Source organism: Mycobacterium sp. 4858 (genome assembly GCF_900240975.1).
GTDB lineage: Bacteria > Actinomycetota > Actinomycetes > Mycobacteriales > Mycobacteriaceae > Mycobacterium.
Genome location: NZ_LT968776.1, coordinates 3,216,444 through 3,274,114, shown reverse-complemented (window position 1 = coordinate 3,274,114; position 57,671 = coordinate 3,216,444). Strand labels below are relative to the sequence as shown.

Annotated in this window: 51 protein-coding genes and 7 pseudogenes (2 of these 58 cut by a window edge); 27 read left to right on the top strand and 31 right to left on the bottom strand. The window is 64.1% G+C overall.

Going from position 1 to position 57,671, the window contains the following annotated elements; translation table 11 throughout:
• Positions 1-355, top strand: the final stretch of a protein-coding gene (locus C1737_RS24185; protein ID WP_067923810.1) for an SDR family oxidoreductase. The gene continues 518 nt to the left of window position 1, outside the view; the window shows 355 of its 873 coding nt (coding positions 519-873); its start codon lies off the left edge, out of view; the stop codon is at positions 353-355.
• Positions 356-407: 52 nt separating this feature from the next.
• Here the strand turns inward: C1737_RS24185 and C1737_RS24180 are convergent, their stop codons facing one another.
• The 4 genes from C1737_RS24180 to C1737_RS26960 all read right to left on the bottom strand — a co-directional run bounded on the left by C1737_RS24180 (position 408) and on the right by C1737_RS26960 (position 3,158).
• Positions 408-1,160 carry an SDR family oxidoreductase gene (locus tag C1737_RS24180; RefSeq protein WP_067923807.1) on the bottom strand — a complete coding sequence of 251 codons (753 nt, stop codon included), beginning with the start codon at positions 1,158-1,160 and terminating at the stop codon, positions 408-410.
• Positions 1,160-1,987 (bottom strand): SDR family NAD(P)-dependent oxidoreductase, encoded by an 828-nt coding sequence (locus tag C1737_RS24175; RefSeq protein ID WP_067923805.1) that lies wholly within the window; start codon positions 1,985-1,987, stop codon positions 1,160-1,162. The genes C1737_RS24180 and C1737_RS24175 overlap by 1 nt, the downstream gene beginning before the upstream one ends.
• Positions 1,988-2,251: 264 nt before the next feature.
• Positions 2,252-2,854, bottom strand: coding sequence for a TetR/AcrR family transcriptional regulator (locus C1737_RS24170; protein WP_102419657.1), 603 nt, complete (start codon positions 2,852-2,854; stop codon positions 2,252-2,254).
• Positions 2,847-3,158, bottom strand: coding sequence for a CoA transferase (locus C1737_RS26960; RefSeq protein WP_068052724.1), 312 nt, complete (start codon positions 3,156-3,158; stop codon positions 2,847-2,849). The genes C1737_RS24170 and C1737_RS26960 overlap by 8 nt, the downstream gene beginning before the upstream one ends.
• A 202-nt stretch (positions 3,159-3,360) precedes the next feature.
• Between C1737_RS26960 and C1737_RS24160 the strand changes: the two genes are divergently transcribed.
• The 11 genes and pseudogenes from C1737_RS24160 to C1737_RS26955 all read left to right on the top strand — a co-directional run.
• Positions 3,361-4,500 carry an amidohydrolase family protein gene (locus tag C1737_RS24160; RefSeq protein WP_067923797.1) on the top strand — a complete coding sequence of 380 codons (1,140 nt, stop codon included), beginning with the start codon at positions 3,361-3,363 and terminating at the stop codon, positions 4,498-4,500.
• A 4-nt stretch (positions 4,501-4,504) separates the two neighbouring features.
• Positions 4,505-5,704 carry a thiolase gene (locus tag C1737_RS24155; protein WP_067923794.1) on the top strand — a complete coding sequence of 400 codons (1,200 nt, stop codon included), beginning with the start codon at positions 4,505-4,507 and terminating at the stop codon, positions 5,702-5,704.
• Positions 5,701-6,153 carry a Zn-ribbon domain-containing OB-fold protein gene (locus tag C1737_RS24150; RefSeq protein ID WP_067923791.1) on the top strand — a complete coding sequence of 151 codons (453 nt, stop codon included), beginning with the start codon at positions 5,701-5,703 and terminating at the stop codon, positions 6,151-6,153. The genes C1737_RS24155 and C1737_RS24150 overlap by 4 nt, the downstream gene beginning before the upstream one ends.
• Positions 6,146-6,358 carry a hypothetical protein gene (locus C1737_RS24145; protein WP_369807551.1) on the top strand — a complete coding sequence of 71 codons (213 nt, stop codon included), beginning with the start codon at positions 6,146-6,148 and terminating at the stop codon, positions 6,356-6,358. Before C1737_RS24150 ends, C1737_RS24145 begins: the two co-directional genes overlap by 8 nt.
• A gap of 18 nt (positions 6,359-6,376) precedes the next feature.
• The gene (locus C1737_RS24140; RefSeq protein ID WP_067923786.1) at positions 6,377-7,192 is read left to right on the top strand and encodes a mycofactocin-coupled SDR family oxidoreductase; all 816 of its coding nucleotides are present in this window, start codon (positions 6,377-6,379) and stop codon (positions 7,190-7,192) included.
• A gap of 21 nt (positions 7,193-7,213) precedes the next feature.
• On the top strand, positions 7,214-8,674 hold the full coding sequence (locus C1737_RS24135) for an aldehyde dehydrogenase (protein WP_102420100.1): 1,461 nt from the start codon (positions 7,214-7,216) through the stop codon (positions 8,672-8,674).
• Between the two features lie 11 nt (positions 8,675-8,685).
• Positions 8,686-9,708, top strand: coding sequence for a DUF2889 domain-containing protein (locus tag C1737_RS24130; protein ID WP_174813837.1), 1,023 nt, complete (start codon positions 8,686-8,688; stop codon positions 9,706-9,708).
• Between the two features lie 35 nt (positions 9,709-9,743).
• Entirely contained in the window at positions 9,744-9,881 is a 138-nt protein-coding gene (locus tag C1737_RS24125) for a hypothetical protein (protein WP_233214873.1), read from the top strand.
• Positions 9,882-10,276: 395 nt separating this feature from the next.
• Positions 10,277-12,736 carry a CaiB/BaiF CoA-transferase family protein gene (locus C1737_RS24120; protein ID WP_102419656.1) on the top strand — a complete coding sequence of 820 codons (2,460 nt, stop codon included), beginning with the start codon at positions 10,277-10,279 and terminating at the stop codon, positions 12,734-12,736.
• A 475-nt stretch (positions 12,737-13,211) separates the two neighbouring features.
• Positions 13,212-14,345: a spirocyclase AveC family protein gene (locus tag C1737_RS24115; RefSeq protein ID WP_082962371.1), complete on the top strand. Its 1,134-nt coding sequence runs from the start codon at positions 13,212-13,214 to the stop codon at positions 14,343-14,345.
• A gap of 315 nt (positions 14,346-14,660) precedes the next feature.
• A pseudogene (locus C1737_RS26955) lies at positions 14,661-14,866 on the top strand (ATP-binding protein); the annotation flags it as partial.
• 228 nt (positions 14,867-15,094) lie between these two features.
• On the opposite strand, the gene C1737_RS24105 reads toward C1737_RS26955, so the two are convergent.
• A complete protein-coding gene (locus C1737_RS24105) occupies positions 15,095-16,015 on the bottom strand; it encodes a LysR family transcriptional regulator (protein WP_158243993.1) in 921 nt (306 codons plus the stop codon).
• A gap of 106 nt (positions 16,016-16,121) precedes the next feature.
• Here C1737_RS24105 and C1737_RS24100 point away from each other — a divergent pair, with 106 nt between their 5' ends.
• The gene (locus C1737_RS24100) at positions 16,122-17,075 is read left to right on the top strand and encodes an alpha/beta hydrolase (RefSeq protein ID WP_067923768.1); all 954 of its coding nucleotides are present in this window, start codon (positions 16,122-16,124) and stop codon (positions 17,073-17,075) included.
• 363 nt (positions 17,076-17,438) lie between these two features.
• Here C1737_RS24100 and C1737_RS24095 read toward each other — a convergent pair whose 3' ends face one another.
• From C1737_RS24095 to C1737_RS24085, 3 genes are all read right to left on the bottom strand, one after another.
• A complete protein-coding gene (locus tag C1737_RS24095) occupies positions 17,439-18,272 on the bottom strand; it encodes an acyl-CoA thioesterase II (protein ID WP_142393482.1) in 834 nt (277 codons plus the stop codon).
• 513 nt (positions 18,273-18,785) lie between these two features.
• The gene (locus tag C1737_RS24090; RefSeq protein WP_102419653.1) at positions 18,786-20,015 is read right to left on the bottom strand and encodes a CaiB/BaiF CoA-transferase family protein; all 1,230 of its coding nucleotides are present in this window, start codon (positions 20,013-20,015) and stop codon (positions 18,786-18,788) included.
• A gap of 69 nt (positions 20,016-20,084) precedes the next feature.
• Positions 20,085-21,227, bottom strand: coding sequence for an acyl-CoA dehydrogenase family protein (locus C1737_RS24085; RefSeq protein WP_067928013.1), 1,143 nt, complete (start codon positions 21,225-21,227; stop codon positions 20,085-20,087).
• A 639-nt stretch (positions 21,228-21,866) separates the two neighbouring features.
• Between C1737_RS24085 and C1737_RS24075 the strand changes: the two genes are divergently transcribed.
• Positions 21,867-22,193 (top strand): acyl-CoA synthetase, encoded by a 327-nt coding sequence (locus tag C1737_RS24075; protein ID WP_174813838.1) that lies wholly within the window; start codon positions 21,867-21,869, stop codon positions 22,191-22,193.
• 191 nt (positions 22,194-22,384) lie between these two features.
• On the opposite strand, the gene C1737_RS24070 is transcribed toward C1737_RS24075, so the two are convergent.
• Both C1737_RS24070 and C1737_RS24065 read right to left on the bottom strand, forming a co-directional pair.
• Positions 22,385-22,687, bottom strand: coding sequence for a hypothetical protein (locus C1737_RS24070; RefSeq protein WP_102419652.1), 303 nt, complete (start codon positions 22,685-22,687; stop codon positions 22,385-22,387).
• A pseudogene (locus tag C1737_RS24065) lies at positions 22,684-23,031 on the bottom strand (long-chain fatty acid--CoA ligase); the annotation flags it as partial. The gene C1737_RS24070 and the pseudogene C1737_RS24065, both read right to left, overlap by 4 nt.
• 161 nt (positions 23,032-23,192) lie before the next feature.
• Between C1737_RS24065 and C1737_RS24060 the strand changes: the two are divergent.
• Together C1737_RS24060 and C1737_RS24055 are read left to right on the top strand one after the other, a co-directional pair.
• Entirely contained in the window at positions 23,193-23,933 is a 741-nt protein-coding gene (locus C1737_RS24060; protein ID WP_102420098.1) for an FCD domain-containing protein, read from the top strand.
• A gap of 15 nt (positions 23,934-23,948) precedes the next feature.
• On the top strand, positions 23,949-24,185 hold the full coding sequence (locus tag C1737_RS24055; protein WP_102419651.1) for a hypothetical protein: 237 nt from the start codon (positions 23,949-23,951) through the stop codon (positions 24,183-24,185).
• Between the two features lie 65 nt (positions 24,186-24,250).
• On the opposite strand, the gene C1737_RS24050 is transcribed toward C1737_RS24055, so the two are convergent.
• Positions 24,251-24,820 carry a hypothetical protein gene (locus C1737_RS24050; protein ID WP_233214814.1) on the bottom strand — a complete coding sequence of 190 codons (570 nt, stop codon included), beginning with the start codon at positions 24,818-24,820 and terminating at the stop codon, positions 24,251-24,253.
• A 42-nt stretch (positions 24,821-24,862) separates the two neighbouring features.
• Positions 24,863-24,919: pseudogene (locus C1737_RS27570) on the bottom strand (TetR family transcriptional regulator); the annotation flags it as partial.
• A 914-nt stretch (positions 24,920-25,833) separates the two neighbouring features.
• On the opposite strand from C1737_RS27570, the gene C1737_RS24045 reads away from it, so the two are divergent.
• Entirely contained in the window at positions 25,834-26,613 is a 780-nt protein-coding gene (locus tag C1737_RS24045) for an SDR family oxidoreductase (protein ID WP_102419649.1), read from the top strand.
• A gap of 263 nt (positions 26,614-26,876) precedes the next feature.
• A pseudogene (locus C1737_RS24040) lies at positions 26,877-27,007 on the top strand (leucine zipper domain-containing protein); the annotation flags it as partial.
• A 143-nt stretch (positions 27,008-27,150) separates the two neighbouring features.
• Here C1737_RS24040 and C1737_RS24035 read toward each other — a convergent pair.
• The gene (locus C1737_RS24035) at positions 27,151-28,620 is read right to left on the bottom strand and encodes an NAD-dependent succinate-semialdehyde dehydrogenase (protein WP_068098914.1); all 1,470 of its coding nucleotides are present in this window, start codon (positions 28,618-28,620) and stop codon (positions 27,151-27,153) included.
• Positions 28,621-29,759: 1,139 nt separating this feature from the next.
• On the opposite strand from C1737_RS24035, the gene C1737_RS24030 reads away from it, so the two are divergent.
• Complete coding sequence (locus C1737_RS24030) at positions 29,760-31,427, top strand: NAD-dependent malic enzyme (RefSeq protein ID WP_102419648.1); 1,668 nt, start codon at positions 29,760-29,762, stop codon at positions 31,425-31,427.
• A 100-nt stretch (positions 31,428-31,527) separates the two neighbouring features.
• Here C1737_RS24030 and C1737_RS24025 read toward each other — a convergent pair whose 3' ends face one another.
• The 8 genes and pseudogenes from C1737_RS24025 to C1737_RS23995 form a co-directional block, all read right to left on the bottom strand.
• Entirely contained in the window at positions 31,528-32,145 is a 618-nt protein-coding gene (locus C1737_RS24025) for a TetR/AcrR family transcriptional regulator (protein ID WP_102419647.1), read from the bottom strand.
• A gap of 62 nt (positions 32,146-32,207) precedes the next feature.
• Positions 32,208-34,580 (bottom strand): annotated as a pseudogene (locus C1737_RS24020) (RND family transporter); the annotation flags it as partial.
• 43 nt (positions 34,581-34,623) lie between these two features.
• Positions 34,624-35,301: a Crp/Fnr family transcriptional regulator gene (locus tag C1737_RS24015; protein WP_102420097.1), complete on the bottom strand. Its 678-nt coding sequence runs from the start codon at positions 35,299-35,301 to the stop codon at positions 34,624-34,626.
• Positions 35,302-35,427: 126 nt separating this feature from the next.
• Positions 35,428-35,511: pseudogene (locus C1737_RS27400) on the bottom strand (DUF5078 domain-containing protein); the annotation flags it as partial.
• 83 nt (positions 35,512-35,594) lie between these two features.
• Positions 35,595-35,711, bottom strand: a pseudogene (locus C1737_RS27395) (DUF5078 domain-containing protein); the annotation flags it as partial.
• A gap of 155 nt (positions 35,712-35,866) precedes the next feature.
• The gene (locus tag C1737_RS24005) at positions 35,867-36,193 is read right to left on the bottom strand and encodes a DUF732 domain-containing protein (protein ID WP_102419646.1); all 327 of its coding nucleotides are present in this window, start codon (positions 36,191-36,193) and stop codon (positions 35,867-35,869) included.
• Positions 36,190-39,099, bottom strand: coding sequence for an RND family transporter (locus tag C1737_RS24000; protein ID WP_102419645.1), 2,910 nt, complete (start codon positions 39,097-39,099; stop codon positions 36,190-36,192). The genes C1737_RS24005 and C1737_RS24000 overlap by 4 nt, the downstream gene beginning before the upstream one ends.
• Positions 39,096-39,488: an MmpS family transport accessory protein gene (locus C1737_RS23995; protein ID WP_067926027.1), complete on the bottom strand. Its 393-nt coding sequence runs from the start codon at positions 39,486-39,488 to the stop codon at positions 39,096-39,098. Before C1737_RS23995 ends, C1737_RS24000 begins: the two co-directional genes overlap by 4 nt.
• Positions 39,489-39,710: 222 nt before the next feature.
• On the opposite strand from C1737_RS23995, the gene C1737_RS23990 reads away from it, so the two are divergent.
• The 3 genes from C1737_RS23990 (at position 39,711) to C1737_RS23980 (ending at position 42,862) form a co-directional block, all read left to right on the top strand.
• Complete coding sequence (locus C1737_RS23990) at positions 39,711-40,298, top strand: TetR/AcrR family transcriptional regulator (RefSeq protein WP_102419644.1); 588 nt, start codon at positions 39,711-39,713, stop codon at positions 40,296-40,298.
• 338 nt (positions 40,299-40,636) lie between these two features.
• Positions 40,637-42,484 carry a fatty acyl-AMP ligase gene (locus tag C1737_RS23985; protein ID WP_068055130.1) on the top strand — a complete coding sequence of 616 codons (1,848 nt, stop codon included), beginning with the start codon at positions 40,637-40,639 and terminating at the stop codon, positions 42,482-42,484.
• A gap of 78 nt (positions 42,485-42,562) precedes the next feature.
• Positions 42,563-42,862 carry a DUF4193 family protein gene (locus C1737_RS23980; RefSeq protein WP_102419643.1) on the top strand — a complete coding sequence of 100 codons (300 nt, stop codon included), beginning with the start codon at positions 42,563-42,565 and terminating at the stop codon, positions 42,860-42,862.
• Positions 42,863-43,047: 185 nt separating this feature from the next.
• Here C1737_RS23980 and C1737_RS23975 read toward each other — a convergent pair whose 3' ends face one another.
• The 3 genes from C1737_RS23975 to C1737_RS23970 all read right to left on the bottom strand — a co-directional run bounded on the left by C1737_RS23975 (position 43,048) and on the right by C1737_RS23970 (position 45,030).
• The gene (locus C1737_RS23975) at positions 43,048-43,281 is read right to left on the bottom strand and encodes a hypothetical protein (protein ID WP_068055090.1); all 234 of its coding nucleotides are present in this window, start codon (positions 43,279-43,281) and stop codon (positions 43,048-43,050) included.
• 48 nt (positions 43,282-43,329) lie between these two features.
• Positions 43,330-43,470: a hypothetical protein gene (locus tag C1737_RS26785; RefSeq protein ID WP_156751819.1), complete on the bottom strand. Its 141-nt coding sequence runs from the start codon at positions 43,468-43,470 to the stop codon at positions 43,330-43,332.
• Between the two features lie 84 nt (positions 43,471-43,554).
• Positions 43,555-45,030, bottom strand: coding sequence for a DUF4185 domain-containing protein (locus tag C1737_RS23970; RefSeq protein WP_102419642.1), 1,476 nt, complete (start codon positions 45,028-45,030; stop codon positions 43,555-43,557).
• A 348-nt stretch (positions 45,031-45,378) separates the two neighbouring features.
• On the opposite strand from C1737_RS23970, the gene C1737_RS23965 reads away from it, so the two are divergent.
• The 4 genes from C1737_RS23965 to C1737_RS23950 all read left to right on the top strand — a co-directional run bounded on the left by C1737_RS23965 (position 45,379) and on the right by C1737_RS23950 (position 50,233).
• On the top strand, positions 45,379-46,782 hold the full coding sequence (locus tag C1737_RS23965; protein ID WP_102419641.1) for an MFS transporter: 1,404 nt from the start codon (positions 45,379-45,381) through the stop codon (positions 46,780-46,782).
• Positions 46,783-47,008: 226 nt separating this feature from the next.
• Positions 47,009-48,247: an acetyl-CoA acetyltransferase gene (locus C1737_RS23960; protein WP_102419640.1), complete on the top strand. Its 1,239-nt coding sequence runs from the start codon at positions 47,009-47,011 to the stop codon at positions 48,245-48,247.
• Positions 48,237-49,751, top strand: coding sequence for a carotenoid oxygenase family protein (locus C1737_RS23955; RefSeq protein WP_102419639.1), 1,515 nt, complete (start codon positions 48,237-48,239; stop codon positions 49,749-49,751). The genes C1737_RS23960 and C1737_RS23955 overlap by 11 nt, the downstream gene beginning before the upstream one ends.
• A complete protein-coding gene (locus C1737_RS23950) occupies positions 49,751-50,233 on the top strand; it encodes a VOC family protein (protein ID WP_067926053.1) in 483 nt (160 codons plus the stop codon). Before C1737_RS23955 ends, C1737_RS23950 begins: the two co-directional genes overlap by 1 nt.
• 5 nt (positions 50,234-50,238) lie before the next feature.
• Here the strand turns inward: C1737_RS23950 and C1737_RS23945 are convergent, their stop codons facing one another.
• The 7 genes from C1737_RS23945 to C1737_RS23910 all read right to left on the bottom strand — a co-directional run bounded on the left by C1737_RS23945 (position 50,239) and on the right by C1737_RS23910 (position 57,478).
• On the bottom strand, positions 50,239-50,673 hold the full coding sequence (locus C1737_RS23945; protein WP_102419638.1) for a hypothetical protein: 435 nt from the start codon (positions 50,671-50,673) through the stop codon (positions 50,239-50,241).
• A 64-nt stretch (positions 50,674-50,737) separates the two neighbouring features.
• Positions 50,738-51,211: an SRPBCC family protein gene (locus tag C1737_RS23940; RefSeq protein ID WP_067926058.1), complete on the bottom strand. Its 474-nt coding sequence runs from the start codon at positions 51,209-51,211 to the stop codon at positions 50,738-50,740.
• 4 nt (positions 51,212-51,215) lie between these two features.
• Positions 51,216-51,404 (bottom strand): antitoxin, encoded by a 189-nt coding sequence (locus tag C1737_RS23935; RefSeq protein WP_067926061.1) that lies wholly within the window; start codon positions 51,402-51,404, stop codon positions 51,216-51,218.
• A gap of 67 nt (positions 51,405-51,471) precedes the next feature.
• Positions 51,472-53,844 (bottom strand): cation-translocating P-type ATPase, encoded by a 2,373-nt coding sequence (locus C1737_RS23930; protein ID WP_102419637.1) that lies wholly within the window; start codon positions 53,842-53,844, stop codon positions 51,472-51,474.
• Positions 53,841-55,418 (bottom strand): serine hydrolase, encoded by a 1,578-nt coding sequence (locus C1737_RS23925; protein WP_102419636.1) that lies wholly within the window; start codon positions 55,416-55,418, stop codon positions 53,841-53,843. The genes C1737_RS23930 and C1737_RS23925 overlap by 4 nt, the downstream gene beginning before the upstream one ends.
• 210 nt (positions 55,419-55,628) lie before the next feature.
• Positions 55,629-56,741, bottom strand: a complete 1,113-nt coding sequence (locus tag C1737_RS23915) for an MBL fold metallo-hydrolase (RefSeq protein ID WP_102419635.1) — start codon at positions 56,739-56,741, stop codon at positions 55,629-55,631.
• Between the two features lie 5 nt (positions 56,742-56,746).
• On the bottom strand, positions 56,747-57,478 hold the full coding sequence (locus C1737_RS23910) for an enoyl-CoA hydratase (protein ID WP_102419634.1): 732 nt from the start codon (positions 57,476-57,478) through the stop codon (positions 56,747-56,749).
• 27 nt (positions 57,479-57,505) lie between these two features.
• Here C1737_RS23910 and C1737_RS23905 point away from each other — a divergent pair, with 27 nt between their 5' ends.
• Positions 57,506-57,671: the 5' portion of a carboxyl transferase domain-containing protein gene (locus C1737_RS23905; RefSeq protein ID WP_102419633.1), read on the top strand. It continues 1,307 nt past the right edge of the window; the window shows 166 of its 1,473 coding nt (coding positions 1-166); it begins with the start codon at positions 57,506-57,508; the stop codon falls past the right edge of the window.

Below are 57,671 nucleotides of genomic sequence, written 5' to 3'. Positions count from 1 at the left end.
GCTGATCAATACGCTTGCGCAGGAGGGCGCAAAATACGACATCATGGCCAACGCCGTGGCGCCCATCGCCGCGACGCGCATGACGCAGGACATCATGACACCGGAGGTCTTCGAGCGCTTGACACCCGAGTATGTCGCGCCCGTGGTGGGCTACCTGATGACGGAGGAGAACTCCGACAGCGCTTCGGTGTTCATCGTGGGCGGCGGCAAGGTGCAGCGCGCCGTGTTGTTCCAGACCGACGGCGTGACCTTCACCGGGGCGGCGCCGAGCATCGACGATGTTGCGGCGAAGTGGGACGAGATCACTGACGTCTCAGCCGCCAAGCTGGCCACCTTCGACGTCGACGCGCTCTAGATGCACGCCCGAGAGGGCCGCCACGGGTGCGACGCGGCGGCCCTCTCGGGCGTTACGCCTCGTAGCCGTCGGTGCCTGCCCGCGCTATCACGACCCGACCGATGACCGAGCGCGCCGACATCCTCAGCAGGAACTCGACCAAGGTCGCCACGTCTTCGGCCGGGATCATTTCCTCGGGCGCGATGCGGCCACGTACCCACTCCGACATGTCGGTGTCGACGTAGGCAGGCGCGATCGCGGTAGCAGATATGCCGGTGCCCGACTCTTCGGCGTTCAGCGTGTCCACCAGCGAGGCAATCGCGGCCTTCGAGGCGCCGTACGCAGCCAGTTGGGCCTCGGCGTAGATGGCGGTGATCGAGGAAAGCACGATGATCTTGGCCCCCTCAGACGGATGCCGAGCGACCGCCGCGCGGAGCATCGGCAAGGCTTCCTGGATCAGGACGAAGGGGTTCCGGAAGTTGACCGCGATGGTCTTGTCGAGTCGCTTCAGCGGGTAGTCGGCGATCAACCCTGCCGTACCGACGCCGGCATTGAGTATCAATGCCGACATGTCGCCGTATTCGTCACGGTGCCGCCGGATCAGACCGACCGGGGCATCCGGATCAGCGATGTCCGCGGCGACGGAAAGTACTGCAGGCGCGCCTAATTCGCGGAGTTCGTCGCGCACCGCCACCAGGGCTTCTTCGTTGCGAGCGGTGATGGTAAGCGCCATGTTCCGCTCGGCCAGGCGCCGTGCGATAGCCAATCCGATCCCGCGAGAGGCGCCGGTGATGAGGGCAGAACGCGCATGCGTGCCGTCGGCCATCACGCTCGACTCGGGGACGTCTCGAACGCGGCGTCGATCTTTCGGAATCGGCGCGCGATCGGCTCGCGGCACTCCTCGTGAGTGAACAAGTACAGCTCGTTGGAACCGATTGCGTCGACGACGATCTTCGCGGCGTCGTGGGGCGACACGATGCGGCCCGCAAATCCAGGGTCGTCGAAGTCAACATCGGAGGCGGCATTCGGACCGCCGAGGTGAGCCGGGCGATTGCGATGCGAGTGCTCGATGTTCGTCCCGACCTTCATCGGGCAGAGCACGCTGACCTTTACCAGCGATTCGCGCAGTTCACGATGCAGCGTCTCGGCGAGCGCCACAACACCGTACTTGGTGACCGAGTAGGGACCCAGTCCTGCATTGGCGACGAGGCCCGCGAACGATGCCGTGAAGATGATGTGCGCACTCCGGGCGGCCCGCACGATCGATGGGAGAAACACCTCGACACCATGAATGGGACCCCAGAGATTGACGCCGATCATCCACTCCCAGTCCTCGTGCGTTGCGTCGACCAGCGGCCCCGTGGCTCCCACGCCGGCGTTGAGGAACAAGATGTCGACGGGGCCGAAGTGCTGACTTGTGCGCGCTGCAAGGCTCTCGACGTCCGCACGCTTGGAGACGTCAGTACGGACTGGCAACACCTCGGTGCCGGCAGGCAGTTCCGCTGCAGCTGAGTTCAAAGCCGCCTGTTCGATGTCGGCCAGCACGAGCTTGCAACCCCGATCCGCCAGCCTTCGTGCCGTAGCCAAACCGATCCCGCTGGCGCCGCCGGTGATGACGGCGACTTTGCCCCTCAATGATTCACTCGAGCCCATGTGCTGACACCGTCCTTTGCTGGCACCGTGCGTGAACGCTGGGCGATCGGTATCGCGAGACACGCATCGAGAGATCGGTCGTGACCATACTTTCTATATATCAGTAGATTCTAGCTTAGGCTGGTGCGTAGTGACAACGAACTCTCAGGCGAGCGACACTACCGAGACCGTGTTCTTCTGGGCGTCGCTGGGTGGGATGCCGAAAGAGTGGGCGCTGAGACATGTTCAGACGATCGGCACGAAGCTCGCTTCCTTGCTGAAAGACTAAGCGGCGCCCAGACCGCGCAGCACGAAACCCAGCAGATAGTCGACCTCGTCGGTGACGTCTGTCGTCGACTTCTGGTGAAACCGGTCGAGAAGTGCGGCCTCGAAAGCCGCCCGAATCGACCGAGCATCCACCTCCGGACTGCACGCGGTGAAGATTCCTTCTGCTTTGCCTCGGTGAAGTATGGCGGCGATCGATGCCTGATCGGCCGCCATCCCGATTTCGAGTTCGCGCGCATAACCTGGAGTGCGCCGCAGTTCCTCGGAGTAGAAAATCGCCACCCTCTTGCGCTTGCGCGGATTCGACACCAGCTCGAACATGTGCGTCATCCACGACCGCAGGGCCTCCACCGGGGTTTCCGCGCGCGCCACTACCTCGCGCAGTTGCTCCTGCACCGCCTTGCGATCCCTCCGAAACATCTCCAACAGAAGATCGTGTTTGGTGCTGAAGTTCCGGTAGAAGGCCCGCGTGCCGAGACCGGCTTCATCGAGTATCTCGGTGATGGATGTCAGCGACTCGCCACTGCGATCCAAGCACCGGTAGGCAGCGTCGATGATGTGCTGTCGCTCCGATGAGCGACTGATCGTCCGAGTCTCAGCCACAATGGATTACACCGGCGTCCTGCCATTTCGCGATTGTTGCGTCATCGTAGCCGAACACCCGCAGCACCGCGACCGTGTGCCGCCCGGCCAGACGTCCGCCGGGCGCCCTGATCTCCGACCGACTCGGCCCGACCAGCGACGAAAACCGCAGGGGCGCCTCGAGCATCAAACCCTCTGCCCCGCGGTCCGCCAGGAACTGCTTGCAGAACGCGCCGGGCAGCGTGGTGGACAGGTCGACGACGCGGATGCCAGCCAGCGGTGTCGTCGGTTCGGGGGCGGCAAGGGCGTCGGAGGTCGAGGGCATTCGACGCGACTCCTGCGAAAGGTCGGTTTTCGGCACTGCATCGCATTCCGAGCCAATGTACGTGGCTTGTGTCGCACAATAACCTGCCAGCGCTGGGGATTCAATCCGTCGATCGGTGGAATCGCCGTTGACATGTGACACCCAGCCTCCTAGCCTAGTGAAAAATGCTTTTTCAAAAGCCAGTACCCGGTTGGAGGCAGGCATGACCAAGATCTGGACGAATTCTGGTGATTCACACTTTCTGGAACCCGACGATCTCTGGCAATCCCGGCTGCCGAAGCGGTTGGCCGAGTTGTGTCCGCGGTCGGAGAAGGATCCCGACGGTGAGTACGAGACGGTTTACGTCGACGGTCAGATCTTTCGGCGGAAGCTGCCGTCGTCGGCGATGGTGGCCTTCGTTGAGTTGGCCTCGAAGCCGCAGGGCCTGCGAGATGCCCGGGCGCGGCTCGGCGACTTGGATCAGGAGGGCGTGTGGGGTGAGGTGATCTTTCCGTCGCTGGGCATGTGGGCCTCATCGTTCCGGACGCCGGAGCTGCTGAAGGCGTGCATGCGCGCGAGCAATGAGTGGGCGCTTGAGGAGATCTGTGCGGTGTCACCGCGCTATGTGGTCACAGCGCAGGTCTCGACGCTGGTGGTGGACGACGCGGTGGAGGAACTGCAGTGGGCGGCCGGCAAGGGGTTCAAGGCGGTGTTCCTGCCGACGTCGCCGCACCCGAGCGCCCCGGACTGGCACCGCGACGACTGGGAGCCCTTATGGGCGGCGGCCGAGGAGGCCGGCATGGTGCTCGCGTTCCATATCGGCACCGATCCGGTGCCCGTGGAGGCCGGCAACAGTGTGACCGGCGGCGCGGGTCAGGTATATCGCGGCCCGGGTGGGGCCATCATGAACTACGCCGAGACGACATTCTCCGGGCAGCGGGCCACCATGAAGCTGGTGGCTTGCGGTGCACTGGACCGGCATCCGAACTTGAAGGTGTTGATCTCTGAGGGCGGCGCGACGTGGGTTCCGTTTTTGGGTGACCGTCTGCTGGAGGGGTATCGCCAGCACCATATGGCGGTGCGGCCCAAGCTGAGCCGCAGCCCGAAGGAGATCCTCTACAGCCAGGTCTACGCGTCGTTCCAGCACGACGAGACCGCGGTGGCGGCCTTCGACCACATGGGGTATCGCAACGTGATGTTCGGCAGCGACTATCCGCACATGGAGGGCACGTTCGGCCACACCCAGGACACGCTTAAGACGCTGTTCGACGGGGTCAGCGACGATACACGGCTGCGCATCACGCAGGGCGCGTTCTTCGAGCTGTTCCCCGACGTCCCGCCCGTACCAGCCGAAAGCATCTGAACTGGTGGGCAATTCGGATGGTCTGCGTGACGTCGCCATCGTCGGAATTGGCGCGACGCCCTACTACAAGCGGGGCGGGTCGTTGCCGAAGACCGTAACCGAACTCGCCGGTGAGGCGATCCTCGCCGCCTGTGAGGATGCCGGGCTATCGGTGCGCGACATCGACGGTTTTGCCTATTACTCGGGTGCCAGCGCCGGGTACGCCGAGAAGATGGACACCGGCGATTTCGTGGAAACCCTCGGCATACCGGAGGTCCGGTTCACCGCGGCGCTGACCTCGGGCGGCGGTGGTTCGGCCGGGGCGATCGGGCTGGCGCGTGCGGCGATTGTCGCCGGCGATGCTTCTGTGGTCGTCACTGTGATGGCGTTGCAGCAGTCCAAACAGCGTCTGGGAGCGGTGTTCTCGGCGATGGAGCCCGACGCGATCAACTCGTTCCTGCAGCCGTCGGGGCTGTTCGGTCCGGGTCAGCTGATGTCGGTGTTGGCGCGTCGGCATATGCATCTCTACGGCACGCGGCGCGAGGCTTTCGCCGAGATCGCGATCTCGACGCGGGCCAATGCGCTGAACCGGCCCAAGGCGATTCACCGGGAACCACTGACGCTCGAAGACTATTTCAACGCGCGGATGATCGCAGAACCGTTGTGCCTCTACGACTTCTGCCAGGAGACTGACGGTGCCGTCGCGGTGATCACGACGAGCGCCGACCGTGCCCGCGATCTGCGCCAACCACCGGTCCCAGTGGTCGCCGCCGCCCATGGTGGAGTCAAGCAGTGGGGTCGCGCGTTCGCGTGGATGGGTATGCCCGATGAGTACTTCGCTTCCTCGGGTAACAAGCCGATCGCCGAGCGGCTCTACCGGCAGGCCGGGATCAGCGCCGCCGACATCGACGTGGCGCTGCTCTACGACCACTTCACCCCGATGGTGCTGATGCAACTCGAGGACTACGGATTCTGCGAGAAGGGGGAGGGCGGCGCGTTCGTGGAGAGCGGGGCGATTCGCTACGACGGCGGCTCGATCCCGCTCAACCCACACGGCGGTCAACTATCGGAGGCCTACATCGTTGGCATGACCCATATCATGGAAGGAGTCGAGCAGATGCGCGGCACCGCCATCAACCAGGTGACCGACGCCGAACTCGCGTTGATCACCGGGGGGCCGGCCAGTCTGCCGGTCAGCGGTCTGATCCTGGGGCGCGCCGCATGAGCGCGCCCCCCGCCACACTGGCGACAACCCTTCCCGGCGAGCACATCCGGATCGCGGTCAACAAACACACCGAACCGTTTTGGCAGGCAGCCAAAGAGCAACGTCTTGTCGCCCCGCAGTGCGCCGACTGCGGATCCTTCCGGCTGCCGCCCACACCGTTCTGCCCGGAATGCCAGTCCACGGCCGTCAACTGGGTTCAGCTGAGTGGCGATGCGACCGTCTACAGCTTCGCGGTTGTGCACGGCATTCCCGGCATGCCCGAATTGACGTTGGTACCAGCGGTCGTCGACCTGCCCGACGCACCGGGTGCGCGACTGGTGAGCAACGTCGTCGACATCGCGCCGACCGATTTGACGATCGGAATGGCGCTGCGCGTGGACTTTTCGCCCATCGCCGATGGCTGGATGCTTCCAATTTTCCGGCCGTACAACGGAGCCACTGGTGGCTGACGACGACAGCGCCCTGCACGAGAAACCGCTCGAATTTTTCGCCAGCATCGCCAACACCGGCGGCGACTGTGACGGGCAGGCGATCCTGCCCGACAACGGGCGCTTCCGTGCCTGGTGCTCGTGCGGCAACTGGAGCGTCGAGGTCGACGACTCCGAAGACGGTTTGAGATTGGCACGCATCCACACCGGCAGCCCGCCGCACTGAGGTCAGAGGAGAAAACTCGTGGGGAATCTCGAAGGCAGAGTCGCCTTCATCACCGGCGCGGCTCGAGGGCAAGGTCGCGCGCACGCCGTCCGCCTGGCCAGTGAAGGCGCCGACATCATCGGGCTGGACATCTGCGCCGACATCGACTCCATGGACTATCCCAACGCGACCCCCGCTGACCTCGAAGAGACAGTCAAGCTCGTTGAGGATCGTGGCCGACGAATTGTGGCCCGCCAAGCCGACGTTCGCGACGCCGACGCCGTCAACGCTGTTGTCCGCGAAGGTGTCGCCGAATTCGGGCGCCTGGACATCGTGGTGGCCAACGCCGGAATCGTGCGACTCAGTGAAGGCTCGAAGCGACGCGAGATCTTCCGCGACATCATCGACGTGAACTTGGTCGGTGTGTGGAACACCGTCGAGGCGGCGATCCCCGCTCTGATCGACGGCGGCCGCGGCGGATCGATCGTGATCACCAGCTCGAGCGCTGGTTTGAAGGCCACCGGCACCGACCGTGCAGGTGGCCAGGCCTACGCCGCCGCCAAACGCGGTCTCGTAGCTTTGATGCAGGTGTGGGCCAACCACCTTGGGCCACAATCAATCCGAGTCAACACCATCCACCCAACCGGGGTGGCTACCGGCATGGTGATGAACGAGACGATGGCCAAGCTATTCGAAGCCAACGACGCGGCGCTGACCGCCATGCAGAACGTCCTTCCGATACAGATCCTGCAACCCGAAGATGTCGCGGAAGCTGTCGCATGGCTGGTTTCCGACGCGGCCAAATTCATCACAGGCACCGCTTGGCCCCTCGACGCCGGCTTCGCGGTTCGGTAACACACAACGGGAGAGCCAATGATTACGTCGACACTTGCAACGCCGCGCCCGGAAGTCTCGCTGAGGATCGGCGGCGAAAAACGGCATACCGCGTCTGGAGGCACCTACCAACACATCAACCCGTGCGATGGGACACCCGACGCCGAGATCCCCATGGCAGGCGCCGCCGAGATCGACGAGGCTGTCGAGGCCGCCCACGGCGCGTTTCTTGGTTGGCGGCAGACCAATCCGGCCGAGCGCAGGCGTATTCTGATGCGCTTTGCAGACCTGATCGAGCAAAACACCGACGACTTCACCCGCCTCGGTACCTTTGACAACGGCACGCCGTCGGGGTTGGTGGGCGGGCTCGTCGCGATGTCGGTCGAGTGGACGCGTTACTACGCGGGTTGGGCCGACAAGATCAGCAGTGACATCGCGTCCTCGTTCCGAACCCACGGTGAGTTCAGCTATACACTCAGTCAGCCTTACGGGGTGATCGGCGTGATCATCACCTGGAACGGCCCCCTCATCTCCTTGGCGATGAAAGTGCCTGCGGCACTTGCCGCGGGCAACACCGTGGTGATCAAGCCGTCCGAGCTCACCCCTTTCAGCGCCAATCTGTACGCGGATCTCGCTGCAGAGGCCGGTATTCCCGCCGGCGTCATCAACGTGGTTCCCGGATCCGCTGAAGCCGGGGCGAGGCTGGTCGCCCATCCGCTCGTCAAAAAAGTCACCTTTACCGGCGGCCCGGATACGGCGCGCAAGATCCTCTCGACCTGTGCCGAGCAGATCAAGCCGGCAGTCATGGAGCTCGGCGGCAAATCCGGCAACATCATCTTCGAGGACGCTGATCTTGACCTCGCCTGCGGCTACGGAACGATGATGTCGGTGGGCTTGATGAGCGGCCAGGGCTGCGCCCTTCCGACCCGAATGATCGTGGCAAGACCGCTCTATGACGACGTCATCGCGCGAGTCTCGGCGATCGCGTCGATGATCAAAGTGGGTGACCCGTTCGATCTGGACACCCTGAGCGGTCCTGTCGTGAATGAAGCAGCACTGGAGCGGATCGTGGGCATGATCGACCGCGCCAAACAGGACGGCGCACGATTGATCACGGGCGGTGAGCGCATCGGCGGTGACCTCGCGGACGGATACTTCCTGCAGCCCACGGTGTTCGCAGACGTCGACCCCAATTCCGAACTGGCGCAAAAAGAGGTCTTCGGTCCGGTGCTGTCGATCATGCCGTTCGACACCGAAGACGAAGCCATCGAGATCGCGAACAGGACCCCCTACGGGCTGTCCGGGTGCCTGTTCACGAACAATCTCAAACGCGCCCACCGTGTCGTTGAAGCGCTCGAGACTGGAGAAGTCCTGATCAACGGCGCCATTAACCTGGGGGTGCACCGACCCTTCGGGGGTATCGGCATCAGCGGTATGGGCAAGGAAGGCGGTCGGCAAGGGCTGGACGAGTTCCTGTGGACCAAGAGCGTGAGCATCGCCTAACTAGCCCAAGTATGAGCGGAGACGACTTAGGCACGCCACGTTTCGGCCTGCACCCGTTGCATGGAATTCACGAGCCGACCCAAGGGACGCCGCGACTACTGCCTGGCTCAGTGCGGCGAACCAGCTCCATCGATATGACGCGCAAAACCGGCTCCATAGATCCGGTCTACTTGTCGGGCCGAGCACGCGACGTCAAGACGGCGTGCGACGGCACCACGACGGAGGTGGGCCACGCCCGCCTGGAAGCGACGGTCGAGACGTTCGCTCGGGTCGTTCAGCACCTCGAGGTCGAACCGATCGTTGCCAACATGAATCTCAGTGGGGCGCCGGCGATGAGCGGCTTTCGCGCTGCGGTTGACAAGGCCGCGCCCGATCTGCGGCGACGCCGCGACTTGCGCTATACGTTGCTCGATGATGTCCCCGTCGCCACACTCATCTCCGGTCATGCGCTGTCAGCGTCGGGAGTGCTCGGAGTCGCAGCGAAGTCAGGTTATCTGCCGATCGCCGACCGGTGCGCCGGCTTCGTCACCGGCGGTCTGCTGATGACCTCGTTCGAGGGCGGTGACCCCGCCGTCGTGACCGGCCCGCCGGCCCCTGCGCTCGAGGACCCGGCCGATCCACTCGCCTGGCACGCCATGGCCCCGCTGCCTGTTCACGGGATGCGACGACGGCGCCGACTTGACGTTCAACCCTGCTCGGATAGTTCAAAGGTGTCGATCAGTGCGATGTTTCGCGACAGCTATGTCCGCGCCGACAGCACCGAGACCATCATCCACGAATACACGCTCGATGCATCGGTAGATGCAGACACGGGGGTCATACTGCACTCGCAGGCGATACCCAGAGTTCTGCCTTGGCAGGAATGTCCAGGCGCCGTTGCGAGCGCAACTCGCATCACCGGAATGAGGCTGGACGAGCTGCACTTCCGGGTCCGCCAGGAGCTGGCCGGCACGTCGACGTGCACGCACCTGAACGATCTGCTGCGCAGCGTCGCCGATACCGCGGCGCTGATCCCGCTGCTGAGCACCCCCTGAGAACAACCGGCGAATGGACCATCAATGCCCCTACCTTGAATTTCGACGTCTCCGACGTCATCGGCAGCGAACGGCTCACACAAGCGGCGTCAGCCTTCCTCCCGGCCCAACCACTGGAGGCACCGGCGATCCTGGCACGTCTGGCGGGAGGGTTGTACGACAAGCACTACTGACACATGGAGATTCCCGGTCACACCCGACGTTCAATGGTGAAGTGCCGGTGTAGTTTCTGCGAGACTTGGCGTCCGTGTAGCGGTTCGGGTCGTCGCCGAACTCACCGAGCAGCCACTGATCCATTAGATTGTCGCCAGGCGTCCTCGTGCCCGATAGTGGTTGCACCACAAGATAAGTCGAAGACGGTCCGCCAACAGGTCCCCGACAGCGATGTCTTCGACGTGCGCACCCTCGCCGCGCATCTGGGTTGGGTCGATGGCGCTGCCTCGGGCGCCGGAGAGGCTCGCGAGTAATGTCTTGACAGTTCATCAAATGTTTTGACATTTAACCGTTTCGGGTGTCATCCTGGCGTTACACACGTCACACCATGCGTCTTTCCCCATGAGGAGCGTTTATGGCAGCAGTAACTCCGGCACCGGGCCGGCCGCCCCTCGCTGATTTGCTGGTTGTCGATATGTCCACCACCCTGGCGGGCGCATACACCTCGCAGTTCCTCGCCGATTGCGGCGCCAACGTAATCCTGGTTGAACCGCCCGACGGCAGCTCCCTCCGACAGCTCCCGGGATGGCCCGCGCTGCTACGCGGCAGACGTTCGGTCACCCTCGATGTCCACGAACCTGACGACCGTCAACGACTCTGGCAGCTGCTAGAAAACGCCGATGTGCTCGTGACGACCGCGCGGCCGGCGGACGGGAGCCGCCTCGGACTCACGCCCGAATTGGTGACACAGCGCTGCCCCAGACTTGTGCACGCGTCGATTACCGGGTGGGGGTCGAAAGGCCCGTGGCGAAACTACAAGGGCTGGGAAGCGTTGGTCCTGGCCAAGATCGGCATCATGCACGAGAAGCGTGGCGTCACCCCACGAAGCGGGCCTGCCTACGTCTCGGCCCCCTATGCGTCTTGGGGCGCGGCCCACGCCGCCGTGCAAGGAATCCTGGCAGCATTGATCGAGCGGGATTCGAGCGGTCGCGGTCAAGTCGTCGAATCCAATCTCGTAACGGGCGTGGGGGCGAACGATACCTGGAACTGGTTCCACGAATTAGTGCTCGACCGGTATCCGGGCGCCTTCGAACCAGCGGGCGCGGTGTACGACGAACAGAGCCGCCCGCTGATCCCCCTGGTGTATTCGGTCTTGGCGGCCCCCACCAAAGACGGTCGCTGGTTGCAGTTCGCCCAGGTATCGCCGCGATTGATGCATGCCTGGCTAACAGAGCTCGACTTGTTGACCGAACTTGCGAACCCAAAATGGGAGGGTTTTCCCACGCTACCCACGCAAGAACTGCGCACGGAATTCTGGGACCTGATGATCGAGCGGGTCAGGGCGCGCACTCTCGCGGAATGGCAGCAGGCATTCGATGCAAACGAAAATCTAAGTGCCGAGATTTTCCGCACACCCAGCGAGTCACTGAACCATCCCCAGACTCTTCATCAAGGCCGAGCTGTGACTGTGGACGACCCCGAGCTTGGCCCGGTGCACCAGCCGTCGACGTTGATCCACTCCGATGGCCAGCCACTCGCGGCGTTGCGTCCAGCTCCGGGCGTAGGACAGCACAATGCGTCGGTGTGGGGGTTGCGCCGGGAGCCGCCCAACCTCCCTGCGGCCGGTGAGGTCGCTGCGGGACTTCCTCTACATGGGACGACGATCCTCGAATTCGGTTCGATGTTCGCCGGGCCCTACGGCGCCACGCTGCTCACCGACCTCGGTGCGCGGGTAATCAAAGTCGAACCGCTCGACGGCGACAACATCCGAAACATGCTTCCGTTCCCGGAGGCTGGTGGTGCAAAGGTGCTGCAAGGCAAGGAAAGCTGCGCGGTCGACTTCACCAAACCAGAGGGGCTCAGCCTGATATACGAGCTGGTAAAGCGTTGCGACATCGTCGTTCAGTGCTTCCGCGGGCAAGCAGCTGAACGAGCCAAGATCGACGAAGCTACGCTCAAGGCGATAAACCCCGATTTGGTAGTCCTGAGCACCTCCGGCTACGGCCTCGATGGGCCATTCGGACATCGACCCGCGTACGCACCGTCCATCGCCGCGGCGTCCGGTCTGGCCGTTCTCGACAGCGGCGACGCAATGCACCCGCCGACCGACTTGGATGACCTGCACCGCACGGCCGCCACGCTGTTCTCCGGCGGAACGATTTCTGCGGTGCAGGCCGACGGTATCGCCGCGCTGGGTGTCGCCTCCGCGTTGCTCGTGTGCCTTTACGCGAAGCGGCGCGGCATCGATATGCACCACACCGAAACCACCATGCTGGGCACGGTTCAGAACGCCCTCATCTGGTCGAACGTCAGCTATCGCGACCAGCCGCCGGTGCCGACAGCCGACGCGGAGTTCCTCGGCCTCACGGCCCTCTACCGGCTGTACCGCGCCGCCGACGGTTGGGTGTTTCTCGCCGCTCCCCTGGCGCGAGAATGGGAACCTTTCGCGAAGGCTATGCAGGCCTACGTCGACCTGCTGGGCGACGAGCGCTTCGTCGATACCGCATCACGGGCACGCAACGACGATGTCTTGGCACGCGTCTTGGAACAGGTCTTCCTGACGAAGACCAAACTCGAGTGGGAGTACGAGCTGACCGCACAGGACGTCGGATGCGTCGAAGTCGCCGACCGCAATTCGGGCATCGTCCTGCAAAGCGACACGTGCCGCGATGCTGGGTATTCGGTGGAAGCTGACAGTCCCATCTTCGACAAACATCTTCGGCTGGCACCGCTTTACCGGTTCTCCCGGTCGTTGACAAAGGCCAGCGGAGGCTGCACCGTGGGTCAGCACACGACCGCAATTCTGAGCGAGATCGGCATCGACGACAACCAGATCGCTGATCTGCGGTCGCGAGGGATCATCGCATGCGGTTAAAGGTGTCGACGGGCTTGTTGCGTTGCCGTGTGTGGCGCCAAGCCGGCGACATCGGCCACGATAGTGGCTCACGCTCCGCCAGCGCAGCAACGAAGACACCAATCGTTTTCTGCGGCAGTACTTCCCGGACAACACCACCCTGAACGCGTATACCGTCGAGCGTCCACTCGCAGTCGAGTACAAGATCAATCAGCCCACGCTGGCCTGTCGGTGGTGATCACTTGTTCCTGTTCTACGACAGATTCTCTGCGCAATTAGCTAAGCTAGTTGACCTCTCCGCGATATAGGCATCTCAAATCTCGCCTAGGGCAGCAGCTCTCGCGCACTCGGTTTCGGCCCGCCTGAGAAAAGGACGACGGACAGATTCGGCGCCGCGCCGATGGCACTCACGCGCACCAGCGCTATTGATAATTTTCTAATAAATGGTAGATTCTAACTCTCGGACGGTTATCGCGATAACGCAAGGAGGCGTTGTATGGCTGCGGTCGAAGTTGAACCGTCGCGTGGGTGGTCCGTTGCCGCCAAGACGAAGAGGGCGCCGCGGGTCCGCACCATCCCCCCGATCGTTGTGTGGGCGACAGTCGGTGCGACGTTTGTCGGCCTGGCCATCTATGTCGCGGCGAGCTGGATCCTGGGGGGGCGCGCCACACCGACACCGATCGGTGACCACAACCCCGACTTGGGTAACGACCTTAAATTCTGCATTGCGTTCCAGGTGTTCACGGTGATCACGGTCGTCGGCACCCTGGTTTACGTAGGACGTCAGTGTATTCGCGAAAGGCGCTTGACGTTTGACGCCATCCTTATCATCGCCTATCTGCTGCTAATCCAATGGGATCCGATCCTCAACTACATCCTGCCGCAGTTCTCATACTCGTCGTTGATGGTGAACTTTGGCTCGTGGACAACCGACATGCCCGGGTGGGTGTCCCCGCGTGGCAACCTCATGCCCGAGCCCACCATCCTCATCGGGGTCGGCTTCATCTGGAGCGCTGCGCTGTGCATGATCGGGTGCGCGTTCCTGCGCAAATTTGTGATGAGGCGGTGGCCACAGACAGGCAAGCTGGGCGTTATTGCATGGTCGATTGCCTTCATGGCAGTCATGGATCTCAACGAGGTGGCCCTCACCAGTTTGCACGTCATTGCATATCCAGACACCGTCGGCTGGTTGACGCTGTTGAAGGGCACGACCCATCAGTTCCCTCTTTACGAACCGATCGTGTGGGGCGCCCTTGGCTGGGCGCCGTTGATGGTGCTGCGGTTCTACCGCGATGATCGCGGTCAGTCGGTGGTCGAGCGGGGCGTGGAGCGGCTCAATGTATCCAGCAAGACCAAGGCCGCCCTGCAGATCCTGGCCGTCGCCGCCGTGACCAACATCGGGTACTTCGCCTACAACATCGTGTTCATTTGGATTGGCCTGCAAAACGATAACGACAACTGGGAGATGTACCCCTCCCATCTGAGAAATGGGATGTGCGGTCAGGGAACGCCTTATCTCTGCCCGGACCCGGCGCATGGGCGGCCGATACCGACCGGCGGTCAGCCAGGTTCGCCGAACGACATTCCTGGCGACGGCAGCACGTGGGTCGATCTCTACCTAGGCCGATAGCGCCATCGGGTAGAGGGCTACTCCAGCCCTTGGGCAGTCATCGAAGGGGAATAGGACCTCGCGGACGAGTCCAGGATTGCTTCTATGCAAACAACAACGAATCGGTCAACGGCTCCTACGTCGTCGGTTGATAAACATCCTGCCGGAGACGAGCTCGAGGCAGTGCTCGGCGCCTGGCGTCCCGGTTACCTGGGCTGACTAAGCGGCCGACCACTTCCGCGATCATGCGGCGCTCGAAGCTGTCGACCTGACCGGGTCGCCGACGGAGTTGACCGTGGCTTGGCGCGGGCGGCCCTGGAGGTGGGCCGCCACGGTCGTCGCGCTACGGAGATGCCTTTCCAGGTTCTCACCGAGCGCGAGTAAACCGCCAACGTCGCCATCGCGAGCACAACTCCTTCTCGAGCTGGACCAAGACCTTCACCGATCTGCGGCTGTGCGCGGCGATCGTGGACCGTTTGACGTTCGCCAGCAACATCATTGAGACCGGCACCGAGTCCTACCGACTAGCGAACGCCCGCGCGGTGCGGGTTAAGGCGTGGCAGCAGAATTGTTCGCAGGGTCCGATCAGTTCGGTGGTGAATCCGTTCGGGTGCAGCACCGTAATGGTCAGTGCAACGAAGGAGCGAAGCGGCTCATGTCAGGGCGAAGGCCTATGTATGTCGAGTCCTGATCCGGGATTAGCTCGTCGGGTCCTTCCGGGGTCTGGGAGCGGCGCACTCACAGTCTGGTTCGGAAGGCGAGAGACCCGCCTACCTGTCTGCGTGGTTATATGCGGGATTGCGGCCGGCGATCGCGGCAAGGATGTCCCCTGGATCGATGCCCCACCGCTGCGGGGCGCGGGGGCTCCACGCCAGCGAAAGGACGTAGGGCGGCGGTGGTTCGCCGAACGGGCGCACCGCGAACGCTGGGTCGTCGAATACCCGCCACGGCCCGCCGGCCTCTAGGCTCAGCGACGGAATCACGGTGCGATGAGTGCGGATCCGGCTTGCCATCGCGGCCACGTCGAGGCTGTCAATGCGGTCGAACCGTGTCACGCTGTGGCAGACCATGAAGTGGTGCAGGTTGTTGAGCACCGAGGGGAACGGCGTATCGGGCGGCAGTGTCACTTCACGTCGGGCGAGGTCCCCCCAGTCGATGTGGTCACGCGCGGCGAGCGGGTCGTCGCCGCGCATGACGAGCACGTAGTCGAAAACGGCCACCTGCTGGTACGGCAGCCCGGCGCAGTCGGACGTCGGGTTCACCAATGCGAAATCCAGCGTGCCGGCCGCAAGCCGGCGCGGCAGCTGGTCCGGTTCAACGAGTTGAACCTCGACATTCGACGTTGTTAGGTCGCGCAGCGCATCCACCGTGCGGTCTAAGACCGTCGGTGGCGAAAGATGAAATGCGCCAACCGTTATCGCGAGCGCTTCATACCCTAACGATCGCGCGTAGTCGCCCAGCGAGTCAGCATGACGCACGACTTCAGCAGCTCGTTCGCAAAGCGCTAAACCCGCGGCCGTCAGGCGCACGTCATGGTGTTCGCGAATGAACAAGTCCACCCCGAGTTCGGTCTCCAGCGCCCGCACGGCGCGGCTGACCGGTGCCGGGGTCAGATGCAAACGCTGGGCTGCCCGGCCGAAGTGCTGCTCTTCAGCGACCGCGACAAAACAACGCAGGTGGCGCAGTTCCATGGCGCCAGTTTGACACTCGACACTCGTCGCGCGCTGCGGTTTACGCAACGTTGGGATGCACAAAACGCACTGGACATCGGTAGCTGCGGTTTGAACAATTTGTGCCATGCCAACGCCATTGACGTTCGAAGTGACGGCCAGTATCGAGACCGGTGAGCGGCTGACCCAGACGGCATGGGCCTTCCTGCCGCCGCGGCCGGCTGGTGCGGTCGCGGCGCTCTTGTGTCTGGCCGGCGGGCTCTACGACAAGCGCTATTGGCACATGCAGATTGACGGGCACCCCGGCTACAGCTTCGGAGAGCACCTGGCCGCCGCTGGCTATATCGTCCTCGCCCTGGACCACCTCGCCGTCGGCGAGAGCACTGACCCAATCGCATCCGGCCAGCTAGGGCTGGAGTTGCTGGCTGCCGGCGACGCGGAGGTGGCCCGGCAGGTCCGTGAAGGCCTGCGCAATGGCGATCTCATCGACGGCGTTTCGCCGCTGGCCGGCCCTCTGGTCGGTGTAGGCCACTCAATGGGCGCATGCCTGACCACGATGGTGCAGGCCAACACCGGTATCTACGACGCGGTGGTGTTGCTCGGGTACGGGGTACAAGTCACCAACATTTACCAAGAAACAACAGATGCCGCCGATCTCGAAAGCCGGGTCCAGCAATCAATGTCGCTGGCTTGCCAGCTCTCGGGTGCCAGTCCGCAGGACAGCCACATGACCGTTCCGCGGTCATATCTTGAGGGCCTGTTCTATGCCGGAGAGGTACCACAGCAGGTGATCGACGCCGACACCGCCGCGCAAAGTCGGGTGCCGGTGCGCGCGGGCGCCGAGGTCGCCACGCCGGGATTCGTCGAGCGCTACGCGCCACAGGTGAATGTTCCAGTGTTCCTAGGATTCGGCGCAGCGATTGACGTGTCGCCCAATTCGTACGCCGAACCTGCCAACTATACGGGCTCTGCTGACGTGACACTGCACCTCGTGCCGAAGTCAGGTCACTGCCACAACTTCGCCAGCCACCGTTACGAGCTGTGGGATCGCATCGCCGCGTGGGTTCCGACGGTGACTTGACGATCTGCTCATGCCGCCGACCGCCGGCCGACGTAAGTGTGCTGCTGGAAGAAAGCGCCGATACAAACAGAGTCCTCCCGCGGGACCTTCTTGCGCATCGAGGAATCGCACGCCGCGCCCGCCATATCGAGCAGTTCGGCCTTGCCCGTGGTACGGCGTCCGTCGGGCCGACTGCGACGATGGCGGGTGCGTCCGGATCTAGGAGCGATCCCTCAAGCACGAGCATCCTCGGATAGGAGCGTCGTCGATCGCCCCGTCGGATGCGCCGTAGCCGGTCCCGTCGGCGTCTTCGGAGGTCTTTGCATTCGCTGTTTCGGCTGCGTCGACTATTATCTGTGTCTCCTCCAATTATCTTGGCAAGAACTAAAAGTCATGAGTTACCACTCTCGAACCAGACCAACCTGGGTCACAGAGGCCACGTGATTGCCGCCCACCGAAGAGCCGGCCCATACAGAACGCCCTGCCTTCCGAGGCACTGGGCGACACCTGCTCGAGGAGCAGCCACTCATCAATGCGGAAGGGGCGATGAAACCATAGACAATGATCGAGGGTGAACGTCTTGATATCGCGATGGGGCTTGATTTCGTGGGGCGTAAAGGCGCTCATCAACAATGTCAGGCCAGCGACACATGTGGCGATGGCACTGTGGACCGCTTGGGGAGCGTCGAAGGGTGCCGATGTCCGCACCCATTGGCGCGACAGCGTACCCCGGCCGGTTGTCGTGAGAGGTCCGCGCACATGCGAATCCGGGTACCAGTCGACTTCCAGAGAAGACCATCGTCGATAGAATTCCGGCCAGTCCTCGGGGAATGGACGCAGGCCCGCGCCAGCCGACGGAGGACCGTCGACAGCCTCGGCAGCCAGTTGATGCTCTGGTCCGTTTTCTGGAGCGTGGAACGCGGCCTGCTGGGAAAGCAGCTGTCGACCCTGCTGCTCGGCTATGACCCGCCGGTTGGACAGCGAGCCGGAGTCGCGCAACCGCTCGACGTGAAATTCAATCGGCGGCCCGATTAGCCCCGTGGAGAGGAAGTGGGTCTGAACAGAGTGCGGGACACGTTTTTCCTCGACGGTCTTGGCCGCTGCCATCAGAGCTTGACCCGCGGCCTGTCCGCCGAAGACCCGAGGCATACCAATGTCGGGCGTGATCCCTACGTAGGAATCGCTTGCGACGCGTTGGACGTCAAGCAGGTCGATCAAGGAGGCGACAGTGGCGACCACTTAACTGCCCTCTCGCAGCTCGGATTTCCGAGTGGCGTGCGCGATGCCCGCTGCGCGTGTACAAGTCACAACACGCCTCTGAGATGTCCGCCCGCTTGCCCTGCAACCTTTTCACGGACCCCGAATCTACTGCAGAAAATTACGGTATACCGGCGCAGACGAGATAATCCAGCCCTTCCGAATTCGCGTCACCCGGAACTGATCGCCTGCAGCGGCCGATAGCGCAGTTCGCGATGGCAGCAACATGTTTGATCGTCAAAGGTGGTACCCAGCCTGTCGCCGCCAAGCGTACGCGGGCCTCCATGCGCATCCAGAGATCGAGTGAATACTTTCACGAGGTCGGCGCGTTGCCCATAAGACAGATATATATAACTTATATATATATAGTTGGATGATCTAGATGCTGGGCGTGACGGGGTGACCGCGGTATCAGTAGATTCCAACTCAGGCTAGTACAGCGCGACAACGAACTCTCAGAGGCGAGCGGCCACCTTAAGCGATGACGCCTTCCATCTTGAGCTCGCCGAACGTGACATCGTCAACCCCGATCTCGCGCAGGATGGCGTCGGTGTGTTCGGCGAATTGCGGCGCCCGCTTCGATGGGACAGTCGCAACGTCGAACTGAACCGGATTCGCCACCAGCTTGCGCCGAACACCCTGCGCGTCAACGACTTCGACGATCCCACCGTTGGCGACCAGGTCCTCGTCGTTGGCGAGGTCCCAGCTGTCCTGCCACACCGTCCACGCGCCACTACATCCGTTGAGCCGTCGCTCGCATTCGTCGAGGGGATACCGGCCGATCAACTCCGCGACGATCCGACATGCGGAGTGGATATTCTCGGCGATACCGTCGATTGTCGCAAAGCGCTTGTCCGCGGCGGCTTCCGGGCTGCCCATGCACATGCAGAACTCCGACCAATAAGACAACGGGTCGAGCATTGTCAACTGAATGAACCGGCCGTCGCGCGTGCGGTAGCTCGCGACCAGCGGATTGCCTGCCATGGGCGTGTCGAGTTCCACCTTTGGCAGGTGCCCGCCGCTCATCAGCGCCATGTTGACATCGAACTGCGTCGCCCATGCCCCGACGCCCAGCAGTGACACGTCGATCACCGACGGTTGTCCGGACATGCGACGCCGGTAGAGCGCGGCGGCCACGCCGCCCGCGATAGCCAGCCCGCCGACGTTGTCGCCATACGCACCGCACGGCATATAGGTCGGCCGATCGGCGAGGCACGGCGTCGCGCCGTCTGCACTTCCTCCCCTCGCCCAAAATGCGGTGGAGTCATAACCCGGCCGGTCCCTGCCAGGACCACGACCGCCGAATCCACTACCCACCACGTAGATGATGTCGGGATTGATGCTCCGAACATCATCGACATCGATACGCAACTTGGACCGGACAACAGGCAGGTGGTTGGTGAGGACGACGTCGCTGCGCCGGAGCAGCGCCTCCAAGATTGGCCGCGCCAACGGGGATGTCAGACCCAGCCCGATACTCCGCTTACCTCGATTGGGTGCCTCGATGTGGGGTGTGAACTGGCTCGATTGCTCTGACGACTCGCCGTGCGACGCCATGAAAAGCTGACGCTGGGCATCGCCCGTCAGCGGATTCTCCACCTTGATGACGTCAGCACCCCAGTCGGCGAGTATGGCACCTGCCGACGGCACGAAGGTGAACTGCGCTATTTCCAGGACTCGTACGCCCGTCAGGGGTTTATCCATATCGACACCCTCTTGATCTCGATCAACTGGTCGCAGATGTGTAGCGACGTCATGTCGTCTGCTGCGAAGTCAAAGCCCGAGGTCACGCCCGATCAGGTCCTTCATGATCTCGGTCGTCCCCCCGAGGATGGTCTGGATGCGTACGTCCGCGTAGTCGTTGGTCACCCGGTACTCCCTCATGTAGCCGTAGCCGCCGTGAAGCTGCACGCAGCCGTCGACGACCTTCTTCGCAACTTCCGTGCACCACCACTTGGCCTTTGCCGCCTCGACCGCCGATAGGTCGCCCTCGACGACGGCGGCCAGGCATCGGTCGATGTACTGCTCGGAGACTTCGAGTTCGGTATCCATCTCGGCCAGCAAGAATCTGTTGTGCTGGAAGCTGCCGATGGACTGACCGAACGCTTTGCGATCCTTCGCATATTGCAGCGTCTGACGCCAGGTCTCGCGGGCGCCGGCAATCGCGGAGATAGCAATCGACAGTCGCTCAGAGGGAAGGTTGTGCATCAGATGGTAGAACCCGCGGCCTTCTTCGCCCAAGACATTCGCCACGGGCACCCGAACGTTCTCAAAATGCAACTCGGCAGTGTCGTGTGTGTGCAGACCGAGCTTGTCGAGCTTGCGACCGCGGATGAAGCCCGGCATGTCACGCTCCACCACAAGGAGCGAGAACCCCCGGTGGCCGGCAGAGGGATCGGTTCGCGTCACGACGACGACGAGATCTGCGTTGATTCCCGAGGAGATGAAGGTCTTCGACCCGTTCAGGACCCATTCGTCGCCCTCCCGCACCGCGGTGGTGCGGATCCCGGCAAGGTCGCTACCCGCACCCGGCTCGGTCATCGCAATCGCGACGATGGTTTGTCCGCTAACGATTCCCGGCAGCCAACGGCGCTTCTGCTCATCAGTCGCCAAAGACTTGAAATACGGGCCAACAACGTCGTTTTGAAGCGTGAGAGCGGGGACGCGGGTTCCGAACTTCGACAGCTCCTCGTTGATCACCGCGTTGAAGCGGAAGTCGTCGCTGCCGCCACCGCCATACTCCTCAGGCATATTGAAGCCGATCAGACCGTATTTGCCGGCGGCGATGAACGCTGATCGGTCAACGATGCGCCGCATCTCCCATTCGTCGGCGTAAGGCGCGACCTCACGTTCGATGAAGTTCTTAGTCGTCGCACGGAGTTGCTCGTGCTCGGCACTGAAAATGAGACGTCTCATCCGATATCCTCTGCGCTTCGTCAGCGGTCCGTCATGCGGCTGTCGCGTAGTTCGTCGGCATGCCCGCCGGCCAGATTTTTGGTTTCTAAACAGATTAGACTAGCGAGTCGAATTTGCCTACGTCCCTGTTCCCTCTTATTCGGCTTCTCGCGATCACAAACCACGCCGACGTGCGGCATGCGATGCTCGTGGCTCTCCGCCAACGTCTCGACGGGTGCGTCGACCGATGATGACGTGCCGAGTTGGAAGGTGGGGCCAGCGTCGCAACTGCGCGGCCGGGCCCGCTCTGCGGGCCAGGGTCGTGGCGGCGTGCGCCGACGGTGGCAGCAACGTCGAGGCCGCCGATCACTTGGAGTTGGATCGGAACACGTTTTCCAAGTCGCGCAACCGTTTCGCCGCCAAGCGCCTGGCCTACCAGAGCGCACTGGCCGTCGCTCGATCGATGGTGCTGTTCCTCAAACGCCCAGGTGGACAGTCGCAGGACCGAGCTCGCCTCCGCTTGGCACAATTGCATCATCGACGGATTGCATCGTAGGCATCGATCACCTCACCAATAACCAGATAATTATTTAGTTATATAGAACAACGCCATCCTGTCGCTTATATGATGGGCCCCCAGAGGCGCGTACAGGGATGGAGATGACGATGACGGACTTCGTCGAAGGAACGGCCCAAATACGGACGGACCGCGACAGGTTGGATGAGGACGACCACGACCTGCTGACGTTCGTGGAGGCCGGTGAACGGCTACGAATCGAAATTGCCTCCGTCCAATGCCAGCTTGAACAATGCCGGCGGCTCGGCACTCCGCAAGAGGTTGATTCGGCGCAGAGGCGTCTGGATGCGTTACGCGCAGCCGCTCAACGCAACTCCGCGCAACCCATCAACGACGAGAACTTCGAGAAATTCTTCGGCTACCCGGGTAAGGCGCGGCGGAATGCGTCCGCTGGCGATGAACCGCGCTAATACCTCGCAGCGGCGAGAACTCACCCCCCGCTCGGACGGCGGGCAGGCTACACGGTTTCGGCAGCTTTGATTATGGGCGACGCGCCGTAAGAACGCGGGAGCTCATCAAGGCAGCAGCTTGACCGCAACGCAAGTCGCGCTGGCGCCAAGTGTGCGACTAGCTCACACCGAGCACTCATCGTGGCGCGTACTCAGTCGCTGGCCGGCAACGGTTTGGCCTCCTTGAGCGACAGCGGCGTTCCGCCGATGCTGAGCGTGCCCACCCCAGCCTTGGTGACCAGCACCTCGGCGCCACCATCATCGACATAGCGCTTACCCATCGCGCTGCCGCCGGCCAGCGCGGGATCGAGCTCTGCGTGCGATGACTTCTCGGTGTCGAGCAGCACCATCCGCGAGCCGCCGCAGCGCAGGTCGTCGATGCTGTCCGTGGCCCGCACGACAATCACCTGGGTGTCGCAGACCTGGCCCTGCAGGCGGGTTCCGTTCTTGATCATGTTGCGCTCCTGACATTTTCGGAGAGTTGTCGGACGATCTCGCGGCGCAGCACCTTGCCCGTGTCCGTCGTGGGCAGTTGGTCGATGATCTCGATGCGGTCCGGGGTGCGTGAGCCCCGTAGCGTTTTGCGTACGAACTCGCGCAGTTCTTCGACATCCGGTTCAGCGCCCCGCTCGGGTACCACGACCGCGACTATGATCTGCCCCCACTGCGGGTCGTCTGAGCCGACCACCACGACCTCGTGAACGTCGGGATGCTCGACGAGCACATCCTCCACCTCCGCAGGGGCAATGTTCTCACCACCACGGATGATTGTGTCGTCGGATCGACCACCGATGAACAGGTCTATGTGCGAGTACCACCGAGATCATGAAGGACCTGATGGTCGGGTCAATGGCTATTGACGATGAGCTTGCTCACTGTGTACGGGCGCAAGCGGCTTCGCGCACCACTGTTCAGCTATCCTACAAACAATTAGTTGATTACTATCGGTGGAGGATCGATATGGAGGTTACCAACCTTCGCGAGCCGAAGATGGCTGATCGCGTGGCCACCGTGCTGCGCAGGATGTTCATCCGCGGCGAAATCGCAGAAGGAACGATGCTCCCCCCGGAATCAGAACTCATGGAGCGGTTCGGTGTGTCCCGGCCGACGTTGCGCGAGGCGTTCCGTGTGCTCGAATCGGAATCGCTTATCGTCGTCCAGCGTGGGGTACGTGGCGGCGCCCGGGTTACCCGACCGCGACGCGAGACGCTTGCCCGTTATGCGGGGCTGATCCTCGAGTACGAAGGCGTGACGCTCAAAGATGTCTACGACGCACGAATGGCTCTCGAGGCGCCAATGGTCATGCAGCTGGCCAAAGGCCGCAACGCGAAAGTGATCGCGGAGTTAGAGCAGATCGTCGAAGCCGAGGAGCAGTTGATACCAGGCAGCGATGCCGCGGTCCGACTGACAGAGTTCCACGCCGCTATCGCACGGCTATCGGGCAACAAGACCTTGCAGATTGTCAGCGACATGCTTCATCACATCGTAGTGAAGGCGAATCGCTCGTTGCAGGCAACCGAAGGTTCTCGCGCAGAGCAGGCGGTCCGTCGATCGGCCAAGACGCATCGGATGGTGCTCGACCTGATCAAGGCTGGGGAGGCTGAGCAAGCCGGCGAGCTGTGGAAAAAGCACCTGCAGAAGGCCGGGGAATTCGCGTTGTCGGGTTCCGAACTTTCCAGTGCGGTCGACCTTCTCGAATGACGGAGGTGAGCCGGGATGCCGACTAACGACATCGCGATCCCAGTCCACCTGCTTCGTCGGTTCGGGATCGGAGTCGTGATCGCCGATCAGGACTCCGCCGTCGTTGAGACGTCGATGCCGCTCGCGGGCATGCGCAATCCCTTCACCCACCTGCCGACGATTGCCCCGCTCGGCGTGCTCATCGATGCGGTCAGCGGAATGTGCAGACCGCGATCGGCGCTCCCCCCGTCGTCGCATCCGGACGCCCCCTGAGCACAAGCAATCAGGGACGACGGCAAACACGCGCTGACGCCGCGCATCACCGCCTGCGCTAGCGGCTACTTCTGCCATTTGACCTTGCTGAGAGCGTCGCGGCTGCGTTGAACTTTGGTGATAATGTCGTCGGCGGTGGCCTTCCACCCGAATGGCGAGGCGTCGCGGTTCCGATGCTGACTCCCAACGGTGATCGCCGCGGTGAGCTTGGCAACGCTGCCGAAGGCAGTCCAGCGCAGGCGTCTGATAGTGAACTCGTTCGGTCGGATGTGCGCCGTGGTGGGGCACCCGAGTGCGCTGCCGAATGCGCCCAAACACATCTCGGTAAGCTCAGTCCGCGAGATACGACGCGACTGAACCCATTTCACACTGGCTGCCCGAACAAACGCCAACCAACCCTCCACCGCAATCTCGGTGGCATCGCGCGCATGTCCCTGCGCGACGAGTTGATCGATCAGGCGCTGGCCCACAACATTGAGCTCTTCGGAGATGATCGCCTGAATTGCCGGGTCATATGACAGTACGCCGCGGTTGATCGCGACTGCCTCAAAGGGATGATCGAGAATTGATTGGATGTGGGCCTCGAGTCCGATCGCAAGCTGCTCCACCAGCGGTAGCTGTGGATCGGGGCTCACGCGTGCCAGGAACCGGTTGCTGGCACGCCTTAATATGTCTACGTACAACTCTCGCTTGCTCGGAAAATGGTGATACATCAGCGCTCTAGAGACACCCGCGCGCGGCGATGTCCTCCATTAAGACGGCTTCGTAGGGCATTTCCGCGAACATCGCGGCTGCGGTGTCGAGCAGCTCTTCACGGCGCTGCTGCGGTTCTAGCCGACGTCGTGTCATGTGACGGCCTTTCCCCAATCAGGTCGCCGACGGCCCACTAGCGGTTACGTCTTGGCTTCGGCGCGGGCGGTCAGCACCAGGTCCGTGCTGCCGAGTTCGAGATCCTCGGCGAACGGGATCGTGCCACCCACCATGGCGACGTTCCTCATGCCCGAACTCCTTCGCGCTTGGCCCAGGCCAAAACGCGCAGCCGTAGTCGAAGATGCCCGCGGGGCGATTCGTCGCGATACCACCGCACCGGACTTGTCCGATCGCCCCGTGCACCACGGCGGCGCATCCGTGCCGATCGAGATGACGTCGGTCATGGTTGCCTCGCTCCTGTGCGACGAAACCGCCGCGGCCGTTCCGTTAAATGGGATATATAGTTATAGCCTTTAAGAACGATCCGGGCCGCGGGGCGAGAGGAGCTCAAAACGGTGGACAGGCCGGGTTCTCGCACCCTCAAGGACCGCGTGCTGGTGGTGACTGGTGCAAGCCGTGCCATTGGTCGGGCGATGGCGGTGCGGACCGAACATGGGTTCCGTTGTCCCGAAACCGAGTTCGCGGTTGGCGTCGCGCGTGGCCGTTGGACGGGCCGTCACACGGGTCACGACGATCGCTCACCGACTTCACGGCGCGATCGGCGTCACCGCCAAAAACATCCGTTGTAATCCGGGACACTGCGTGCACAGAGCTGGAGCAACGGCTACGGGCCGACGGCCGGCTACGCGCGTCGACTCGGACGGATGGCCCTTAAAGCCGTCGAGCCGTGAGACCTGTTAATCGCAATTTTTGACCGGTGCAACTTGGAAGGAGAGCAGTGACAGTCGAGAAATTCAACGGTGCGTCCGCGATCGTCAGTGGAGGCGCGGGCGGCCTCGGTGAGGTCACGGTGCGGCGGTTGCACGCCGAAGGCCTCGGCGTGGTGATCGCCGACCTGGCCACAGACAAGGGCAAGGCGCTCGCTGACGAATTGGGCAGGCGCGCGACCTTCGTCAGTACGGACGTGACGAGCGAAGACTCCGTCGAGGAAGCGATCGAACAGGCCAACCACCTCGGCCAGCTGCGGTATGCCGTGGTCGCGCATGGTGGATTCGGCGTCGCACAACGCGTCGTGCAACGCGACGGCAGCCCGGCCGATTTTGCCGGCTTCACTAAAACCATCGATCTTTATCTCAACGGGACCTACAACGTCGCTCGGCTCGTCGCCGCTGCCATAGCGGCCGCGGAACCGCAGGCCGACGGCGAGCGAGGCGCGTTGGTGCTCACGGCGTCCATTGCCGGTTACGAGGGACAGATCGGTCAAACCGCTTACGCAGCAGCGAAAGCCGGTGTGATCGGATTGACGATCGCCGCCGCGCGCGACCTCAGCTCCGCCGCCATTCGGGTCAACACCATCGCACCCGGGACCATGAAGACGCCGATCATGGAGTCGGTCGGAGAAGAGGCCATCGCCAAGTTCGCCGCCAACGTGCCATTCCCCAAACGCCTCGGGGCTCCCGCGGAATTCGCCGATGCTGCGGTCTTCCTGCTGACGAACGGGTACGTCAACGGCGAAGTGATGCGTCTCGACGGCGCGCAACGCTTCACTCCGCGTTGACTTCTCGTGGGGCCGACACTTCCGCACTTCGTCCGAGCCCAACGAATTATCGAAATAGTTGGATGCTTTGTGACTTTGGCGCGTAGCATCCATTCGTGGCGCGCCTCACAGTGTGCCCGACAGTGCGGCACCTTCGGGTTAACAGAGACCTGCTACCAAGCGGCTCAAAGCGAGATCGCCAACACTTTCCTATGGGCGGTTCCTTTACAGCGGTTTCGGTTGATCCTTGACACCCCCTAGATGAGGGAGTTGAGCGTGGCCGAAAATGTGGAGTGTCGCTTCAGGCGCTGCACTCGTGGTAGCCCGCTATGAGGCTTGGGGCCTGCACGGGTTGAAGGACCGGTCGCACCGGCCGGTGAGTTGCCCGCATCAGATGTCCGCCCAGATCGAGGCGGGTGGGGCTGGAGTTGCGGCAGGGTCGCCTGGGTCAGGGAAACGCTGGTTCCCTTCCCGTTCGGATCCTCATCCCCGTGGACGGCCTGCACGCTGTGGCTGTGGACCTGATGGACGGTTCGTCGTCGGATGTAGGGTCTATGGTTAGAGATTGATCGCTATGTACTTGTCTTCGACGTATTCGTCGATGCCTTCGTAGCCGCCTTCGCGCCCGAATCCGGATTGCTTGACTCCTCCGAACGGCGCTTGGGGATTGGACACCAGGCCCTGGTTGAGGCCGACCATTCCAGTCTGTAGTGCCTCGCTGACGCGTAGCGCTCGCTTCAAATCGTTTGTGTAGAGGTAGGACACGAGGCCGTATTCGGTGTCATTGCCGTCGGCGATCGCTTGTTCCTCGTCAGAGAAGGTGAAGATCGGGGCCACCGGGCCAAATAATTCGGACTGGCGCAACGGAGCGTCGCTTGGGATGTTCGCAAGGACAGTCGGCTCATAGAAGTAGCCGGGGCCTTCGGGTGCTTTGCCTCCGATCACTGCCTCCGCGCCGCGCTCGATCGCGTCGCTGACAAGCCCGGAGGTCGTCTTCAGCTGTGCGGCATCGATCAGCGGACCCATGTCGACGTTGTCTTCGGTTCCCCGACCGATTCGCAGCGCGCTCATCCTGGCGGTGAGCTTGTCGATGAACTCCGCGGCGATCTTGTCCGACAGGTGAAAGCGGTTGGCGGCGACGCATGCTTCGCCGTTGTTGCGCATCTTGGCGACCATCGCGCCGTCCACCGCGGCGTCGACGTCGGCGTCCTCGAAGACGATGAACGGCGCATTGCCTCCCAGTTCCATTGATACACGGAGTAACTGGTCGGCTGACTGCTTCACCAGTGCACGGCCCACCGGTGTCGACCCGGTGAATGACAATTTCCGCAGCCGGGGGTCATTGATGACCGGCGCCAGCACTTCGGGCGCCGACAACGTGCTGACGACGTTGAGAACGCCGCCGGGCAGACCAGCCTCGTGCAGTATGGCGGCCAGGGCCAGGATCGACAGCGGTGTCTGCTCGGCGGGCTTGATGATCATCGTGCAGCCGGCGGCAATTGCGGGACCGATCTTGCGAGTTCCCATGGCTAGTGGGAAGTTCCATGGTGTGATCATCAGGCAGGGCCCGACCGGCTGCCGAAGGGTGAGCACGCGGCCACCACCGTCGGTGTGGCGGCTATAGCGTCCGTCGATGCGGACGGCTTCTTCGGAAAACCAGCGGAAAAACTCTGCCGCGTAGAGAATCTCGGCTTTTGCCTCCTTGACGGGCTTGCCCATTTCCAGCGTGTTGATCAGCGCAAGATCATCAATCCGGGCAACGATCAGCTCGAACGCGCGCCGCAGGATCTCGGCGCGCTCCCGTGGAGCGGATGCGGCGAAGCTCGGTGCGGCGTCGACCGCGGCATCGAGGGCGCTGATGGCGTCCTCGGCGGTAGCGTCGGCGACCTCGCAAAGCGGTTGCGCGGTAGCTGGGTCTTCGACAGTGAACGTTCCGTGCTGGCCGTTTTGCCAACTGCCGCCAATGAACAACTGCTTGGGAACGGCGTCGATGACCGAACGCTCTTGTGCGGGTGTGATAGTGGCCATCTCGAGCCTCCTGCGGTCATGAGTCGTGCCGCGGCGGTTGCAACGGCGATAGTAAGCCGATAATCATCATGTCGCCGTGGATGGCGGAACTCCCTAGCTGGTAGCGATTCCGCTGCGCGGGAATGCGGTGACGACGATGTAGGCAAATGCTGCCTGAAACAGCTTGAGAGCGCAAGGCATTGAAGACTACCTCTGGGGTGACGAATTTTGCGGCGCGTCCGGAAGGCTTCACGTCGAAAGGATTGGCGACCTCCCGCCAGGGACCCAGGTCCCACAGCTAAGTACTTCAGGGTCGAGTTAAAGACTCGGCGTGCGCTGCCAATCCGGGAATCACGGAGGGACGAGTTACTGATCCAGGTACCAAAACAAACCGACACCAACCGAATTCACGCGGACACTGGTCGAAGTCGGTACAGCTGAGGGTGCGGTTTTGCAGGTCGACGCTATCAACGCGGCCGCGCACGTGATGCGCTTCTTCGAGCATCCCGGCCAGCGGAATAGTCGCGGACCGGACGTCGGCCAGCCCTCCGGCGATGTCGGGCGGCAACGGTGTCTAGAGCATATTAGGGAGTATGCCGCATCACCCGAGTCAGCACAATCCGGACTCTGCGCTTGTTCGACAGCACGGCGAGTTTAATTAGGGCACACTTCGTTCGGATCCCAAGAGGTCACTCAAACCGTCTCTGCCGGAACGTCTCGCGCCCTAGGGGAATCCGTGCACTTGAACCGGTCACGCCGCGCCGCGGTGGTCACGTACTCTAGGCTTAACGTAACTTTTGTTGCGTTAGCATCCGGAGGTGTTCATGCAGGAGCAGATGTTGGCCGGCGTCGACACCTTTCAGCTTCGTAAGCCGGCGCCCCCAATTGCCGCACCGCAATCGCGGCACCGTTAGCGGCATGAAGCCGGCTGCGGAATCCGCGATTGCCCCGGCTCAGCGCCGACCGCGCGGTTGGCCCATGCGCCACTCCGTCGGGGTGGAACGACCGCCGAGGCGTTCTGCGTCGATCAGGAGGTCGCAGTTTACTTCTCGAGCTCACACGTTGACGACACGCCTTGAGCGATCGCCTGAGCGGCCAGCTTCGTTGTGTCTCAATAGGGTTGAGATGGTTTTACTGCGTGACTAGGAAGGAATCCTATCGTGTCTGACCAAACACGCGGTGAAGCAAGGCTTCTTGATGCTCTGACCACCAAGGGCACCGCCTTCACCGAGCAGGAGCGGCGCGAGCTTGGACTTTTGGGCCTGCTACCCACGGCAGTCAAAACTCTCGACGAGCAAGCCGAGCACTGCTGGCGTGAATTCTGTTCGCGCCGTGACGATCTTGACAAACACATCTATCTTCGTGCTTTGCAGGACCGCAACGAGACGTTGTTCTACCGCGTGCTGCACGACCACATTCGCGAAAGCCTGCCGATCGTCTACACCCCCACGGTTGGCGAGGCGTGCCAGCGCTTCAGCGAAATCTACCGACGGCCAAGGGGTTTGTTTATTTCGTATCCCGACCACGATCGTCTTGATGAGATCTTGAGCAATAGGCCCCGACGTGACGTTGACGTCATTGTGGTGACCGACGGGCAGCGGATCCTAGGTCTGGGCGATCAGGGCATCGGCGGTATGGGGATCCCGATCGGCAAGCTCTCGCTCTACACACTTATCGGCGGAATCGACCCCGCGCGAACCCTGCCGATCGTGCTCGACGTCGGCACCGACAACGTCGAGCTCCTCGACGATCCGCTGTATCTCGGTTGGCGTCACCGGCGGATCGCCGACGATGAGTACTACGCATTCATCGACACATTCGTCAGCGCGGTCCAACAACAGCTCCCCGACGTGCTCCTCCAGTGGGAGGACTTCGCAACCGCGCATGCACAGCCGATCCTGGACCGCTATCGCGACCGGCTGCTCACCTTTAATGACGACATCCAAGGGACCGCCGCGGTGACTCTTGGCGCGCTGCACGGCGCAGCGAAGGTGGCCGGCCGACCGCTGTCGGAGCAGCAGGTCGTGATGCTAGGTGCGGGCTCAGCCGGTATCGGTGTCCTGGACATGATCCGGCGGGAGATGGTCAACGAGGGCCTGTCCGAAGAGGATGCTCGACAACGGATCTGGGTCGTCGATGTGATTGGGCTACTCACTGACGATCGCGCCGACCTCACAGATGGCCAGCGTGACTTCGCGCAACCTGCCGGGCGGGTGGCAGGTTGGGGGCTGAAGGGCCGCGCTCAGCTCAAGGATGTCGTGCACAACGTCGACGTCGGAGTTCTTCTGGGCCTGTCCACCGCCGCGGGCGCCTTCACCGAAGACATCGTGCGGGAAATGGCCGGCAAGACCCAGCGGCCCATCATCTTTCCGCTGTCCAATCCGACAAGTCGCGCCGAGGCGCACCCCGCCGAACTGGACCGTTGGACCGACGGACGTGCCCTGATCGCCACCGGCTCACCCTTTGCGCCGGTGGAGCGCGACGGCACCACACGTCCGATCGCCCAATGCAACAACGTCTACATCTTCCCCGCAGTAGGGCTCGCAGTCACCGCCGCGCAGGCGACCCGGGTAACCGACGACATGATGCGCGTCGCCGCCGCGACGTTGGGAGACCTGTCACCGGCGCTCAACGACCCCGACAAACCGCTGCTGCCGGAGTGGGCGGACGTGCCCGACGTCGCCGTCCGGATCGCCCACGCGGTGGCCAAGCAAGCGGTAGCCGACGGCGTGGCCCCCGAACGCCGCGACCAAGAACTCGCGCAACGGATCACACAGGTGCGGTGGACACCCAAATATCCCGGCACCGCCGACGAACCGGATCAGTGACACAACGCCACATGCGGCGCTCGTCTGCCAGCAGTTGACACTCGGTATACGCCCTCGGGCCTGGAGGCGCCGGTGGATCGGTCACATCGGCGCTGAAGTTTTATCCGTTTGTTGGTGTGCGGACCGCGGGCAGGATCAGGGTATCGATCACCTCGCGCACAAAATTCGCGTCCACGCTTTGTCCGCGGGCAACCTGCAGCAGACCCATCGCCAAGAGTACGTCTGCCACCAGTGACCAGTCGCGACCGGCCGCTATTTCGCCGCGGTCGGCGGCTTGCGCCAGGATCGCGGTAATCGTGCGTTTGCCTTTGCCGAGCATGAGGTCATCGAGCGCCGAGGCGAGTTCGGGTTCGTGTGCGGCTTCCATAGCGACTCGCAGCACCAGGTCGTTGCTGACCAGGTTGCTGTCGGTGCGTTTGACGCGTTCGACGAGGGCGTCCAGATCGCCTTCCAGGCTGCCCGTATCGGGGACGTCGACGCTGCAGAGGTCGGGGCGCCAGTACACCAATGCGTCGGTCATCAGCGCGGCTTTGGAGGACCAGCGCCGGTAGATGGCGGCCTTGCCCACACCTGCCCGTGCCGCTATGTCATTCATGTTGGTGGCGTGATACCCGTGTTCTGTCAAGGCCGCTAGGGCGGCGTTGAGAACGGCCGGATCGCGGGACCGGTCCAGGCGCCCCTCGGTGCGTTGCCGCAGTTTTGATTCCGCTTCTGTCATGGGCCCTGATCCGTCAACCGACAACCTTGTCGTCGACAGTGTGACAGACCGGCAGGTGAGTTTCATGGGGCCGTCAGCTGCGGGATGGGCGCCGTGTGCTCCTCGTCCGTGGCGCGCGGGGCCCGCTTGGTGCGGTAGGTGTTGAGGGGCCACCAGAACCAATGCCCGAGCGCGGCGGCGATCGACGGGGTCATGAACGAGCGCACGATCAGGGTGTCGACCAGAAGACCCAGGCCGATGGTGGTGCCCAGCTGTCCGATCACGCGCAGCTCGCTGACGATCATCGACATCATGGTGAATGCGAACACCATGCCGGCCGCGGTGACCACCCGTCCGGAGGCGCCCATGCCGCGGATGATTCCGGTGTTGAGCCCGGCGTGGATTTCCTCCTTGAGCCGGGACACCACCAGCAGGTTGTAGTCCGAGCCCACCGCGAGCAGGATCACGATCGACAGCGGCAACACGATCCATTGCATGCCCAGGCCGATGATGTCCTGCCAGAGCAGGACCGACAGGCCGCAGGCGGTGCCCAGTGAGGCGGCGACCGTGCCGACAATGACCAGTGCGGCCACCAGGCTGCGGGTGATGAGCAGCATGATGCCGAAGATCAGGATCAGCGCGGCGATCCCGGCGACCATCAGGTCAATGTTCACCCCCGCTTGCATGTCGCTGTACATCGATGCCATCCCGGCCAGATATACCTTCGAGGTTTCCAGCGGGGTGCCCTTGATGGCGTCGGCGACGGCGTCCTTGATGCCCTTGACATGTTTGATGCCGTCGACGGTGGCGGGGTCGCCTTGGTGGGTGATGATGAACCGGACGGCCTTGCCGTCGGGCGAGACGAACATCTTCAGGCCGCGTTCGAAGTCGGGGCTCTTGAAGACTTCCGGTGGCAGATAGAACGAGTCATCGTTTTTGGCTTCGTCGAAGTATTGCCCCATCAGGGTGGAGCCTTCGGCGGCTTCTTGCTGGTGGGCCTGGATGCCGGCCATCGTGCTGTGGGTGGAGAGCATGAAGTCGCGCATCGTCTTCATCGTGTCGATCATCGACGGGAAATCGGCCAGCAGCTGTGGCATCAACTGGTCGAGACGGTCGAGATCACCGCCGAGCCCTTCGATTTGGTCGGCGAGTTCGTCGATTCCGTCCAGGGCGTCGAAGACCGACCGCAGCGACCAGCAGATGGGGATGTCGAAGCAGTGCCGCGCCCAGTAGAAGTAGGAGCGGACGGGCCGCCACATGTCTTCGAAATCCGCCATCCTGTCGCGTAATTGGTTGGTGGTGTCCACCATGTCGTGGGTCCTGCCCACCATGCTGTGCGTGGTCGCGGTGAGCTCGCGCATCACGCTATACATGTGTTCCATGGTGGCGATCGTCTTACCCAGCTCGTCGGCCTGCTCGAGCATGTGAGCCATGTTGTCGTTCATGAACTTCGCCGTTTGCAGCGTCCCGGAGTTCTGCATCGCGATCTGAAACGGGATCGAACTGTGCTCGATCGGCGCCCCCAGCGGCCGGGTGATGGTCTGCACCCGCTCGATACCACGCAGGTGGAACACGCTCTTGGCGATCCTGTCGACGACCAGCATGTCCGCCGGGTCCCGCAGGTCGTGGTCGGCCTCGACCATCAACATTTCGGGATTCATGCGAGCCTGGGAGAAGTGCCGATCAGCGGCCGCATACGCAACATTGGCGGGCATATTCGGCGGTGTGAATTTTTGATCGTTGTAATTGGGCACGTAGGTCATCAGGCTGACGAAACCGATGATGGCGATCATCACCGTCACGACGATGATCGGTAGCGGCCAGCGCACCACGGCGGTCCCGACCTTGCGCCAATTGCGCGTGGAGAGATTGCCTTTCGGGTCGAAGAGCCCGAATCGCGAGCCCACCGCGAGGACGGCCGGCGCCAGGGTCAGCGCCGAGGTCACGATCACCAACAGCGCAATCGCGCACGGCAGACCCATGGTCTGGAAATACGGCAACCGGGTCGCCGTCAGGCACACACAGGCGCCCACAATGGTCAAACCCGAACCCAAGATCACATGCGACACGCCCTGATAGGCCGTATAGAAGGCTTCTTCTCGATCCTGGCCCAGGGCCCGAGCCTCGTGATAGCGACCCAATAGAAAGATGATGTAATCGGTGCCCGCCGCGATGCTCAGCATGGTCACCATGCTCACCGCGTACGGGGTCAGGCCGATGATGTTCAGGTCGCCTGCGGTGGCCGTAACACCTTGTGCGGCAAATAGTTCGATGCCGATCACCACGAGGCATAGGATGGTCGTGCCGATCGAGCGGTAGACGAGCAGCAGCATCCCCAAGATGACGCCGATCGAGACCAGCGCCATGGTTGCCATGCTCTTGTGCCCGACGACGCTGACATCGGCGTTGAGTATGGTGTTGCCGGCCACATACGCCTAGACACCCGGCGGCGCGGGTTAGAACCGATGAATTCGTGACTTCAAGGCGGTCCAGGGGTAGTCACACGCGGGTGCGACGGGCAAGTTTCGCCTGGTCAACGATGACCAGCGTCTTGCCTTCTCGATAGATCCACCCACGTTGGGTGAAGTCCGAGAGGGCTTTGTTGACCGTTTCGCGCGACGAGCCGACCAGTTGGGCGAGTTCTTTCTGGGTCAGTTCAAGCTGGACGCTGAGCGTCTTTTCGGTGGACGTTCCGAACCGGCTGGTCAGGTCGAGGAGTTGCTTGGCCACCCGGCCCGGCGCATCGGTGAAGATCAAGTCGCACAGCGTGTCGTTGGTGCGCCGCAGCCGCCGCGCCAGCACCCGCAACAGCTGTTGTGCGACGTCAGGGTAGGCGGCGATCCAGGTCCGAAGTGCACGACGATCCATCCGTAGCGCGGTCACGTCGGTCAAGGTCGTCACCGTCGACGTTCTCGGGCCGGGATCGAAGAGGGCGAGCTCGCCGAACATGTCGGTGGGGCCCAGCACGGTAATCAATGTTTCACGGCCGTCGGTTGCTGTCTGATGGATCGTCACTTTGCCTGCCAGCACGATGTACAGGTCGACCCCGGGCTCCCCTTGTGTGAAGACGGTGCATTTCGGCGGGAATGAAACCTGCTGTAGCTCGCCAACCAACGCTGCCGCAGCGTCGGGAGGAACGCCCTGCAGGATTCCGGCTCGCATCAACGCGTCTTGCACTGAAGCACCCCTCTGGTTTGCATCCCAATCTGCTAAAGACTGCCCGGCCGGTGGCCAGTACGCCCGTCGGTCGACATGGGTGGAGCGCAGGCTTGAACTCTCCTGGACGCCTGACCAATTCCAGACCGACATATCGTCGGGCGGGTAGTGGTCGCAGGTCTCGGTGAAATGCGCTGCGAAACCTTTGTTCTTGAAGAATCGCTTCGCCCGACTCGGCCACTTTCACGCGAGCTGCTCGTGAACGCGTCGGTGGCCTTGTGCTCCGAATCGGCCCGCCGGCGGTTGTAGTTCATCGAGTAGAACCTGTCGCTGTGGCCCCGGGGCCCGGGTTGCACCTCAGGTGAGTTGTTCTCATCGTCAACCCTGTAACGCTCGTAGTAGACCGGTTCGACGTCGCGTGCAGTGGCCAGGAGTTGCTCTGCGATGCAGGTGGTCTGGGCATAAGGTGCGAATCAGGTAGTCGTCGGTGGCGCCCGCCACGGTCGCCGAGGCCAACGCCACTGCGTTTGCGAGGGAAGCCACCAATTCAGTGAGCTTGCGCGCCAAAGCCGCGGGTGTCTCCCGCCTACTGAGTAGCCACATCGAAACGCCGCAGCTGATCAGGACAGTAAGTCCCCAGCGCTGCGGCGAGGAACTGCCAGGCTTGCCCGGTGGTGGCGCCATGCGCGAGGTTGCTGCCGACGAATGTGGCTGAAGCATAGACATCCTTGTCGATTCCGCGTTGCAGCCGCTCACAGGTGGTCTTGCCGATCCAGGCGTTGTGGTCCGGCTGCCCATAGATGCCGTAGGTGCGCAGCTTATTGCCGAAGTCGGTGTCGGGGTCGGTGGCCGCGGGTGCAGCCACTATCACCGATGTGAGAGTCGTCGCGACGAATGCGGCCAACAACCTCATGGCGTCACTCCGAACGCTGAATCCGTGTGCAAGCGTTCGACTTTGGGCCATGGGGCGGGCAAAGGGCGCACCCGCACCCGCTGCGGCCACCAGTACCACCGCCCCAGCAGGGTAGCGATCGCCGGCGTCATGAACGACCGGACTATCACGGTGTCGAAGATCAATCCCAGGCCGATGGTGGTGCCGACCTGACCGATCACCCGCAGCTCGCCGACCGCCATGGTCATCATCGTGAAGGCGAACAGCATCGCGGCGGCGGTGACCACCGGACCGCTCCCGCCCAGGGTGCGGATAATGCCTGTCCGGACGCCCGCGGTGACTTCCTCCTTCAATCGTGAGATCACCAGCAGGTTGTAGTCAGCGCCTACGGCAAGCTGGATGATCATCGCCATGGGCAGCACCATCCAGTGCAGTTCGAGCCCAATGATGTGCTCCCACAGCAGTACTGAGATGCCGAATGAAGCACACAACGACATCACCACCGCGCCGACGATCACCGCCGCCGCAATAATGGCCCGGGTGATGATCAGCATGATCAGGAAGATCAGCGCGAGCGCGGCGATACCCGCGATCATCAGATCGTACTTCGTGCCGTCGGCCATGTCTTTGAAGGTCGATGCGGTGCCGCCCAGGTAGATTCGTGCCCCCTCCAGCGGTGTGCCCTTGAGCGCCTCTTTGGCGGCTTGCTTGATGGCATCGATCTTCTCGATGCCCTCTGGCGACATCGGATCACCCTCGTGGGCGATGATGAATCGCACCGCGTTCCCGTTCGGGGACACGAATTGCTTGATGCCACGCTTGAAGTCCGCGTTGTCGAAGGCTTCCGGCGGCAAATAGAAGGAGTCGTCGTTCTTTGCTGCGTCGAACGCCTCCCCCATCGCCTGGGAATTCTGCTGCATCTCGGCGGTCTGCTGCTGCATCCCCTTCTGTGTCTGGTACATCGTCAGCATCATCTGCTTGACCGATTTCATCGCGTTGATCATGGCCGGCATCAACGCAACCATCTGCGGCATCAGGGAATTCAGCCGCTCCATGTCCGGGATCAAGTCCTGGATACTGTCGGTCATCGAGTCGATGCCGTCGAGCGCGTCGAACATCGAACGCAACGCCCAGCAGACCGGGATGTCGTAGCAGTGGCGCTCCCAGTAGAGGTAGCTGCGTAGCGGCCGGAAGAAGTCATCGAAATTCGCCAGCTGGTCGCGCACTTGGGCGAGCGTGACGGACATGTCCTTCATCTTGGTCACCATGTTGCTGGTGGTCTCGGCCATCTGGACCGTGATGCCTTGCATCTTCTCCATCGTGTCGATGTTCGTCTGCATGACTGCGGCTTGTTTGAGCATGTCGGCCGTCCGGTCACCTTGGTATTGCTCATTGAGCTTGCTCAACATGCTCTGCTGGGACAGGGCGTAGGGGATCGTGCTGTGGTCGATGGGCTGCCCGTCGGGCCGCGTGATCGTCTGGACGCGCCCGATCCCGGGCACCTTGAACACCGCCTTGGCGATCTTGTTGATCACCAGAAAGTTGGCCGGGTTCCGCAGATCGTGATCCGTCTCGATCATCAGCATCTCCGGGTTGAGCCGGGCCGGGGCGAAGTGCCGCTCGGCTGCTGCGTAGCCCTGGCTCGACGGGATGCTCGCCGGCAGAAACTTACGGTCGTCATAACTCGTTTTGTAGCTGGGCAAAGCGATCAGCCCGATCAGCGAGATCGCCAGGCTGGCAGCCAGAATCGGTCCGGGCCAACGCACCACCGCGGCACCGATCTTGCGCCAGCCGCGCGAGCGCAAAGCACGTTTGGGATCAAGCAGGCCAAACTTGCTTGCCACCACCACTAACGCTGCTCCGAAGGTCATCGCGAACGCGACCATCACGAGCATGCCAATGGCCAACGGCACACCGAGTGTCTGGAAGTACGGCAGCCGAGTGAAGCTCAGGCAGAACGTGGCCCCCGCAATCGTGAGCCCGGAGCCGACGATGACGTGGGCCGTGGTGCCGAACATGGTGTAGTACGCCGATTCTCGATCCTGCCCGAGGCTGCGCGCCTCCTGATAGCGGCCGATCAGGAAGACCGCGTAATCGACCGCGATGGCGATGGCCAGCGTCACCACGAGGCTGGTGGCGAATGTCGAGAGCCCGATGATGTTGTGATAGCCCAGGAATGCGATCGTCCCGCGGACGGTTGCGACGCTGATCCCGAGCGTTGCCATGATCAGCAGGGTCGTGATGATGGAGCGGAAGAACGCCAACAGCATGACCACGATGACCACCATGGTCAGTTTTTCCACGGACTTCATGCTGCTGTGGCCGATCGCTTGCTGCTCGGCGGCCAACGCCGCACCGCCGGTGAGATAGGCCTTCACGCCGGGGGGTGCCGGGATCTGGTCGATGATCTTGTGCACGGCGGCCACCGAGTCGTTGGCCTTGGCCTCGCCCTGGTTGCCAACCAGGTTGATCTGCGCGTACGCGGCCTTTCCGTCGCCGCTTTGCACGCCCGAGGCGGTCAGCGGGTCGCTCCAGAAATCCTGGACGTGCTCGACGTGCGCGGTGTCGGCGCGCAGGGCGGCGACCAGTTTCCCGTAATACTCACGCGCCCGCGGACCCAGCCGGTCCTTACCTTCGAGCACGATCATCGCCGAGCTGTCGGAACTGTATTCCTCGAACACCCGCCCGATCCGTTGCATCGCCACAGCCGCGGGCGCGCCCTTCGGGCTCATCGACACCGAGCGCAACTCACCGACCTTCTCGAGCTGCGGAGTCGAGACGTTCAGGAAGACGGCCAACCCAATCCAGGCAACGATGATCGGCACCGAGAGCTTGCGCATCACCAGCGCGATGCCCCCGAAATGCGCGCGAGGGTGGACCGGCACCCGGAGCTCCTCGGTCACCGCCTCCGACACCGGCGCGCTCATGCCGACTTCACGATGCAGTACGTCTGGGCGTTGTACCCGTCGACTACGCGCTCAGCGCGCAGTTGGTCATCGACATAGACGCGACAGCCGAGGGAGTCGGCATCACCTTGCGCGACCAGCGTCGCGGAGACCGATGGATCTGTTGTGGACAGGGTCAACGACCAGGGCAGGGCGACGTTACTCACCCGCTGCGGAAGCGCTTTGAGGTCGGTGTAGTTGATGTCGACGACCGCACCGGCGGGACCGGAGACCTCGTAACGCACCACCTTTGGGTTGAATCGCTTGGCGTCTCCGGCGAAGTTCATCGGCGCCACCAGCACCGGGTCCGAGCCGAAGATGCTCCGGATCCGGCTGACGGCCACACCACCGAGGGCGATGACCACCACCATCGTCAACGGCAGCCAAACACGTTGGAGCACTTTCAATTCAACCCCTCCCTACGGCCGCATGCCTCCCTCAGCAACAGCCGGTCGGCAGTCTGAACCTATACGGTCGTTTGAGTTCAATCAACCGCAGGGTAGAGTATGTGAGCGGGACAACGTCGCCGCCGTCAGGGTGGTCCAAGTCACCATGCGTTCTGGGGGTAACCTGCACGAAAGGAGGCGTTCGGAATGGCCAAACCAGTGGCTGCTCGCGGTTTCGCGCGCGAGCGCGTGCTTGACGCGGCCCTTGAGCTGTTCGCCCAACATGGCATTCGCGGCACTTCCATCCAAATGATCGCGGCGCGGCTCGGCGTTACCAAAGCCTCGGTCTACTACCAATTCCAGTCCAAGGACGACATCGTTCTTGCAGTCGCCGAGCCGATATTCGATGACCTCGCACACATTCAGCGCATCGCCGACATGCTCCCCACGCCGCAAGCGCGCCGCGATGTCGCCCTGAGCGGTGTCGTCGACCTTGTCATCCGACACCGCCAAGTGGCCAACGTCGTCTACGGCGATCCGGTCATGACCGAGCTGATCAACACCCACCCAGATCTCCACCACATTGTCGACAGCTTCACCGATCTGCTGCTCGGCGCTCGAAGAACCGACTCCGATCTGGTGGCCATGACAATGCTCACCGCCGGAATCTATGGATGTGCGGCCGACTCGCGCCTGCGCGGCATCACCGACGACGACCTGCGGGATATGTTGCAGGATATCGTCAAGATCTTCACCGCTGCGCTATCGGCGCACTGCCAAACTGGGCCCCGGTAGCAAGTGGCGCAATAGCGCCGCGCGGCTTTCATCGGCTCAATCCGATCGGCCTCGTGGGTCGGCCCTCACATCCGCTCGGCACCAATAAGAACATTTGTCAGAATCGCCTGCAGCAGCGCAAAGTTCACTCAATCAGTTCGGACGTGACGGGAAATCGATTCCAACCAGATCGCGCCCCGCATATCCGCCACCCTCCACCAGTGCTGGGTCCACCAACCGAAGACGCGTGCTGTCACAAACGCCGCGCGGCAGTGGGTGTGATGGTTTTCACTGCTCTCCGAGAGAGTGCAGATCCTTAGCGCAGCTATATTCTGCTCGTCGTGGTCGACGATCCATTGGTGCGCAACGGCATTGGCAGTGAAGTTGGCGATCTCGCGGAATATGTTCTTGCCGATGGCACTATTGTGCTGCCCGAGGGCGTGACCCTGACTTCATTCCTCGACCGCAACCGGGCGGCTTTCGGCGACCAGCGTTCCTATCGCTTCATCGACTACGCCAGGGTGCGCGACGGCCTCGCCGTCGACCTGAGTTGGAACGATCTATGGTCACAAGTGCGCGCGATTGGCGCCCGGTTGCAACACGTCACCTCGCCCGGTGACCGGGTGGCGATCGTTGCACCGCAAGGTTTGCACTACGTTGCTGCCTTCTTCGCCGCAATCCACGCCGGCAACGTCGCGGTCCCACTTTTCGCGCCGACTCTGTCCGGACACGCCCAGCGGTTAGCGGCAGTGCTGGCAGACGCTCGACCCGCCGCAGTGTTGACCACCACCGCGGCCGCCGAGCCGATCCGCACGTTTATCAGGACGCTGCCACCACAAGCACGTCCGCGATTGATCGCCGTCGATGCAGTCCCAGAATCACTGGGCGCGACATTTTTCGACGTGACCCGTGACAGCGATGATGTGGCGTATCTGCAATACACATCAGGGTCGACGCGCACGCCGGCCGGGGTGGAGATCACCCACCGCGCCGTGTGCACCAACGTCATACAGATGATCCTCGCGGGCGGACTTGACCTCAAAATCCGTAGCGTGAGCTGGCTGCCCCTGTATCACGACATGGGTCTGATAATGATCATGTTCCCCGCACTGTTCGGAGAGTCCATCACGCTGATGGACCCCATGGCCTTCCTCCGGCGGCCCTACCGATGGATCAAGCAGCTGGGCGCTGAGGCCCGGTACGGGCGGACGTTTGCGGCCGCTCCGAACTTCGCCTTCGAACTGACCGCCGAACGTGGTCTCCCCCCACAAGGCGAGACCCTCGACCTGAGCAACGTCGTCTGCCTGCTCAACGGATCCGAGCCGGTGACGATGTCGGCCATCGACAAATTCACCAACGCCTTCGCCCCCTACGGTCTGCCGGCCGCGGCGATCAAGCCGTCCTACGGAATGGCGGAAGCAACCCTCTCGGTGGCCAGCATCGCCCAAGACGCCAAGGCGAGTGCAATCTGTTTGGATCGTGAGCAGCTCGGCGCCGGCCGGGCGATTCCCGTCGCCGCGACAAGCCCAGGCGCCGTCTCCCACGTCTCGTGTGGCCAACCGATCCCCAATCAGTGGGCGGTGATTACCGACACCGACGGGGCCGAAGTTCCCGACCGCATGATCGGGCAAATCTGGTTGCACGGTAATAATATTGGCCGCGGGTACTTCGGCCGCGCAGATGAAACACAGCGCGTATTCGCCAATAAGCTGCAATCGCGACTCCAACACGGCAGCCACGCCGAGGGGGCCCCCGACAACGGATACTGGCTGGCAACCGGAGACCTCGGCGTTTACATCGACGGCGAACTGTATCTCACCGGGCGGATCAAAGACCTCATCATCATCGACGGCCGCAACCACTACCCCCACGACATCGAAACCACGGTCAGCGACGCCTCGGCCGCCATCCGCAGCGGGTACGTCGCCGCGTTCTCCGTTCCCCGCGAGGCGATTGAATCGTCCGATGACCGCACCGGAGAACAGGTCGTCATCGTGGCCGAACGCGCAGCCGGTGCCGGGCGCGCGGACCCTGCCCCGATCCTCAACGCTGTGCGCGCCGCGATCGCACGACAGCATCACATCCGTGTCGCCGACATCAAACTCGTAGCCGCTGGTGCGATTCCCCGCACCACAAGCGGCAAGCTCGCGCGCAACGCCTGCCGGGCCGATTACCTCGCCGGGCGGTTCCACCCCAGCCAAGAATGAGCTCAGACGCATTCAGTTCTCACTTCTTCTGAAGGCGAATCTCCATGGCAACCGACTACGACCAACCACGCTCCAACCCTGAAGACCCAGAAAAGGATTCACTCGGCGTGCTGCGCCTCGCACGCGAAGCTGCCAGGATTCGCTTTTCAGCGAGGACATCGACACCGCCGAACCCTCGAGCTGCCGGGCGCCGACCTCTCCCGTGACGCACTCCAAACCCAGGTTCTCCCTCAACAAGTCGATGAATCTACTTGTGCCCATTGCTATCTGGTGCAGCACAAACGCCGATTGGCCAGCAACATCCATGCCCAACCCATATGCACCGATTGCGACCAACCACCACCCTCACACCCAGGGGCCTCACCGAAACGCCGCTGACGTCCGCACTACTTCGAGCCAAGCCGGGACCTGTCGCGCCGGCGATATCCCCGACCGCATGCCCTCCCGCCGTTCCACGATGGTGCGCGCGGCGCTGGCCAAGATCAGCGCCGATCTTTTCGCCGATCCTGGCCGGTAACAGGCGACGCATGACGGTCAAAGTGGGCGCCACTCACGGCGACAGCTCATGGCTTGATCCCATAACCCTCGCCATCGTCGGCCAGGTAGGTGACCACATACCACCGTCGATGCGGCTCCACGCTGTTGTCGTACTCCTCGGTCGCGGTCGCCCGCTCGAGCCGAACGTCCGTCAGTCCCGGATTGTGCACGCGGACATAGTCTTCGAGCTCGGCGAGCAACGCGTCGCCCGTCAGTGTCGTATCCGCGAGCGCCTTCGCCTCGCGCTTGGCCCAACTCACGCGTTACATCTTGCCCCGGCCAATGCGGCCGGCGGCCGACCCGTGGGGTTAGGTTGCCATCCGACCGTCGAGCACAATGCCCAACCGAACGGCGCCGCCCCTGCGGTGCACGCCCTCGATACGGACCTCGATGTCTGGCCGCCGCGGCTTGCTGGCGGTCGACGTGGCCGGGTTGTCGAAGGTGATCATCGGCGATCTCCTCTCTCGCTAGGCCCCCGCTCTATTCAGGGTGCGACACGTATACCGACTATTGGGGGTGCGACACGATCACGATTAGGGCAAGACGGTGTGCATCAGCATCACGTCGTACGCCGACCACAGCGACAGGTTGAAGTACAGGTCGCGCCCCGACGACCACGGGTGGATCATCGGCGCGTAGATGCCACCCGGCATCGAGAACGACGACACCAGCGGTTGCTCCGGGCTCCACGGCCCCTGCGGGGTCGGGGCGGTGCGTGCCACCACGTCGTTGCTGCCGCCGTTGGTGTAAAGCACCAGATACTGCTTGAGGTAGTTGTTGTACTGGGCCGACATCTCGCCCACCGGCCCCGGGAAAATCGGTGTGGCCGCACCCGGATTGTTCGGGACCCAGCGGCCGCCCTCGTCGCCGTTCCAGTACTGGTACTTGGTGAGGTCCGGCAGCTGACCCGGGGGCACGCGCGACAGGAAGGCCGCGCCACCGCGTCCCGATGGGGTCCCGAACTGGTAAAGGTAACCGTCGTTGCCCTTCATGAACGCACCCATCTGGAAGTTCTCGTTACCGGGGGTGAACCCGGCTCCCGGGATGGCGTCCGCCGACGCGGTCCGGATCGAGGTGGGAAAGATCCCCCAGTTCTGGCCGTTGTCGTTGGACCGCGCGATCGCCGAGTAGTTCGTGCTCCATTCGCCGTCGCGGCCCCACTGCCGGATGGACATGTAGCTCATGTACTGCGTCCGGCCGATGGCGATGCCGGCGGTGGGAATGATCCCGGTCTCGTGGGCAGCCTTGTGGATGGTGTTGACGACCTGCTTGGACAGGCTCGGCGCCCACACCGGTGAACCCGAGTACCGGTCGTTGGGGACGCCTTCGGCGATGTGGATGCCGTGCGACAGATCATGGTCCGAGCTGCGGAAGAGTGTGTTGTAGCGCCACTGCTGGCCCTTGACCTTGCAGTAGCCGAAGGTGTCACCGAAGGCCATCAGCACCTGGCGGTTCGCCGGATCCCCGTTGTCCCAGGCGATTCCGAGGTCGGTACCGGAGATGCTGAACCGCTGCAGAGTCTTGTTCGGGCCGTCGGGCCCGGTCACCCAGTCGACCAGCGACGTCGGCGCCCCCGCGATCGAGGGGGGCGGCGCCGGCGCGGGTTGCGGCGGCGGGACCGGGGCCGCGTTCGGCTGCAACTGACCGGCGTTCGGCGGCTGTGCGAGGCCGGGGGCCGGCGGATTGGGACCGGGCGGTAACACCTCCGCCTGCGGCCTCATCGGGGCGACCTGCCGAGGGATCGCCGGCTTGAGGAACGACGAGATCAGCGGGCCCAGTTTGGGCAGCGGCGCCTGGTCGTTGGCGTGGCTGGGTCTGCGCCCGGTGGGCGGCTGGACGACCGGCTGGGGCGCGGGCATCGCCGGCGGCGCGGCGGGTGGGTCGACGTTCGCTTCCGGCGCGCCGCATGGGGTGGCATTGGCCGACGGTGCGGGACCGACCACGTAGACGAGTCCGACAGCGGCCGCCGACGCCATCGATAGCGACACACTTCGAAGAATCGCCGACATGTAACACCTTTCGAGCGGCGGGACACCGCATTGACGTCCGCAGTTGGCTCATGTGACGATAGTGATCAGCGCGGCAGTTGTGACTAGTGATGCGACGATAGGTACGCATCCGTGACCGTGTCGCAACGCAGCCCGCCCCCGGTCATCACCCGCCCGATCGCAGTGACCGCGCAGGCGCGTGCCTGACCGCCACGGAGCATCTCGCCGAACACCGTGCGATGGGCCCCTGGGGCCAGGTACGCTCCCATCCGCCAGCACACCCGTCATCGCCGTCGGCTAGCGCTGCGGCCAACCCCGGCAAACACGGCCCGGCTGCCCGGGTGCGCGGCCCGCCAAGGAGGGCGACCGATGACTGTGCGTAATGATCTGCGCGGCAAGCTGATCCAAAGCCCAGCGTATCTTCGCCGCGTGGTCGCCGCGTCCATGGCGGGCACGGTGGTGGAATGGTACGAATTCTTCCTCTACGGCACCGCCGCCACCCTGGTCTTCAGCAAAGTGTTCTTCCCCCGGGGCGGCAACGAGCTCGACGCGATCCTGGCCGCCTTCGTGACCTATGCGGTGGGCTTCGCCGCCCGCCCCCTCGGCGGCATCGTCTTCGGCCAGTTCGGCGACCGGTACGGCCGAAAAAAACTGCTGCAGCTCAGCCTGCTGCTGGTCGGCGTCTCCACGTTCGCGATGGGCTGCCTGCCCACCTTCGCCCAGATCGGCTACTGGGCCCCGGCGTTGCTGGTGGTGCTGCGCTTCCTGCAGGGCTTCGCCGTCGGCGGCGAGTGGGGCGGGGCGATCCTGCTGGTCGCCGAGCACAGCCCGAAGTCCCACCGCGGGTTCTGGGCCAGCTGGCCGCAGGCCGGCGTCCCCGGCGGGAACATGCTCGCCACCGTGGTGCTGCTGGTGCTCACCTCGACGCTCTCGGATGCGGCGTTCCTGGGCTGGGGCTGGCGCGTGGGGTTCTGGCTGTCCGCGGTCGTGGTCCTGATCGGTTACTACATCCGCACCAAGGTGACCGACGCGCCGATCTTCTACGAAGCGCAGCGTCAGGACGACCGCATCAACGCCAGCCGCCTCGGAGTTATCGAGGTGCTAAAGCGCTATCCGCGTGGCGTTTTCACCGCCATGGGCATGCGCCTCGGCGAGAACACCATGTACTACCTCGTCGTCACCTTCTCCATCACCTATCTGAAGGTCCACGTGCACGCCGACACCAAGACGATCCTGTGGTGGCTGCTGGCCGCGCACGCCGTCCACTTCGCCGTCATCCCGCTGGCCGGCAGCCTCAGCGATCGATTGGGCAGGCGGCCAATCTATTTCATCGGCGCGCTCTGCGCGTGCACCTGGGGCTTCTTCGCGTTCCCGATGATGAACAGCGGACGCAACGCCGTCATCATGTCGGCGATCGTCATCGGTCTGGTCTTTCACGGCCTGATGTACGCGGTCCAGCCGGCGGCCATGGCCGAGATGTTCCCCACCCGCATGCGGTATTCGGGGGTTTCCCTCGGTTACCAGGTCACCTCGATCTTGGCCGGTTCGCTGGCGCCGATCATCGCGGTTCGCCTGCTCGAGACCTACCGGTCCGCGGTGCCCATCGCGTGGTACCTGGCCGCAACCGCCGCGGTGAGCGCCCTGGCCGTCCTCGCCGCCGCCGAGACCAAGGGCATCGACTTGGCCGCCCTCGACTCCGCCGACGCCCGCAGACAACGGACCGATGCGGCGCTCCGATCGGACGGCAGCGAGCTCGTCGAGGGCGCCATCTGAACCCGTGTGCGACGCCGTCACGCGTAACCCGCATGTTTGTCCGCCGCGGTACGGGGCAATGTTCCATGAGAGGCGCACGCGTCGGCCGGCCTTCGCGTTCGCCTAGGTCCCGTCGGTTCAGCCCGAGAGCCGACGGGGCCGCCCTCATTTTGCGGGCCCTCCTTAACCATGACCCGCTCGCGGATACGACCCAACGACGAGGCCGTCCAGGAGTAGCCTGCGGCGTATGGATGGCTCAGCCGGCATCTGGATCCTGGGCGGCCGCCAAACCGATTTCGCCCGCAACCTCACCAGAGAGGGCCGCGACTTCGCCGCCCTGACCGCCGAGATCGTCGAGGCCACGCTGGCCTCGGCCAAGATCAACGCCGCCGACATCGAAGTGGTCCACGTGGCGAACGCCTTCGGTGAGATGTTCGCCCGCCAGGGTCACCTCGGGGCGATGCCCGCGACGGTCTGCCCCGATCTCTGGGACACCCCGGCCTCCCGGCACGAGGCCGCGTGCGCGTCGGGCAGCGTCGCCGCCCTGTCCGCGATGGCCGATCTGCGGTCCGGTGCCTATGACACCGCGCTGGTGGTGGGCATCGAGCTCGAGAAGACCGTGCCCGGTGACACCGCGGCGCAACACCTGGGAGCGGCAGCGTGGACGGGTCACGAGGGGGCCGACGCGCGGTACGTGTGGCCGTCGATGTTCGCCACGGTCGCCGACGAATACGACCGACGCTACGGCTTGGACGACGCACATCTGCGCGCCATTGCGCAGCTGAACTTCGCGAACGCCCGGCGTAACCCCAACGCTCAGACCCGGGCATGGACGGTCCCGGACCCCATCACGGACGACGACACCACCAACCCCGTCACCGAGGGCCGGTTGCGGCGCTTTGACTGCAGCCAAATGACCGACGGTGCCGCAGGATTGGTGTTGGTCGGGGATGCCTATCTGCGCGATCACCCGGATGCGCGCCCGATCGGCCGCATCGAGGGTTGGGGGCACCGGACGGTGGGGCTGGGCCTGCGGCAGAAGCTGGACCGAGCCGCGGACGACCCCTACATCCTTCCGCACGTGCGGGCCGCGGTGCACGATGCGTTGCGGCGCGCCCGGCTGACGCTCGACCACGTCGACGGCTACGAGGTGCACGACTGTTTCACGCCCAGCGAGTACCTGGCCATCGACCACATCGGGTTGACCGGCCCCGGTGAGTCCTGGAAGGCCATCGAAAACGGCGAGATCGAGCTCGGCGGCCGGCTCCCCATCAATCCCAGCGGCGGCCTCATCGGCGGCGGCCACCCGGTCGGGGCCTCCGGCGTGCGCATGCTGCTCGACGCGGCCAAACAGGTCAGTGGCGCGGCCGGCGAGTATCAGGTCGACGGGGCGAGGACGTTCGGCACCCTCAATTTCGGCGGCAGCACCGCCACCACCGTGAGTTTCGTTGTCGCCACGGCGGAAGGCGCGCGACATGGACGTTGAGCTCGTCGGCAAGTTCTTGTCCACACTGCCCGAAGACGACGACCACCCCTACCGCACCGGGCCGTGGCGTCCCCAGACCACCGAGTGGAACGCCGACGACCTCACCGCCGTGGAAGGGCAGATCCCGCACGACCTGGATGGCATCTACCTGCGGAACACCGAAAATCCGCTGCACCCCGCCCTGAAGACGTATCACCCCTTCGACGGCGACGGCATGCTGCACATCGTCGGATTCCGCGATGGAAAAGCCTTCTATCGCAACCGCTTTGTGCGCACCGACGGCTTCCTGGCGGAGAACGAGGCCGGTGAGCCACTCTGGCCGGGGCTGGCCGAGCCCGTGCAGTTGGCCAAGCGCAAGGACGGCTGGGGCGCTCGCACCCTGATGAAGGACGCGTCGAGCACCGACGTCATCGTGCACCGGGGCGTCGCGCTGACCAGCTTCTACCAGTGCGGCGACCTCTACCGCGTCAATCCGTGGTCGGGTGAAACCCTGGGCAAGGAGACCTGGAACGGGCGCTTCCCCACCGAGTGGGGTGTGTCCGCGCACCCGAAGGTGGACAGCAGAACCGGTGAACTGCTGTTCTTCAATTACAGCAAGCGCGACCCGTACATGCGCTACGGCGTGGTCGACGAGAACGGCGAGCTCGTCCACTACGTCGACATCCCCCTGCCCGGGCCGCGGCTGCCGCACGACATGGCATTCACCGAGAACTATGTGATTCTCAACGACTTTCCGTTGTTCTGGGACCCCGTCCTGCTCGAGCAGGACGTGCACCTGCCGGGCTTTCACCCCGACCTGCCGTCGCGTTTCGCGGTCCTGCCCCGCCGCGGCGGAACCGGGGACATCCGATGGTTCGAGGCGGACCCCACGTTCGTGTTGCACTTCGTCAACGCCTACGAGGACGGTGACGAGATCGTGCTCGACGGCTTCTTCGAGGGCGACCCTTCGCCGATTGACCACGGTGGCACCAAGTGGGACAAGCTGTTCCGGTTCCTGGCGCTGGATCGGCTGCAATCCCGGCTGCACCGGTGGCGTTTCAACCTGGCCACCGGCGCCGTGCGCGAGGAGCGGCTGTCGGAGTCGGTCACCGAGTTCGGGACCATCAACCCCGACTACGCCGCAAGCGACTACCGCTACGCCTATGCCGCCACGGGCAAACCGGGCTGGTTCCTTTTCGACGGGCTGGTCAAACACGATCTGCGCACCGGTAGCCAACAGGAATTCTCCTTCGGCGACGGCGTCTACGGCAGCGAGACGGCGATGGCGCCGCGGCGCGGTGCCACCGGCGAGGACGACGGCTACCTGATCACCTTGACCACCGACATGAATACCGACGCCTCGTATTGCGTGGTTCTCGACGCCGCGCGCGTGGCCGACGGCCCGGTATGCAGAATTCAACTGCCGGAGCGCATTTCCAGCGGCACCCATGCGACGTGGGCGCCCGGCGAGCAGCTCCGGCGCTGGGACACCGCGGAGTCGGCGGCGACCGCGGTCGGGCTGTGATGGACGTCCACAAGCCCCGCCGGACCACGCACTGGCCGATGCAGCTGGCGTCGATCGGCGGCATTCGCTTCGCGCGCCGGTCGTCGAACTTCCAAGAGGCGGTGCGGTTTTACCGCGAGCTGGTGGGGTTGCCGCTCTACGAGACGTTCGGCGACAGCTACGGCAGCAACGGCGCGATCTTCGGCCTGCCCAGCTGGAACCTGACCCTGGAGATCGTGGAATCCGTCGAGCCCGTCGCGGTGGACCCCCACGAACAGCTGTGCCTGTACTTCCCCGACCGGCAGGCGCAGCAGGCGGCGATCGTCCGCCTGCAAGCGGCGGGCATCGAACCGGTCGAACAGCATCCGTACTGGGAGGCGACGGGCGCGATCACCTACCGCGACCCCGACGGCCGCGAAATCGTGTTCGCCCCGTTCGTGTTCGGCGTCAACGAGCCCGCCGACAGCTCCGCGTCGGGGACACACGAGTTCCCGTCGCCGTAGAGACCTCAGCGACCGGACCGACCGGAAGCCAGCGCCGCGACGACGGCGGCGATCGAACACACCACCGCACAGACCGCCGCGATCGCGGCGACGTAGAGGCCGTATTGGGCCGACACCGGCGGATTGACGTTGAGCTTGTAGTACCACACCGTCAGGGCGACGATGAGCAAGGAAATCACCAGCGCCGCAACCGAAGCGAGCCGCACCGCCAGGCCGCGACCCACCATCGCCCCGGTCACCAGCAGCGCCGAGGACAACAGCACGATGAGCTGGCCGGCGCCGAACCCCCGCGGAAGTTCCAAGTTGCCGTGAGCGCCCCCGATGCCGCTGGCCCAGCCCCCGCCGTTGACCGCCGTCGTCAGCCAGGGCAGCCACGCGCTGGCCGAGATCACCAGCGCGAAAAGCGCCACCAGCCAACCAGGGCGCAGCCGGCGAGTCATGTCAGCGAGATTAGCCGACCGGGGACCGGCCCCGTGGGCGTCACGCTAGCGTGGCGCTGCTCGGTCAGCGGTGGCCGCCGCCGGAACCGTTCATGCCGGGGTCGGGCCGAGTGAACACCGTGACGAAGTTCTGCAGCGACGTGTCGATGTCGCCCCGCAGCGCGGCGGCGACGATCATGCCGATCGGCCCGAACAGTGCCGGGCCACCGAGGTGGACGTCGAAGCTGACGACGGAGCCCTCCTCGGCGGGCTGAACTTTGGCCATGAGTTTGACCTTGACGCCACCGACGCCGTCGCCGTTGAGCGTCATGCCCTCCGGTGGCTTGTACCGAACGACCGTCCACCTGATCCGGTTGTACATGCCCTTGACTTCGACGATCGACTCCACGACCGTGCCCTTGTCGATGTCGTCGGGCAGTGTGCTGCGCCACACCCGGTGAATGGTGAGCCAGTCCTTATACCGGGACAGATCCGAGGCATGCTTCCAGGCCACCTCGGGTGGCAGCGGGACGTCAATGGATCCGGAGAGTTTCGCCATGAGCTCAGTTCTGGTTGTCGCCTTTTGCCGCTTGTTCGGCCGCCTTCTTGGCCTCTTCTTGCACTTTGTGGATGGTGTCGGAGTACTTGCCCTGCGTCTTGTCGTCGACGAATTCGCCGGCCTTGTCGATCGCCGTCTCGACCTTGTCGGCGTTCTGCGACAACAGCTCTTTGGCCTTGTCCAGGAATCCCATGTACCCGTCCTTTCCCCGCCGAAATCCTACTTGCCCGGTGGAACCGCACACGCGGGCGATCGGGCGGTCAGCGCCACAACCGCGGGTGCACGCCCAGGATCCGGGCCCGCATCCACCACATCGCCTCGACGGCGGCGGCGCCCAGCACGCCGATCCCCGCGGCTGTCGACGTCACCACGACATTGGAGGGATCGAGCAGGAACGCCTTGCGGGCCAGCGGGAGGCTGAAGATCACCACGTAGGCCAGGCCGGAGCCGATGACCAGCGCGACCCGCCACCACTGGTAGGGCCGCGCCACCACCGCGAGCACCCACAGCGCCGTCATCAGCAGCGTGATCAGGGCCGCGGTCGACGCCTGCTCCTGTTCCTGAAACGTCGCGTGCCGGCCGTGATAGGCCACCAGGTAGGAGGCGAACGTCGCGGCGCCGACGATCAGCCCGGACGGCAACGCCGAAGTGAGCACCCGCCGCACGAACCCGGGATTGGCGCGTTCGTTGTTGGGGGCCAGCGACAGGATGAACGCCGGGATTCCGATGGTGAACCACGCGGCGATGGTGACGTGGATGGGCTGGAACGGGTACAGCAGGGGGTCGGCCTTGAGCGGCCCGGCGAACAGGCATTCGATGCCCACCAGCAGCGCCAGCAGGACCGAGTAGACGGTCTTGGTCAAGAACAGGTTGGCCACCCGCTCGATATTGCCGATCACCCGCCGGCCCTCGCCGACGACATACGGCAGGGTGGCAAACCGGTTGTCCAGCAACACGATCTGCGCGACGGCGCGCGATGCCGGGCTGCCGGCTCCCATCGCGACGCCGATGTCGGCATCCTTGAGGGCCAGCACGTCGTTGACGCCGTCGCCGGTCATCGCGACGGTGTGCCCATGCGATTGCAGGGCGTGCACCATCGCCCGCTTCTGGTCGGGCCGCACGCGCCCGAAGGTGGTGTGCGTGTCCAGCGCGTCGGCCAGTTGCGCGGGCCCGGACGGTAGCCGGCGCGCGTCCATGGTTTCACCGCGCAGCCCGAGTTGGTCGGCGACGGCCGCGACGGACACCGCGTTGTCGCCGGAGATCACCTTGACGGAAACCCCTTGTTCGGCAAAGTAATCCAGCGTTTCCGCGGCGTCAGGACGCACCCTTTGCTCGAGGACCACCAGCGCGACGGGGGTGACGCGGCCCGGGGCGTCCGGGTGGTTGACGGCCACGTCGCCGGTGCCCACGAGCAGCACCCGCAGACCTTGCGCGCCGATCCGCTCGGCGCGTTCGGCCGCGGCCGACGCCGGGTCGAGCAGCACATCCGGCGCCCCGATCACCCAGTTGCCGTGGCCGGAGTAGGACACCCCGCTCCACTTGGTGGCCGACTTGAACGGCGCGGTCGCCGTGGCGATCCAATCCGGCGGCCGGCGATAAGTCTCGGCGATCGCCTGCATGCTCGCGTTGGGGCGCGGGTCGGCGGCGGCCAGTGCCGCCAGCGCGTCGTCGACGCTGTGCCGCCGTGCCGCTTCGAGTTCCTCGACGCCCGCGACGCGCATGCCGTTCTCGGTGAGCGTGCCCGTCTTGTCCGCGCAGACCACGTCGACCCGCGCGAGTCCCTCGATGGCGGGCAGCTCCTGCACCAGGCACCGGCGCTGGCCGAGCCGGATAACCCCGACGGCGAAGGCGACCGACGTCAACAGCACCAGGCCCTCGGGCACCATCGGCACCAGCGCACCCACCGCCCGCAGCACGGACTGCCGCCAGCCCACGTGGGTGGTGAACAACTGCGTGTAGATCGTCAGCAGTCCGGCCGGCACCAGCAGGTAGGTGATGAACTGCAGGATCCGGTTGATGCCGTTGCGCAGTTCGGATTTGACCAGCGTGAACTTGCTGGCCTCCTCGGCGAGCCTGGCGGCATAGGCCTCCGGTCCCACCTTCGTGGCACGGTAGGCGCCCGTGCCGGCGACGACGAAGCTGCCCGACATCACCGCGTCGCCGACGGCCTTGGTGATGGGGTCGGCCTCGCCGGTCAGCAACGACTCGTCGACCTCCAGGTTGGCCTCTTCGAGGACCTGACCGTCGACGACCACCTGGTCGCCCGGTCCGAGTTCGATGATGTCGTCGAGCACCACCTCGGCGGGCAGCAAGGTGCGGGTCCCGGATTGCCTGCGCACCAGAGGCTTTGCCTGTCCGACGATGGCTAGCGCGTCCAGCGTCTTTTTGGCCCGGATCTCCTGGACCATGCCGACGACGCTGTTGGCCACGATCAGCAGGCCGAACATGCCGTTGATCAGCGAGCCGGTCGCCACCACGATCAGCAGCAACACCCCCAGGATCGCGTTGATGCGGGTGAAGACGTTGGCCCGCACGATGTCCGGAATGCTGCGGGTGGCACGCTCCCGGACGGCGTTGCTCTTGCCTTCAGTGACCCGCTGCGCGACCTCGGCATCGGTCAGGCCCGCGATCATCGGGTGAACGTTCCCAGCTTGTCGGAGTCGTAGTACTCAAGGTTCAGTGTCGGCCCCGCAAATGTTGCCTTGGAAACCGTTCCCGGCGGCGCGTTTTCGTCGGTCAGGGCAAAGGTGAAGGTGTCGCCGTCCCAGTGCGTCAGGGCGACCGTCCGGTTCTTCGGACCCATCGCCAGCTGCAGCGCGCCGTCGTGTTCGGTCACCACGGCGGGTCCCCAGTAATCGTTCCCATAGACCCCGGCATAGTCGACGAGCGGCCTGGGCGGGGCGGGCCGGGCCGGCGGCTGCTTGCCGACCAGCGAGCCCTCGGGATTGTTGAGCCAGCCGATCGCCTTCTGGTACAGGGCCGCCCAATCCTCGCGGATCTGGCCGTACACGACGAGATCCATGAATTCGGCGGTGAGCGTTTCCGGGATGCCGTAGGGCGCGCCGTTCGTCAGCGCGATGATGCCCAGGTTCTCCGCGGGCATGACCACGAAGTTCGTTGCGGCGCCCAGGTCGAAGGCGCCGGAGTGGCTGTATTGGGTGCGCCCCGAGGAATCGACCGACGCGTTGAAGCCGTATCCGTAGAACCCCGAGCGCGCGTTGGGCGCTTTCGCGGGCGCCGAAACGATCTGCGGGCTGGTGGCGGCCAGCAGGGCTTCCGGTGAGGTGATCCGCCGGCCGTCGTATGTTCCGTTGCCCAGCAACATCATCAGCCAGCGGGCCATGTCGTTGACCGAGGAGCTCACCCCGCCGGCAGGCGACTGCGGGTCCGGGTCCCGCTGAAACCGGGCCTCCCACCTGCCCGCGATCTTGATGTGGTTGACCGCGTGGTTGGGCCGTGCGATGAAATCGGCGAAGCGCGAACTGGTCGACGCCATGCCCAGGGGGCGGTAGAGCGCCTCGTCAGACAGGTCCTCCCACGACTTGCCCGCCGCGGCGGCCACCGCCTCGGCGGCGGCGGTCACGCCATAGTTGGGGTAGGCGTAGCTGATCCGAAAGGGGGCGAGCGGCAGGTACTTCAGCCGTTCGAGGGTCTGCCGACGGTCGTAGCCCAGGTCTTCAAGCTTGTCACCGGCGTGGTCGGGCAGCCCGGAACGATGCGAATACAGGTCTCCGAGGGTCACGTGGCTGGTGACGTACGGATCGCTCAGCGTCAGCCACGGCAACTTGGCCGCCACCGGGGTGTCCCATGCGACGGCGCCGTCGCTCACTTCATGCGCGACCACCGTCGAGCCGACCGATTTGGACACCGACGCCAGCTGGAAGACGGTGTCGGCGTCCACCTTGTTGTCCTGTCCCTGCCCTTTGCTCGCGTCCTTGATGCCGAAACCCTTGGCGTACAGCACCTTTCCACCGTGGACAACGGCCACCGCCATTCCCGGGACGCCGGTGCTCTTCATCAGGTCACCGACCAGGCCGTCGAGCTTGGCCACCGCCTGATCGATGCGCCCGGCGGGGATCCCCACACCGGACACCTCGTTGGGCGGTGCGTCAGAGAGCGCGGGCGGGCTGGATACCGGTTGCGCGGGCCCACATCCGGTCATGCCGAGCAGCACGGTGACAGCGGCGGCGGCCGCGCGTTTCGTCATGGCGGAACCCTAGCGCGGCGACGATGCGCGCCGCGTGCGGCGCGAGAAGGAGCCGCGCAATTCAACTCAGCGCGGCGACGATGCGCGCCGCGTGCGGCGCGAGAAGGAGCCGCGCAATTCAACTCAGCGCGGCGACGATGCGCGCCGCGTGCGGCGCGAGAAGGAGCCGCGCAATTCAACTCAGCGCGGCGAGGTTGCCTGCACCCCGAATCAGAGCCGCCACCAGGCGTTCGATTTGAGCGGCGCCGCGGGATCGATGCGTTGGCCGGGGGCGGGAACCGCCACGTCGACCCGCTCGGGTGCGGCGGCGGCGAGCAGGCGTTCGACCGGCTCGGCCCACGGGTGGGGGGCCAGCCGGAAGGTGCCCCAATGGATCGGCACGAGCAGCCCTTTGTCGGTGAGGTCCCGGTGCGCCCGGACCGCCTCCTCCGGGTTCATGTGGACGTCCGGCCATGCGGTGTTGTAGGCGCCGATGGGCAGCAGGGTCAGGTCGAACGGTCCGTGGTCGGCGCCGATGTGAGCGAAGCTCTTCGTGTAGCCGGTGTCGCCGCCGAAGTACGCGCGGTGGTTCGGGCCAGCGAACGCCCACGACGCCCACAGCGTCGTATTGCGGTCCAGGAAGCGACCCGAAAAGTGGCGCGCCGGAACGCAAGTCACGGTCAGCTCGTCGACCCGGGCGCTTTGATGCCAGTCGAGCTCGACGATTCGGTGCTCCGGTATCCCCCAGACGCGCAGGTGGGCGCCGACACCGAGCGGCACGAAGAACGGCGCCCGCTGCGTGCGCGTCAACGCCATCACCGTGTCGATGTCGAGGTGGTCGTAGTGGTCGTGGCTGATCACCACCGCGTCGACGGCCGGCAGCCCTTCCAGTTGCACCGGCGGCGGGTGGAGCCGCTGCGGCCCGACGAGGTCCGACGGCGAGCAGCGATTGCTCCACACCGGGTCGGTGAGCACCCGGTAGCCGTCGATTTCCAGCAGCGCCGTCGAATGGCCGAACCAGCTGACGGCGAGCCGGCGGGGGTCGCCGTCGAACAGGGCCGGCGCGGCCAACGGGATCGGCGCGGCGGGCCGGCTGACGCCCCGGTTGCCGATCAACTCCCACGCGACCAGCCGCAACTCCTCGCGATCCATCGTGAGGGCGGAGGCGGGGTCGAGGTTGACGAAGACGCCGTCGCGGTAGTTGGGCGAGCCCTGCGCCACCGCCCTGATGGCGGTGGGGTGGGCACCGAGGGCCGCCGGCGCGCCGTGCAGCGCTCGCACCACCCAGCTGCCGGCCGCCAGCGACGCCGTGCCGGCGGCCAGTCGCAGCGCCCCCCGCAGCATGGCTGTCAGGCCCCCTGGAACTTCGGCGGTCGCTTCTCTATGCGCGCGACCTGGGCCTCGATGACGTCCTGACTCTTCCAGGCTTTGTCGAAGAGTTCCTTGTGCTCCGGCAACGAGTCCTCCATGGCACCGTCGTCGTTGAGCACCCGTTTGGCGTGCTGAATGGCCAGCGGCGCCAGGCCGGAGATCTCGGCGGCCCAGGCCTGGGCGTCGGCGAGTGCCCCGATGCGGTTGGCCATTCCGGTCTGCAGCGCCGCGTCTGCGGTCAGCTTCTCGGCGGTCAGCAGCATCGCGCTGGCCCGGCCGTGACCCACCAGCGAGGACAGTCGCCGGATGCTCCAGTTGTCCAGCGCCAGGCCGTATTTCGACGTCGGGAACTGAAAGAACGCCTCCGGCGCGACGACCCTCAGGTCGCATCGCATGGCCAGCTGCAGGCCCGCGCCGATGGCTGGACCGTTGATGGCGCCGATCAGCGGGATCAGCGTGGCGTCCATCAACTTGTGCAGCTCGATGAGCCGGTCGGGATAGTCGGCGGCGAACGCGTCGCCGCTCAGGTCCGCGCCGGCGCAGAACACCGTGCCCTGGCCGGTCAGCACGATGGCCCGGACGGAGCCGTCGCTCGCCTTCTGGAAGGTTTCCCGGAGCTCCTCGACGAGCTGCGAGTTGAGGGCGTTGCGGCGCTCGGGACGCTGCAGCTCGATGGTCAGCACGGCTTCGTCCTGGGTAACACCGATCATGGCAGCCACCCTATATAGCCTCGTGTCGTGAGTCGTATCACGGCTGCTCAGCTGCGCGACGCGGTGCTCGACGAGGGCTCCTTCATCCGCTGGGACGGCGGGCCGCTCGCCGTGCCGGTCAGCGAGGAGTATTCGCGAGAGCTGGCCGACGCGCGGGCCGCCACCGGCCTGGACGAATCGGTGCTGACCGGCG

Bases quoted from the DNA above. Each gene is read 5' to 3' on its own strand.
- C1737_RS24180 (WP_067923807.1), bottom strand. From the start codon at position 1,160: ATGGCCGACGGCACGCATGCGCGTTCTGCCCTCATCACCGGCGCCTCT.
- C1737_RS24175 (WP_067923805.1), bottom strand. From the start codon at position 1,987: ATGGGCTCGAGTGAATCATTGAGGGGCAAAGTCGCCGTCATCACCGGC.
- C1737_RS26960 (WP_068052724.1), bottom strand. From the start codon at position 3,158: ATGCCCTCGACCTCCGACGCCCTTGCCGCCCCCGAACCGACGACACCG.
- C1737_RS24160 (WP_067923797.1), top strand. From the start codon at position 3,361: ATGACCAAGATCTGGACGAATTCTGGTGATTCACACTTTCTGGAACCC.
- C1737_RS24150 (WP_067923791.1), top strand. From the start codon at position 5,701: ATGAGCGCGCCCCCCGCCACACTGGCGACAACCCTTCCCGGCGAGCAC.
- C1737_RS24130 (WP_174813837.1), top strand. From the start codon at position 8,686: ATGAGCGGAGACGACTTAGGCACGCCACGTTTCGGCCTGCACCCGTTG.
- C1737_RS24120 (WP_102419656.1), top strand. From the start codon at position 10,277: ATGGCAGCAGTAACTCCGGCACCGGGCCGGCCGCCCCTCGCTGATTTG.
- C1737_RS24115 (WP_082962371.1), top strand. From the start codon at position 13,212: ATGGCTGCGGTCGAAGTTGAACCGTCGCGTGGGTGGTCCGTTGCCGCC.
- C1737_RS24105 (WP_158243993.1), bottom strand. From the start codon at position 16,015: ATGGAACTGCGCCACCTGCGTTGTTTTGTCGCGGTCGCTGAAGAGCAG.
- C1737_RS24100 (WP_067923768.1), top strand. From the start codon at position 16,122: ATGCCAACGCCATTGACGTTCGAAGTGACGGCCAGTATCGAGACCGGT.
- C1737_RS24090 (WP_102419653.1), bottom strand. From the start codon at position 20,015: ATGGATAAACCCCTGACGGGCGTACGAGTCCTGGAAATAGCGCAGTTC.
- C1737_RS24085 (WP_067928013.1), bottom strand. From the start codon at position 21,227: ATGAGACGTCTCATTTTCAGTGCCGAGCACGAGCAACTCCGTGCGACG.
- C1737_RS24075 (WP_174813838.1), top strand. From the start codon at position 21,867: ATGACGATGACGGACTTCGTCGAAGGAACGGCCCAAATACGGACGGAC.
- C1737_RS24070 (WP_102419652.1), bottom strand. From the start codon at position 22,687: ATGATCAAGAACGGAACCCGCCTGCAGGGCCAGGTCTGCGACACCCAG.
- C1737_RS24060 (WP_102420098.1), top strand. From the start codon at position 23,193: ATGGAGGTTACCAACCTTCGCGAGCCGAAGATGGCTGATCGCGTGGCC.
- C1737_RS24055 (WP_102419651.1), top strand. From the start codon at position 23,949: ATGCCGACTAACGACATCGCGATCCCAGTCCACCTGCTTCGTCGGTTC.
- C1737_RS24035 (WP_068098914.1), bottom strand. From the start codon at position 28,620: ATGGCCACTATCACACCCGCACAAGAGCGTTCGGTCATCGACGCCGTT.
- C1737_RS24025 (WP_102419647.1), bottom strand. From the start codon at position 32,145: ATGACAGAAGCGGAATCAAAACTGCGGCAACGCACCGAGGGGCGCCTG.
- C1737_RS24005 (WP_102419646.1), bottom strand. From the start codon at position 36,193: ATGAGGTTGTTGGCCGCATTCGTCGCGACGACTCTCACATCGGTGATA.
- C1737_RS24000 (WP_102419645.1), bottom strand. From the start codon at position 39,099: ATGAGCGCGCCGGTGTCGGAGGCGGTGACCGAGGAGCTCCGGGTGCCG.
- C1737_RS23995 (WP_067926027.1), bottom strand. From the start codon at position 39,488: ATGGTGGTGGTCATCGCCCTCGGTGGTGTGGCCGTCAGCCGGATCCGG.
- C1737_RS23990 (WP_102419644.1), top strand. From the start codon at position 39,711: ATGGCCAAACCAGTGGCTGCTCGCGGTTTCGCGCGCGAGCGCGTGCTT.
- C1737_RS26785 (WP_156751819.1), bottom strand. From the start codon at position 43,470: ATGATCACCTTCGACAACCCGGCCACGTCGACCGCCAGCAAGCCGCGG.
- C1737_RS23970 (WP_102419642.1), bottom strand. From the start codon at position 45,030: ATGTCGGCGATTCTTCGAAGTGTGTCGCTATCGATGGCGTCGGCGGCC.
- C1737_RS23965 (WP_102419641.1), top strand. From the start codon at position 45,379: ATGACTGTGCGTAATGATCTGCGCGGCAAGCTGATCCAAAGCCCAGCG.
- C1737_RS23960 (WP_102419640.1), top strand. From the start codon at position 47,009: ATGGATGGCTCAGCCGGCATCTGGATCCTGGGCGGCCGCCAAACCGAT.
- C1737_RS23955 (WP_102419639.1), top strand. From the start codon at position 48,237: ATGGACGTTGAGCTCGTCGGCAAGTTCTTGTCCACACTGCCCGAAGAC.
- C1737_RS23950 (WP_067926053.1), top strand. From the start codon at position 49,751: ATGGACGTCCACAAGCCCCGCCGGACCACGCACTGGCCGATGCAGCTG.
- C1737_RS23945 (WP_102419638.1), bottom strand. From the start codon at position 50,673: ATGACTCGCCGGCTGCGCCCTGGTTGGCTGGTGGCGCTTTTCGCGCTG.
- C1737_RS23940 (WP_067926058.1), bottom strand. From the start codon at position 51,211: ATGGCGAAACTCTCCGGATCCATTGACGTCCCGCTGCCACCCGAGGTG.
- C1737_RS23935 (WP_067926061.1), bottom strand. From the start codon at position 51,404: ATGGGATTCCTGGACAAGGCCAAAGAGCTGTTGTCGCAGAACGCCGAC.
- C1737_RS23930 (WP_102419637.1), bottom strand. From the start codon at position 53,844: ATGATCGCGGGCCTGACCGATGCCGAGGTCGCGCAGCGGGTCACTGAA.
- C1737_RS23925 (WP_102419636.1), bottom strand. From the start codon at position 55,418: ATGACGAAACGCGCGGCCGCCGCCGCTGTCACCGTGCTGCTCGGCATG.
- C1737_RS23915 (WP_102419635.1), bottom strand. From the start codon at position 56,741: ATGCTGCGGGGGGCGCTGCGACTGGCCGCCGGCACGGCGTCGCTGGCG.
- C1737_RS23910 (WP_102419634.1), bottom strand. From the start codon at position 57,478: ATGATCGGTGTTACCCAGGACGAAGCCGTGCTGACCATCGAGCTGCAG.